Annotated in this window: 47 protein-coding genes and 2 pseudogenes; 23 read left to right on the forward strand and 26 right to left on the reverse strand. The window is 64.9% G+C overall.

The features are described from left to right. Positions 1-12: 12 nt before the first annotated feature. Positions 13-773 (reverse strand): IS5 family transposase gene (locus AYJ54_RS47960; protein WP_430641378.1). Its coding sequence is split into 2 segments (ribosomal slippage): positions 13-414 and positions 417-773, totalling 759 coding nucleotides; the frame shifts between segments, so codons are not numbered across the junction. Positions 774-981: 208 nt separating this feature from the next. Then, positions 982-2,571 carry an alpha/beta fold hydrolase gene (locus AYJ54_RS30925; RefSeq protein ID WP_136624042.1) on the reverse strand — a complete coding sequence of 530 codons (1,590 nt, stop codon included), beginning with the start codon at positions 2,569-2,571 and terminating at the stop codon, positions 982-984. 371 nt (positions 2,572-2,942) lie between these two features. Here AYJ54_RS30925 and AYJ54_RS30930 point away from each other — a divergent pair, with 371 nt between their 5' ends. After that, positions 2,943-4,226, forward strand: a complete 1,284-nt coding sequence (locus AYJ54_RS30930) for a cystathionine gamma-synthase family protein (RefSeq protein WP_063705079.1) — start codon at positions 2,943-2,945, stop codon at positions 4,224-4,226. A gap of 219 nt (positions 4,227-4,445) precedes the next feature. On the opposite strand, the gene AYJ54_RS49935 is transcribed toward AYJ54_RS30930, so the two are convergent. Together AYJ54_RS49935 and AYJ54_RS30940 are read right to left on the reverse strand one after the other, a co-directional pair. Next, positions 4,446-4,694 carry a hypothetical protein gene (locus AYJ54_RS49935; protein WP_136624043.1) on the reverse strand — a complete coding sequence of 83 codons (249 nt, stop codon included), beginning with the start codon at positions 4,692-4,694 and terminating at the stop codon, positions 4,446-4,448. 623 nt (positions 4,695-5,317) lie between these two features. Next, a complete protein-coding gene (locus AYJ54_RS30940; protein WP_063705082.1) occupies positions 5,318-5,734 on the reverse strand; it encodes a CHRD domain-containing protein in 417 nt (138 codons plus the stop codon). A gap of 153 nt (positions 5,735-5,887) precedes the next feature. Between AYJ54_RS30940 and AYJ54_RS30945 the strand changes: the two genes are divergently transcribed. Further along, complete coding sequence (locus tag AYJ54_RS30945) at positions 5,888-6,814, forward strand: c-type cytochrome (protein ID WP_063705084.1); 927 nt, start codon at positions 5,888-5,890, stop codon at positions 6,812-6,814. Positions 6,815-6,824: 10 nt separating this feature from the next. Here AYJ54_RS30945 and AYJ54_RS30950 read toward each other — a convergent pair whose 3' ends face one another. After that, complete coding sequence (locus tag AYJ54_RS30950) at positions 6,825-7,070, reverse strand: Lrp/AsnC ligand binding domain-containing protein (RefSeq protein ID WP_063705158.1); 246 nt, start codon at positions 7,068-7,070, stop codon at positions 6,825-6,827. A 155-nt stretch (positions 7,071-7,225) separates the two neighbouring features. On the opposite strand from AYJ54_RS30950, the gene thiD reads away from it, so the two are divergent. The 4 genes from thiD to AYJ54_RS30970 all read left to right on the forward strand — a co-directional run bounded on the left by thiD (position 7,226) and on the right by AYJ54_RS30970 (position 11,162). Next, positions 7,226-8,026, forward strand: coding sequence for a bifunctional hydroxymethylpyrimidine kinase/phosphomethylpyrimidine kinase (thiD, locus tag AYJ54_RS30955; protein WP_063705086.1), 801 nt, complete (start codon positions 7,226-7,228; stop codon positions 8,024-8,026). A gap of 230 nt (positions 8,027-8,256) precedes the next feature. Beyond that, entirely contained in the window at positions 8,257-9,069 is an 813-nt protein-coding gene (locus tag AYJ54_RS30960; RefSeq protein WP_063705088.1) for a UDP-2,3-diacylglucosamine diphosphatase, read from the forward strand. Continuing rightward, positions 9,069-10,112, forward strand: coding sequence for a glycosyltransferase family 4 protein (locus tag AYJ54_RS30965; RefSeq protein WP_063705090.1), 1,044 nt, complete (start codon positions 9,069-9,071; stop codon positions 10,110-10,112). The genes AYJ54_RS30960 and AYJ54_RS30965 overlap by 1 nt, the downstream gene beginning before the upstream one ends. A gap of 66 nt (positions 10,113-10,178) precedes the next feature. Beyond that, positions 10,179-11,162, forward strand: a complete 984-nt coding sequence (locus AYJ54_RS30970) for a threonine/serine dehydratase family protein (RefSeq protein WP_063705092.1) — start codon at positions 10,179-10,181, stop codon at positions 11,160-11,162. A 341-nt stretch (positions 11,163-11,503) separates the two neighbouring features. Here the strand turns inward: AYJ54_RS30970 and AYJ54_RS30975 are convergent, their stop codons facing one another. Together AYJ54_RS30975 and AYJ54_RS30980 are read right to left on the reverse strand one after the other, a co-directional pair. After that, positions 11,504-13,192 carry a Na/Pi cotransporter family protein gene (locus tag AYJ54_RS30975; protein WP_063705093.1) on the reverse strand — a complete coding sequence of 563 codons (1,689 nt, stop codon included), beginning with the start codon at positions 13,190-13,192 and terminating at the stop codon, positions 11,504-11,506. Positions 13,193-13,462: 270 nt separating this feature from the next. Further along, positions 13,463-13,627, reverse strand: coding sequence for a hypothetical protein (locus AYJ54_RS30980; protein ID WP_245329167.1), 165 nt, complete (start codon positions 13,625-13,627; stop codon positions 13,463-13,465). 162 nt (positions 13,628-13,789) lie between these two features. Here AYJ54_RS30980 and AYJ54_RS30985 point away from each other — a divergent pair, with 162 nt between their 5' ends. Then, positions 13,790-14,092 carry a PadR family transcriptional regulator gene (locus AYJ54_RS30985; RefSeq protein WP_063705095.1) on the forward strand — a complete coding sequence of 101 codons (303 nt, stop codon included), beginning with the start codon at positions 13,790-13,792 and terminating at the stop codon, positions 14,090-14,092. Between the two features lie 73 nt (positions 14,093-14,165). Further along, positions 14,166-15,389, forward strand: coding sequence for a chromate efflux transporter (gene chrA / locus AYJ54_RS30990; RefSeq protein ID WP_063705097.1), 1,224 nt, complete (start codon positions 14,166-14,168; stop codon positions 15,387-15,389). A gap of 26 nt (positions 15,390-15,415) precedes the next feature. Here chrA and AYJ54_RS30995 read toward each other — a convergent pair whose 3' ends face one another. Next, a complete protein-coding gene (locus AYJ54_RS30995) occupies positions 15,416-15,769 on the reverse strand; it encodes a hypothetical protein (protein ID WP_063705099.1) in 354 nt (117 codons plus the stop codon). Between the two features lie 167 nt (positions 15,770-15,936). On the opposite strand from AYJ54_RS30995, the gene AYJ54_RS31000 reads away from it, so the two are divergent. Continuing rightward, complete coding sequence (locus AYJ54_RS31000) at positions 15,937-16,425, forward strand: DUF417 family protein (protein ID WP_063705101.1); 489 nt, start codon at positions 15,937-15,939, stop codon at positions 16,423-16,425. A gap of 19 nt (positions 16,426-16,444) precedes the next feature. Here the strand turns inward: AYJ54_RS31000 and AYJ54_RS31005 are convergent, their stop codons facing one another. The 3 genes from AYJ54_RS31005 to AYJ54_RS31015 all read right to left on the reverse strand — a co-directional run bounded on the left by AYJ54_RS31005 (position 16,445) and on the right by AYJ54_RS31015 (position 20,547). Further along, on the reverse strand, positions 16,445-17,176 hold the full coding sequence (locus AYJ54_RS31005; protein WP_136624044.1) for a hypothetical protein: 732 nt from the start codon (positions 17,174-17,176) through the stop codon (positions 16,445-16,447). A 44-nt stretch (positions 17,177-17,220) separates the two neighbouring features. Then, entirely contained in the window at positions 17,221-18,825 is a 1,605-nt protein-coding gene (locus AYJ54_RS31010; protein WP_063705105.1) for a tetratricopeptide repeat protein, read from the reverse strand. Positions 18,826-19,188: 363 nt separating this feature from the next. Further along, on the reverse strand, positions 19,189-20,547 hold the full coding sequence (locus AYJ54_RS31015; RefSeq protein WP_063705107.1) for a hypothetical protein: 1,359 nt from the start codon (positions 20,545-20,547) through the stop codon (positions 19,189-19,191). Between the two features lie 75 nt (positions 20,548-20,622). Here AYJ54_RS31015 and AYJ54_RS31020 point away from each other — a divergent pair, with 75 nt between their 5' ends. Beyond that, the gene (locus AYJ54_RS31020; RefSeq protein ID WP_063705109.1) at positions 20,623-21,819 is read left to right on the forward strand and encodes an MFS transporter; all 1,197 of its coding nucleotides are present in this window, start codon (positions 20,623-20,625) and stop codon (positions 21,817-21,819) included. Here AYJ54_RS31020 and dgcA read toward each other — a convergent pair. Then, entirely contained in the window at positions 21,789-22,784 is a 996-nt protein-coding gene (gene dgcA / locus AYJ54_RS31025; RefSeq protein WP_063705111.1) for an N-acetyl-D-Glu racemase DgcA, read from the reverse strand. The two genes, AYJ54_RS31020 and dgcA, sit on opposite strands and share 31 nt — an antisense overlap. Before the next feature lie 143 nt (positions 22,785-22,927). On the opposite strand from dgcA, the gene AYJ54_RS31030 reads away from it, so the two are divergent. The 7 genes from AYJ54_RS31030 (at position 22,928) to AYJ54_RS31055 (ending at position 31,989) form a co-directional block, all read left to right on the forward strand. After that, positions 22,928-24,061 carry an MlaE family ABC transporter permease gene (locus AYJ54_RS31030; RefSeq protein ID WP_063705162.1) on the forward strand — a complete coding sequence of 378 codons (1,134 nt, stop codon included), beginning with the start codon at positions 22,928-22,930 and terminating at the stop codon, positions 24,059-24,061. Between the two features lie 2 nt (positions 24,062-24,063). Next, positions 24,064-24,846, forward strand: a complete 783-nt coding sequence (locus AYJ54_RS31035) for an ABC transporter ATP-binding protein (protein ID WP_063705113.1) — start codon at positions 24,064-24,066, stop codon at positions 24,844-24,846. Positions 24,847-24,862: 16 nt separating this feature from the next. Next, positions 24,863-25,738 carry an MlaD family protein gene (locus AYJ54_RS31040; RefSeq protein WP_063705115.1) on the forward strand — a complete coding sequence of 292 codons (876 nt, stop codon included), beginning with the start codon at positions 24,863-24,865 and terminating at the stop codon, positions 25,736-25,738. 214 nt (positions 25,739-25,952) lie between these two features. Then, on the forward strand, positions 25,953-26,129 hold the full coding sequence (locus AYJ54_RS47965; protein WP_063687922.1) for a DUF3311 domain-containing protein: 177 nt from the start codon (positions 25,953-25,955) through the stop codon (positions 26,127-26,129). Then, entirely contained in the window at positions 26,119-27,609 is a 1,491-nt protein-coding gene (gene mctP / locus AYJ54_RS31045; RefSeq protein WP_063705117.1) for a monocarboxylate uptake permease MctP, read from the forward strand. Before AYJ54_RS47965 ends, mctP begins: the two co-directional genes overlap by 11 nt. A 178-nt stretch (positions 27,610-27,787) precedes the next feature. After that, on the forward strand, positions 27,788-31,339 hold the full coding sequence (locus AYJ54_RS31050; protein WP_063705164.1) for a hybrid sensor histidine kinase/response regulator: 3,552 nt from the start codon (positions 27,788-27,790) through the stop codon (positions 31,337-31,339). A gap of 2 nt (positions 31,340-31,341) precedes the next feature. Further along, the gene (locus tag AYJ54_RS31055; protein ID WP_063705119.1) at positions 31,342-31,989 is read left to right on the forward strand and encodes a response regulator transcription factor; all 648 of its coding nucleotides are present in this window, start codon (positions 31,342-31,344) and stop codon (positions 31,987-31,989) included. A gap of 72 nt (positions 31,990-32,061) precedes the next feature. Here AYJ54_RS31055 and AYJ54_RS52880 read toward each other — a convergent pair. After that, positions 32,062-33,059: pseudogene (locus AYJ54_RS52880) on the reverse strand (apolipoprotein A-IV repeat region-like domain-containing protein); the annotation flags it as partial. 1 nt (position 33,060) lies between these two features. Next, positions 33,061-37,689, reverse strand: a pseudogene (locus tag AYJ54_RS31060) (apolipoprotein A-IV repeat region-like domain-containing protein); the annotation flags it as partial. Positions 37,690-38,086: 397 nt separating this feature from the next. Between AYJ54_RS31060 and AYJ54_RS31065 the strand changes: the two are divergent. Beyond that, a complete protein-coding gene (locus AYJ54_RS31065; protein WP_063705126.1) occupies positions 38,087-38,461 on the forward strand; it encodes an Hpt domain-containing protein in 375 nt (124 codons plus the stop codon). A gap of 114 nt (positions 38,462-38,575) precedes the next feature. Beyond that, a complete protein-coding gene (locus AYJ54_RS31070) occupies positions 38,576-38,896 on the forward strand; it encodes a 2Fe-2S iron-sulfur cluster-binding protein (protein WP_027552706.1) in 321 nt (106 codons plus the stop codon). A 3-nt stretch (positions 38,897-38,899) separates the two neighbouring features. On the opposite strand, the gene AYJ54_RS31075 is transcribed toward AYJ54_RS31070, so the two are convergent. Next, the gene (locus tag AYJ54_RS31075) at positions 38,900-39,367 is read right to left on the reverse strand and encodes an acyl-CoA thioesterase (RefSeq protein WP_063705129.1); all 468 of its coding nucleotides are present in this window, start codon (positions 39,365-39,367) and stop codon (positions 38,900-38,902) included. A gap of 182 nt (positions 39,368-39,549) precedes the next feature. Here AYJ54_RS31075 and AYJ54_RS31080 point away from each other — a divergent pair, with 182 nt between their 5' ends. Both AYJ54_RS31080 and AYJ54_RS31085 read left to right on the forward strand, forming a co-directional pair. After that, the gene (locus AYJ54_RS31080) at positions 39,550-40,578 is read left to right on the forward strand and encodes an NAD(P)/FAD-dependent oxidoreductase (RefSeq protein ID WP_063705131.1); all 1,029 of its coding nucleotides are present in this window, start codon (positions 39,550-39,552) and stop codon (positions 40,576-40,578) included. A 109-nt stretch (positions 40,579-40,687) separates the two neighbouring features. After that, positions 40,688-41,293, forward strand: coding sequence for a DUF2147 domain-containing protein (locus tag AYJ54_RS31085; RefSeq protein ID WP_063705133.1), 606 nt, complete (start codon positions 40,688-40,690; stop codon positions 41,291-41,293). Between the two features lie 6 nt (positions 41,294-41,299). Here the strand turns inward: AYJ54_RS31085 and AYJ54_RS31090 are convergent, their stop codons facing one another. Continuing rightward, positions 41,300-41,482 (reverse strand): hypothetical protein, encoded by a 183-nt coding sequence (locus tag AYJ54_RS31090; RefSeq protein ID WP_063705135.1) that lies wholly within the window; start codon positions 41,480-41,482, stop codon positions 41,300-41,302. A gap of 212 nt (positions 41,483-41,694) precedes the next feature. Here AYJ54_RS31090 and AYJ54_RS31095 point away from each other — a divergent pair, with 212 nt between their 5' ends. Together AYJ54_RS31095 and AYJ54_RS31100 are read left to right on the forward strand one after the other, a co-directional pair. After that, positions 41,695-42,051, forward strand: a complete 357-nt coding sequence (locus tag AYJ54_RS31095) for a hypothetical protein (RefSeq protein WP_063705137.1) — start codon at positions 41,695-41,697, stop codon at positions 42,049-42,051. Positions 42,052-42,200: 149 nt separating this feature from the next. After that, positions 42,201-43,706, forward strand: a complete 1,506-nt coding sequence (locus AYJ54_RS31100) for a CYTH and CHAD domain-containing protein (protein ID WP_063705139.1) — start codon at positions 42,201-42,203, stop codon at positions 43,704-43,706. Between the two features lie 92 nt (positions 43,707-43,798). Here the strand turns inward: AYJ54_RS31100 and AYJ54_RS31105 are convergent, their stop codons facing one another. The 10 genes from AYJ54_RS31105 to AYJ54_RS31150 form a co-directional block, all read right to left on the reverse strand. Continuing rightward, on the reverse strand, positions 43,799-44,068 hold the full coding sequence (locus AYJ54_RS31105; RefSeq protein WP_063705140.1) for a hypothetical protein: 270 nt from the start codon (positions 44,066-44,068) through the stop codon (positions 43,799-43,801). Between the two features lie 206 nt (positions 44,069-44,274). Next, positions 44,275-45,480, reverse strand: a complete 1,206-nt coding sequence (locus AYJ54_RS31110; RefSeq protein WP_063705166.1) for a mandelate racemase/muconate lactonizing enzyme family protein — start codon at positions 45,478-45,480, stop codon at positions 44,275-44,277. Between the two features lie 147 nt (positions 45,481-45,627). Then, entirely contained in the window at positions 45,628-47,169 is a 1,542-nt protein-coding gene (gene garD / locus AYJ54_RS31115) for a galactarate dehydratase (protein ID WP_063705142.1), read from the reverse strand. A gap of 195 nt (positions 47,170-47,364) precedes the next feature. Beyond that, positions 47,365-48,813 (reverse strand): aldehyde dehydrogenase family protein, encoded by a 1,449-nt coding sequence (locus AYJ54_RS31120; protein ID WP_063705143.1) that lies wholly within the window; start codon positions 48,811-48,813, stop codon positions 47,365-47,367. A gap of 73 nt (positions 48,814-48,886) precedes the next feature. Next, a complete protein-coding gene (gene gudD, locus AYJ54_RS31125; protein ID WP_063705145.1) occupies positions 48,887-50,230 on the reverse strand; it encodes a glucarate dehydratase in 1,344 nt (447 codons plus the stop codon). A gap of 23 nt (positions 50,231-50,253) precedes the next feature. Continuing rightward, positions 50,254-51,198: a 5-dehydro-4-deoxyglucarate dehydratase gene (gene kdgD, locus AYJ54_RS31130; RefSeq protein WP_063705147.1), complete on the reverse strand. Its 945-nt coding sequence runs from the start codon at positions 51,196-51,198 to the stop codon at positions 50,254-50,256. A 124-nt stretch (positions 51,199-51,322) separates the two neighbouring features. Next, positions 51,323-52,228, reverse strand: coding sequence for a LysR family transcriptional regulator (locus AYJ54_RS31135; RefSeq protein WP_063705149.1), 906 nt, complete (start codon positions 52,226-52,228; stop codon positions 51,323-51,325). Between the two features lie 122 nt (positions 52,229-52,350). After that, positions 52,351-53,691, reverse strand: coding sequence for an MFS transporter (locus tag AYJ54_RS31140; RefSeq protein WP_063705151.1), 1,341 nt, complete (start codon positions 53,689-53,691; stop codon positions 52,351-52,353). Between the two features lie 331 nt (positions 53,692-54,022). Next, complete coding sequence (locus AYJ54_RS31145; RefSeq protein WP_063705154.1) at positions 54,023-55,975, reverse strand: SGNH/GDSL hydrolase family protein; 1,953 nt, start codon at positions 55,973-55,975, stop codon at positions 54,023-54,025. 86 nt (positions 55,976-56,061) lie between these two features. Beyond that, positions 56,062-57,144, reverse strand: coding sequence for a lysylphosphatidylglycerol synthase transmembrane domain-containing protein (locus AYJ54_RS31150; protein ID WP_063705155.1), 1,083 nt, complete (start codon positions 57,142-57,144; stop codon positions 56,062-56,064). Positions 57,145-57,367 lie beyond the last annotated feature (223 nt).

Here is a 57,367-nt window from a genome sequence, read left to right on the forward strand (position 1 = left end):
TAGGGTCCAGACTCAATTGATCCAATAGGCGACGATGGCTGCGATGTGGACGGCAGCCAAGAAGTTTCTGGCGAGTTTATCGTAACGAGTTGCGACACGCCTGAAATCCTTGAGCCGGCAGAAGCAACGCTCGATAACATTGCGCCCTTTATAGATGCGCTTGCTGAAGTTGTGGAAGGTCACCCTGTTGGATTTGTTTGGAATGACGGGCTTGGCGCCACGATTGACGATTTCGGCGCGAAAGCCGTCGCCGTCGTAGCCTTTGTCCCCAATGAGGGCAGACATGGGCGGCGCGAGTTCCAAAAGGGCCGGCGCTGCGGCAATATCTGCGTCCTGGCCCGGAGTGAGATGAAATGCGCAGGGTTTGCAATCAGGGTCGCTCAGCGCGTGGATTTTCGTGGTCCGCCCGCCGCGCGAGCGGCCGATCGCCTGTTCATGTTCCCCCCTTTTCCGCCGCTCGCCGAGCGATGCGCCTTGATCGAGGTGGAGTCGATGGACAAAGTCACGCCATCCTTGCCGCAGCGGGCGAGCGCTTCAAAGATCGCCTGCCAATGTCCGCGCTTGGCCCAGCGATTGAACCGATTGTAGATCGTCGTGTAAGGACCAAAGTCGGGCGGGCAATCGCGCCAGCGCGCGCCACACTGAAGCATGTGGATGATACCGCTGATGATGCGTCGATCATCTTCGCGCTCCGGTCCGGTCTGGTTCGTTGGCAGATGCGGCTTTATCTGAGCCCACTGCTTGTCGTTGAGCCAGAACAGCCCCTTGCGCATCAAAGCCCCCGTGCCGAATCAGTTCGGGTGCAAGAGAATCAGAGCGCGCTAATTAGGTACAGACCCTAGTTCGGACGTGTGTAAGAGATTATCAGAGCGCGTCCGATCGATGCAGATGACTCGAAGCGAACATTTGCGCAAACGAACTTCAGCGCAGAAGCATAAGCCGGGATATCTTGGGAGCCGTCTGATTGGTGAATAACCAGCGTTAGGAAAGTCTGCTCATCCATTTGGTAATCAAAGAAACGGCACGAGGATCTGTGTAGCCGCGGCTATGAATGATGCCCTGAGTTGCAGCCCGCCACTCTTCAAAAACTACGTCCTCGAGCTCGCCAATCAGTTTCCGATCTTCTTCAAGCTCAGCCTGTATATACCTTTCCTGGTGGTCCAAGCGACGCTCGTGGCGGTCCAACGGCGGGACAACTGTTATCTGCCATGTTCCCGGAGGAGTGCTTTCCGCGGAAATGAGTACATATCCGCCGACCGGAAAGAACTCGCGTCCGAAAAGCAACAGTGCCGCGCCGGCTAGCATTGAGACAGGGAACGAAAGAATCCATCGCGAAAAAAGGCTGACCCAGTCGAGCAGGCGGCTTATCGAACCACCGACGTAGGGCCATGTTCGCGACTTATCGATTGCTGCCGCCATGGACAACATGATGAAGCCATACACCCGAAGTACGACGAAAGAGACCACTCGCGAAAAGATCAGTGCGCCGTAAGTCTCATCGGCTGGTACGCGGAGAAGAAGTGTGGGTACGGGCGCCGAAAGAGGTAGGCGACACCTCTCTTTTATCTTCCAGGCCGCATCATTTGGAGCGTCAGTAATGCTTGGCTGCCGGTCGGAAAGCCATTCGGAGTATATCAAACTACCGATCAGCAGCATGAAGTACAGAACAACCATCACCGGCACAGCTGGTATGATTCCAGCCGATGCAAGGAAGGGATGACTAACCACCCAACCGATAGCGTTACCAATAATCGAAGCGAGCGCGCTCAGTGTGTGCTCGAAAAGATTTAGGTCTCCAAAGGCCAGCCACCAAAACAGAAATAGCGCCAACCACCCTGCGGCCGCCTCGATCGAAGGGAGAATGTCGGCAATGCGTGACTGCCGTTCCGAAACCCAATCCAAGAAGATCGTATGACCGATCGTGAGCATGCCGCAAAAGACAAGCATCGCAAGCATCAAAAGCGAAGCTGCTATGATTTCGAGTAATGCAAGGGCAGGATGACCGCCGATCCAACTAATAGCGTTACCAATAATCGAACCGAAAGTGCTCAGCGTACGCGCGACAAGATTTTGCTCTCCAAAACCCAGCCACCAAAACAGAAATAGCGCTAACCATCTTGCGGCGGCCTCGATAGGAGGGAACGGCGGCGAGATAGACGGTTCAACTTCCCTTAAACGATATACATGCAGGAATGGAGTGCCGATACTGACCAAACCGTCGAAGGAAGAGGCCGTTGCCATGTCCAAGAAAGCCATGAGGGCAACGCTGCCACCATGACTGTGGCACAGGGCAAGGCGTTTTGTACCTGGTGGTTTTGGAGCAAGCTCAGCGACGAATTGTTTGAAGTCCTTGGCTGCTTGTTCGCGCGCGCTGACAGTGTTCCGGCCAGACCAAGTGAACCGGCGGTAACCTGCGTCTGCGCCAGCGAATTCCATCAGTTTTTGTACGAAGTATGTATCCTTCTGTCCGTACTTTCCGTCTCGCGCCCATGTTCCATGAACGAAGATGAGTTCAAAAGATGATCGAGCCGTCGGCGTCATCGGCTGCCTTGCGAACGCTTCAGTTGCCATTTTTGATCAACTAAGGCTATCCAACCGCAACCTGAGATGGAGAGCAAGTCGTCTTTCCAACGAAATCCGCAGTCACTTTCTCATGAGCAGTAAACACCCGCAGTCTCCTCCAGTCTTCTGATAGCCCTTGGTCGACGTTCCTTCGCCTCGCGTCGATGCCGGTTTGGTCGGCAAAGCGGACATCGCTTCAAAATTTGTCTGCCAGGCCTGACGGATCGCTGTCAGAGCGCCGCGTATGAGCTATCTTCAACCGCGGCCGCCGCGACGTTGACGAGAGCTGTCGGATGCCGTCGCATCCGCATCCTGCTTGCTTCACCATCGCAGAGTTCAACGCACGGCGAGGATCTGAATCAGGAACAGCGAGACAGGCCATGGCAAAACCGTTTCCGTCGAAGACCCACATCGGCAACCATATGCTGCATCCCGAAACGCTGATGCTGACCTACGGCTACGATCCGCAACTCTCGGAAGGTGCCATCAAGCCACCGGTCTTCCTGACCTCGACCTTTGTGTTCAGGACGGCCGAAGACGGACAGGATTTTTTCGATTTCGTCTCCGGCCGGCGCGAGCCGCCGGAGGGGATGGGCGCCGGCCTCGTCTATTCGCGCTTCAATCATCCCAACAGCGAAATCGTCGAGGACAGGCTCTCGGTCTACGAGCGCGCCGAGAGCTGCGCGCTATTCTCGTCCGGGATGGCGGCAATTGCGACGACGATCCTCGCCTTCGTCCGGCCGGGCGACGTCATTCTGCACTCCCAGCCACTTTACGGCGGAACGGAAACCCTGCTTGCCAACACGCTTGCACGGCTTTCGATCAGCGCGGTCGGTTTTGCCGACGGCATTGACGAAACGGCGGTCAAGCAGGCGGCAGAGGCGGCCACGCGCAAAGGCCGGATTGCGATGATCCTCATCGAAACCCCGGCCAACCCGACCAATGGCCTGGTCGATATCGCCATGATCCGCCGCGTCGCCGACGCGATCGGGCAAGCGCAGGGACATGCGCCCATCATCGCGTGCGACAATACCTTGCTCGGGCCGGTGTTTCAGCGGCCGATCGAGCACGGTGCAGACCTTTCGTTGTACTCGCTGACCAAATATGTCGGCGGTCATTCCGACCTTATCGCAGGTGCCGCGCTCGGCTCAAAGGCGATCATGAAGGACATCAAGGCGCTGCGAGGCGCCATCGGCACCCAACTGGATCCCCATTCCTGCTGGATGATCAGCCGGTCCCTCGAGACGTTGAGCATTCGCATGGAGAAAGCGGACAGCAACGCGCACCTCGTGGCGGATTACCTGCGCGACCACGCCAAGGTGGCGAAGGTCCACTATCTCGGTCATCACGAGGCCGCTTCGGCGGCCGGACGTGTCTTCGCAAGGCAATGTCTTGGTGCCGGATCCACGTTCTCATTCGACATCGTCGGTGGCCAACCGGCGGCTGTGAAATTCCTGAACGCGCTGCAAATCTTCAAGCTGGCGGTGAGCCTCGGGGGAACCGAATCGCTCGCCAGCCTGCCTGCAACCATGACCCATTCCGGCGTTCCGGCCGACATCCGCCGGAAAATCGGGGTTCTCGACTCCACGATCCGGCTATCGATCGGTATTGAAAATCCGTCGGATCTGATCGCGGATCTCGCGCAGGCGTTGAGCCAGGCTTGAGCTTCGGTCATGCGTCTACAGCGCGCAGGATGAGTCGCGCGAAGCGAAACCCATCCTCGAGCACGCGACGCGTCAACGCCATGAGGCAGGCGCCTCAAAGCGGGTCGGGCAGTGCGCGCAAAGAGAGTGATGGGTTTCGCTAGGATCAAACGTGAGCTGTCGTCCCAGCTCCAAGGCGTGGCGACGAAGATAGATGATGAGACCCGACGAGGTCTTGCGCTATTGCGCCGCTACGTTCCCGTTTGCGTTGAAATCATTCTTCGGGTTGTAGCCGGAGTCGTGCAGATTCCGAAGATGCATGGCATGGTCGCCGCTGTTCACGCCGCCCATCCAGACGCCCGGAGGCGGAGACTCAGGGGCGGCGGCCTGCGCGTTCATCGGACGGTGATGATGAGTGTGGTGCGCAGCGAGCGCAGTAGAACCGGAGAGGGCGAGGATAGCGAGACCGACGAGAAGGCTTCTGCTCATAGTCAGCTCCTTTGAGATTCCCCCTCCCCGAGTGCTACAGCTTATAGCACAACCTGCACGCATGCAGGTATCTGCATCTGTCGCCGTCACCGTAAAGTGAAATCGTTCGAGATGGCGTGAACTGCGCAAAGCCAAACGTCGGGCTCATCACGCGACGGCGTTGTGGCAACTGAAGCTTGAATTGGACGAACCACGCATAGAGGAGGCCGAGCGCAACAACGGAAACGACGTAGGCCACTTGAGTGGTCCGGCCCGCAGATGTCACCAGCACCGGTTCTGCATATGGATCGACAAGATCGTCGCCGTGTTCCGAACTCGGAGCGCGGACGGGATGAACCGTCATCAGCCGAATTGAGCGCTTGTCGTCGTCTCATCCGGGACCGGCGGCTGACGAGAGTGCCGCCAACCTGCCAGGCCAGCTTGCGCACTGTTCGGATGTGAACGGAATTCCCTAAGACCAGGTGACATTTGTGGTTGCATTGGTTGAAACGCTTCGCCGCGACATGAGGGGCCAGCATCGCTGCGAGGACGTGCGCTCATATGCGAGATCGCACCGGGTATCGGAATCGAAAAGGCCGGACGCTCCCGCGAGCCTCCGGCCTCGTTTGCTGCAAGCGCTGCGCTTACTTCGTCACCTGGCCACGGATCTCGCCGCCGGGGTTCGCGGCGGTGTGAATGTTGACGTAGTACTTGCCGGCGAGCAGATCGGCGGCCTGCGCGTCGGTCAGCGTCGCGCTGCCCTCGACCGGGCTTTTGGTGGCATTCGGGATCGCGACCGCGACGCCGGCGTTCTTGCCGGTCTCGGCCGGCCCGTGGAAGTGGGCGGCTGTGGCGGGGCCGGAGAGGCCCGAATAGGTCACCTTCCAGGACAGCTTCTTGCTGGCGGCGTCGTAGTCGAGATCGGCCGTCCCGGTGCCGCTGGTGGTCGTGGCGGGCACCTCGGACTTGCCGTCCAGCGTTGCTTTCAGCTTCTCTGCGCTGGCCGGGCCCGCAAAAGCGACGGCACCCAGCGCTAACACGGCGATGACGGTCTTGTTCATGACACTCTCCCTGGTGGCCTTATTGGCCTGCCAAACTTCCAACAGCGGGCATTTCAGTTTATTCCCGTTTCCGGCGGGGGCGGGCTAAATTCTTCGTGGCTGGAGTTGCAACGACATCGGTCATAGGTTCGCCGCAACGAGTGGGTGGACCGCATGTTGCAACGAACAATTTCCGTGGCGCTGCTCGCAGCGGTTGCCGCGGCCGGTGTCTACTGGTGGCTCAGCGCGCCTACCGCGGTGCTCGCCGACACCGGCCTCGCCCATGCGCCGAACTTTGCGAATGGCGAGGAGATGTTCAACGCCGGCGGCTGCGCCTCATGCCATGCCGTGCCCGACCAGCCCGATCGCACCCGGCTCGGCGGCGGCGTCGCGATCCGGTCGCCCTTCGGGACGTTCTACGCGCCCAACATCTCTCCCGATCCGAACGATGGCATCGGACGATGGAACGAAGCCGCATTCGTCAACGCGGTGACGAAAGGGGTTTCGCCGGCTGGACAGCATTATTTTCCGGCCTTTCCGTATACCTCCTATCAGCATGCGAAGCGCGAGGACGTGCTTGATCTCTTTGCCTATCTGAAGACGCTTCCTCCCGTCGCGGGCAAGGTGCGCGATCATGACGTGCGCTTTCCCTTCGACATCCGGCGCAACGTCGGCATCTGGAAGTTCCTGTTCATGGACGGCAAGCCATTCGCTGCCGACGCTGCGCGGTCGCCGCAATGGAATCGCGGGGCGTATCTCGTGAACAGCTTTGGCCATTGCGCGGAATGTCACAGCCCGCGCAATTTTCTCGGCGGCATCATCGGCGCACAGCGTTTTGCCGGCGGCCCCAATCCGGAAGGCGAGGGCTGGATCCCCAACATCACCCAGAAGCGCCTCGGCGACTGGAGCGCGAAGGACGTCGCCTATTTCCTGAAGACCGGCGAACTGCCTGACGGCGACAGCGCCGGCGGCGCGATGAGGCGAGTGATCAAGAACACCTCGCTGTTGTCGGAGCAGGACCTCGCGGCGATGGCGGAGTACGTCAAATCGCTGCCGCCGGTGGACGGACCGACGCCGCCGAAGCGGAAGGAGGGTGGCTAGCGCAGCAGCCCTAGCTGCTTCCGAACGCCTTGAACGTGATGATGGTATGGGTGTCCTGGATGCCCGGCAGGACCTGCACCTTCTCGTTGATGAAGTGGCCGATGTCGGTATCCTTGTCGACGTAGAACTTCACCAGCAGGTCGTAGTCGCCGGCCGTGGAATAGATCTCGGAGGCAATCTCGGCTTCGGCGAGCGCGTTGGCGACCGTGTAGGACTGGCCGAGCTTGCATTTGATCTGGACGAAAAAAGGAACCATCGCGGTTGCTCCGAAGGGCATGATCTGACGGCTAATAGGCCAAAATCGGCCCGATTTAGCAAGCGAACTTGCTGTCCCGGGCGCAAGCTTGCTTGCTGCCCCCGGGCATGCGCGCTAGGAGGGATCATGGTCCCTAGGAAGCGGAAAATCGCCCCATGACGACGCCCGTGGCGCTCACCATCGCCGGCTCCGATTCGAGCGGCGGCGCCGGCATTCAGGCGGACCTGAAGACCTTTGCCGCGCTCGGCGTCTTTGGTGCCTCCGCCATCACGGCGTTGACGGCGCAGAACACAAAAGGCATCACCGGCATCCATGCGGTGCCGGCCGAGTTCGTCGCCGCGCAGATCGATGCGGTGTTCTCCGATCTCGACGTCGGCGCGGTGAAGATCGGCATGGTGGCGCAGGCTGCGAGCATCGATGCGATCGCGGCCGCGCTCTCGCGCTGGGCGCCTCGGTACGTCGTGCTCGATCCCGTGATGGTCGCAACTTCCGGCGATCGCCTGCTCGCCGCTGATGCCGTCGAGGCCTTGCGCACGAAGCTGATCCCGCTCGCTTCCGTGCTCACCCCCAACCTGCCGGAGGCCGCAGCTCTCCTGGGCGAGCCGGTCGCTTCGAGCGCAGCCGACATCGAGGGCCAGGGGCGCCGCCTGCTGGCGCTTGGCTGCCGCGCGGTTCTGATCAAGGGCGGACACGGCGAGGGCCCTGAGAGTATCGACCATCTCGTCGATTCGGAAAAAACGATCGCGCTCGCCGCGCCGCGCGTTGCCACCAGGAACACCCATGGCACCGGCTGCTCGCTGTCCTCGGCGATCGCGGCGGGTCTGGCGAAGGGCGAGGACCTCGAGCAGGCGGTGCGCAGCGCCAAGACCTGGATCAGCGCCGCGATCGCCGCCGCCGACCGCTTCAGCGTCGGCCATGGCCATGGGCCGATCCATCATTTCCACAGGTTCTACTGATTTTGGCCGCGATTGCAGCGGGAGCGGCGCATCAGCGCCGCTGGCGTTAACCTATTCAGCTAGGGGTTCCCCGAGGTTTTGCGGAGACCGTTGCGGCCCTATGTCGCCTGATTGTCGCATGCGGCTGATATCCGCGAGGAGGGCGAGGCGAGGTTTGATTCGTATCTGAGGGTGCCTCACAGGTTCAATCGGTCATCCCCCTGTCACGGGACATAGTTACAGGCTGGCGCATGGGAAGTTACGATGTGAGTGACGAGAGCCCGGAGCGGCGCTTTCGCACGTTGTTCATCTCCGACGTGCATCTCGGGGCCCGCGGTTCGCAAGCCGACCTTCTGCTGGATTTCCTGCGCTACCATGACGCCGACACCATCTACCTCGTCGGCGACATCGTCGACGGTTGGGCGCTGAAATCGAGCTGGCACTGGCCGCAATCGCATAACGACCTCGTCCAGAAGTTGCTGCGCAAGGCGCGCAAGGGCGCCAAGATCATCTACATTCCCGGCAACCACGACGAGTTCCTGCGCAACTACTACGGCACGCATTTCGGTGGCATCGACGTCGTCGAGAACACCGTCCATACCGGCGTGGACGGCAAGCGATATCTCGTCATCCACGGCGACATCTTCGATCTCGTGGTGCAGAACGCGCGCTGGCTCGCCCATCTCGGCGACAAGGCCTACGACTTCGCGATCCAGATGAATCGCTTCGTCAACTTCTTCCGCCGCATGTTCGGCGTGCCCTACTGGTCGCTGTCGCAATGGGCCAAGCAGAAGGTCAAGAACGCCGTCAACTATATCGGTGCGTTCGAGCAGGCGCTCGCCGCCGAGGCGCGGCGCCATGAGGCCGACGGCGTGATCTGCGGCCACATCCACTACGCCGTGATCCGCGACGAGGCCGGCATCCGCTACATGAACTGCGGCGACTGGGTGGAGAGCTGCACGGCGCTCGTCGAGCACGACGACGGCCATTTCGAGATCATCACCTGGGCCGATCAGCTGCGAAAGGCGGTCCCCGTCGCGCCGGTAGCCGTAAGAGCCGCTTGATGCGCATCCTGGTCGCGACCGACGCCTGGCACCCGCAAGTCAACGGTGTGGTTCGGACGCTGACCAAGCTCGCCGAGGCGGCCAAGCCGCTCGGTGTCGAGTTCACGTTCCTCACGCCGCAATCTTTCCGCACCTTTGCGATGCCGAGCTACCGCGACGTGCGCCTGGCGATGCCCCGCCCGGCGCGGATCGCCAAGCTGATCGAGGAGGCACGCCCCGACAGCATCCATATCGCGACGGAAGGGCCGATTGGCCTGATGGTCCGCCGCTATTGTCGCCAGCGCAGGTTGCCGTTCACGACGAGCTTCCACACCCGCTTTCCCGAGTATGTCCGCGCCAGGGTGCCCGTTCCGGGATCCCTGATCTGGCGCGCGTTGCGCCGTTTCCACAGCGCGAGCCGGGCGGTGATGGCGGCGACGCCGGCGCTCGCCCGCGAGCTCACCGAGCGCGGTTTTGACAATGTCGTGCTGTGGCCGCGCGGCGTCGACACAGGGCTGTTCCACCCGCGCGCCATCGATCTCTGCCTGCCGGCGCCCGTATTCCTCTCGGTCGGCCGCGTCGCGGTGGAGAAGAACCTCGAGGCCTTCCTCGACCTCGATCTGCCCGGCACCAAGGTGGTCATCGGCGACGGCCCGGCGCGCGCTTCCCTCGAAGAGGCCTATCCGGACGCGATTTTCCTGGGGGAGAAGCATGGCGAGGCGCTCGCGGAAATCTATGCCGCGGCCGACGTCTTCGTATTTCCCAGCAAAACCGATACCTTCGGCCTCGTCCTGCTGGAAGCGCTGGCGAGCGGGCTGCCGGTCGCGGCCTTCCCGGTGAAGGGCCCCCGTGACGTGATCGGCGATGCCCCGGTCGGTGCGCTGGATCAGGATCTGCGCAGCGCGTGCCTTGCGGCGCTCGACATCTCCCGGCAGGCCTGCGTCGAATTCGCCGCCAACTACACCTGGGAGGTCTCGGCTCGGGCCTTCGTCGACAGCATCCGGGCAGTTGGCGCGGTGCTGCCGGGCAGGACCGGGGCGCAAGAGGCGCGCTTCGTCGCCTGACCGCCAAAAAATCCTCGCGCGGAGGTGTCTTGCCCGCGCCTCGCCAGCCGCGATACAAATCGTCCCATGACGGAACAGCCCCTCCCGGTCGGCCCCGCCGACATCGATGCCGCAGCGCGCGTGATCGCGCCCTTTGCCATCCGCACCCCGCTGTTGTCCTTTCCCGTGCTCAATGAGCGCGTCGGCGCAAAGGTCTTCCTGAAGCCGGAGATGCTCCAGCGCACCGGCTCCTTCAAGTTCCGCGGCGCCTTCAACAAGGTCTCCTCGATCCCGCAGGACAGGCGGGGCGGCGGTGTCGTCGCCTTCTCCTCCGGCAACCACGCCCAGGGCGTGGCGGCGGCGGCAAAGATCCTCGACATGCAGGCGACCATCGTGATGCCGTCGGATGCGCCGCTGTCCAAGCGCGAGCGCACCAAGTCCTACGGCGCCGAGGTCGTGCTGTATGATCGCGACCGCGATGATCGCGAGGCGATCGCGCGCGGCATTGCCGAGAAGCGCGGTGCGACGCTGGTCAAGCCCTACGACGATCCCTTCGTGATCGCAGGGCAAGGCACGGCCGGCCGCGAGATCGCTGATGACATGACGGCGCTCGGCATAGCGCCCGACATCGTTGTCGCACCGGCATCCGGCGGCGGCCTGATCGCGGGCGTCGCGACCGCGGTCAAATCACGCTATCCGCAAGCCCAGATCGTCGTGGCCGAGCCCGAGGCGTTCGATGATCACACCCGCTCGCTCGCCGTCGGCCACCGCGAGCCGCACCCGCCCGCGGGCCGCACCATCTGCGACGCGCTGATGGCCCTGATCCCCGGCGAGATGACGTTTGCGATCAACAGCAAGCTGCTGGCGCGCGGCGTCACCGCTTCGGATGTTGAAGTTGGCGCGGCCGTCGCCTTCGCCTATCGCGAGCTGAAGCTCGTGGTCGAGCCGGGCGGGGCGGTCGGGCTTGCCGCGCTGCTGGCCGGCCGCCTCGATGTCGCCGGCAGGAACGTTGTGATCGTGCTCTCCGGCGGCAATGTCGATGCCGACCTGTTCGCCGAGCTCGTCGCCTGACTCTTCATCGGTTGGTGTGAGCCGAAGTTGACCTCTCCCGAAGGGAGAGGTCGGATCGCATCGACAGATGCGATCCGGGTGAGGGGTTACAGTCTCACTGAGCGCTGCGGCCCCTCACCCGGATTGCTGCGCAATCCGACCTCTCCCCGTCGGGGAGAGGTAAAGACAGAGACCTCGCTCTATCTCATCATGCTCCAAGTCCTCACATGAAGCAGGGGCAGAGCGTTGTCGCTCTGCCCCTTTGTTGTGTGCGCCTACGTGGCGCGATCAGTGCATGAAGCTGCGGCGAAGCAACGCGTTTGCGCATTGGATGCGCGCAAGCCGACGCTGGTCTCCTTAATCTAGCCGCGACCGACAAGATGAGCTGCAGAGCGCCAGGCGTGGTACGACAGCCTTTCGAGGGTTCGAACCGTCTCGACGCGAAGGAGGGCGGCGTCGGCAGAGAGCGTGCCGCTGGCAACCGCGCCGAGCGTCGCGCTGCGGTGCGTGCGCAGCACCTCGGCAAGTTGCGTCGTGCAGCGCTCGAGCTCGGTAATAGCCTTGTCGGTCGAGAGCTCGCGAGGAACGGCCATGGCGTCGGCGTCAGGCGGGGGTGGCTCGACTTGCGGCGATGCATCGGCGCCCGGCGGCGCCGCCACACTGCGCGCAATCGCGGCTGCACCTTGCATCGCCTCGATGCACAGCTCTCTGGCGCGTTTGTCCTCCGGTCCGCCGTCCATGGAGCCGAAATCGGCTTCGCCACTCGCCGCTTCCGCCAGTCGAGACGCGTGGTCGAGTGCGTGGAGAGTGCTGGTGAGTCGTTCCTGCTCGTCGTCGGTGTCAGGAGGACCGCTGACGTCGGACAGGAACGTTTGCGCCTGGCGGAGCGCATCGGTGGCGTCCTGGACCGACACGGTGTCGTTCCCCAAGCGTATGAGTTTAGCGTCGCCGGCCAGTCGCGCCTCGATCGAACGGCATACCGTTGCGAGCGCGCGCGCGATCGTCAGCCGCACCGCCTCCACCGCCGCGATCGGGGTCGCAAGCGCCGAAGGATCGAGACTCCGTGTCAGCGGCGCGCCGCGCTCGGGCAGAATCCACTCGACCAATCGCGTGAACCTGTCGATCAGCGGCAGCAGGACCGCCACGCCAACGACATTGAACGCCGTGTGGTATCCGGCCAGCAGCGTGACGCCGTCGATCGTGTCCGAGGCACGCAGGAGCAAGGGCGTGACGACGGGAAAAAGCAGGACCGCGATGAGTGCGGCGATCAGCTTGAAAAGGACATAGGCGATGGCCAGCCGCTTGGCGGTGGTGCTCGCGCCGATCGCGGCCAGGGCAGAACTCGTGGCCGTTCCGATGTTCTGGCCGATGATCAACGCACAGGCCTGGTCCAGCCCGATCGCACCTGCGAAATAGCCGGACAAGGTCACCGCGATGGCGGCCGTTGACGATTGCATCAGCGCGGTCATGACCAATCCGATCACCACCAGCACCAGCACGCCGTACAGGCCCGACCACCATGGCGCCCCGGGACTACCGAGAACGGCAGGCAGGTCCGCCGGATGCAGTTGTTCCGCCAGCCCACCCATGCCCTGCTGCAGGGTCGTCAGGCCAAACAGCACCAGTCCGAACCCTGCGAGCGCGGCGCCGACCCCGGAGATTCGTCCCCGGCCGAGAAGCTTGGTCAACGCGCCGACGAAGATCATCGGCAGTGCCGCGGCCGTGAGTGAGACGCGGACGCCGATCAGCGCGACCAGCCAGCCGGTCCCCGTGGTGCCGATATTCGCACCGAACACGAGGCTCAACCCTTGCTGGAACGTCAGCAAGCCCGCGCTGACGAGACCGATCGTCGTCATGGTCGTTGCGCTGGAGGACTGTACCAGGAGCGTGACAATGGCGCCCCAGACTGAGCCAAGCAGCGGCGTCGAGGCCGCCTTGCTGAGCACCGCGCGCAGGGCGGAGCCGGCCAGCGCCTTCAGGCCTTCCGTCATCACGGTCATGCCAAGCAGGAACAGACCTACGCCGCCGAGTGTCGCGATTGCCGTAGACATGCGCGCTCCTGCTGTGGCCGATGATCGGGCGAGCTCGCGCACTGTATAGGAGTTGCAGAGCGAGCGCAGCCGACAAGGCTGGGGCGCGTAAGGTCGTGCGCAGACGGATCGGCGCTGCGGCTAAAGCGGCGACGTTGTGCAGGTCGGCGACAGCAGGAGCTACGGACGCTTCATCATCCGCAAGGGCATGATCAGCGGCTGGGATGCGCCACCTGACAAGAGTGACGCCAGAGGACTACGGCGTGAATCGATTGAGGCCCCCGCTCGTGGTCAGCGCCAGGCGCTTTCGTTTTTCTGCTCGTAGTCCCTGAACGCCGTCTCGAGGCCACCCAGAACCTCGGCCGAGGTCTCGAACATCGCTTGCAGCTGCGGCTCGTCGACCTTCTTGATGTCCTCGCGCAAATGGTTGCGGATCTCCTGGAGTGCCTTCTGCATCTTCTGCGTATGATGCCAGGGAGCGCGATCTGCCGCACTTGCCAGGGCCAGTTTCCTCGCTGCTAATATCGTTTCGACGGACCCAAGGCGGTTCCGAAGAGACCGCGCGTTAACGGCTGGATGCTTGTGTCGTTCCAATTACGAACTCCGATAAAAGAGCGCATGAAGTTCAAGGATCTGCTCACAGGGTTCATCAGGCTGCACATTCTGCACCACGCCGCGGAACATGAGATCTACGGCCAGTGGATGATCGAGGAGCTGGCGCGGCACGGCTACAGGCTCAGTCCCGGTACGCTCTATCCGCTGCTCCACGGCATGGAACGCAAGGGCTATCTGCGCTCGCGCAAGGAGCACCCCGGGCGAACAGCACGAACGCTCTATCGCGCCACGCCGCTCGGCAGGAAGGGGCTTGCGCTCGCGAAGTCGCGCGTCCTCGAATTCACGGGCGAGGCCATGAAGGATTAGAACTGGTCGGTAAGGCGGTTTTCCTTTATCGAAAGTCGATAAAGACAGATCGGGATCAAGCGTCGTGAGCGACATGAATTCTTCGGCCGATGCCTCGGTCGATCGTCGATCCAGAACCGGCTCGCCGCTGGAAGTGCTGCGCATTTTCCTCAAGCTCGGGCTGACCTGCTTCGGCGGCCCAATCGCCCACATCGGTTATTTCCGCGACGAGTTCGTTGTGCGGCGGAAGTGGATCGACGAGCACGCCTACGCCGATCTGGTCGGGCTGTGCCAATTCCTGCCGGGGCCCGCCAGCAGCCAGGTCGGCTTCTCCATCGGCCTGATGCGGGCCGGCTATCTCGGCGCACTCGCCGCCTGGACGGGTTTTACGCTGCCTTCGGCCGCGGCTCTCATCGTCTTTGCCTACGGAGCGGGAGCGTTGACCGGACCGGCGGGAGCCGGGCTGCTGCACGGGCTGAAGCTGACAGCGGTTGCCATCGTCGCGCAGGCGGTCTGGGGCATGGCGCGCAATCTCTGCCCTGATCGCGAGCGCGCGTCGATCGCGGCGGTGGCCGCGCTCATCCTCCTCCTCAGCACATCATCAGTGGTGCAGATCGGGGCGATCGTCCTGGGCGGACTCGCCGGCCTGTGGCTGTGCCGCAGCGAAGCGCCGGCGCCGTCCGGACACGTCGAGATGCCGGTCTCGCGCGGCGTGGGGCTGATCGCGCTTGCGGCCTTCTTCATCCTGCTGGCGGGCCTCCCGGTGCTTCGCACCCTGACGGGATCCACGGGCGTCGCCCTGTTCGATGCCTTCTACCGTTCCGGTGCACTCGTCTTCGGCGGCGGCCATGTCGTTCTTCCGCTGCTGCGTGAAGCCTTCGTCGCTCCGGGCTGGCTCAGCGACGACGCGTTTCTGGCCGGCTACGGCGCTGCCCAGGCCGTGCCGGGTCCGCTTTTCACCTTCGCGGCCTATCTCGGCACCGTGGTCGCTCCCGAGCCGCACGGCCTCGCCGGAGCGGCTCTGGGCCTCATCGGCATCTTCCTGCCCGGGATACTGGTGCTGCTCGGCGCGCTGCCGTTCTGGGACGCCTTCCGAAAGCGCGCCGGCGCTCAGGCGATGATGCGCGGCGTCAACGCCGCCGTCGTGGGCGTGCTGGGGGCGGCGCTGTATGATCCGGTGTGGACTACCACAGTTCACGCTCCCAGGGATTTCGCCATCGCGCTCGTTGGCTTCGTCCTGCTGGTCGCCTGGCGCGCTCCCCCGCTCGTCGTCGTCGCCTTCAGCGCTGCTGCGGGTGTTGTCATGGCGCTTATCTGATCTGCAGAGCTCGGAGAACTGTTTGCTCAGGTGCTAGCCTCAGGGAAGCTCCGGGCGACCTCGATCGCTCCGACGATCGCGGCATTGAAGGCATCGAGGTCTTCCGCCGGAATCCAGTACTCCAGATGCGAGCGGCCGCCAGCCTCCTGTACGTCATACCTGTCGATGAAGCTCCGCTTGATCTCGAAGCGCGTTACGAAGCCAGAGCCGCTGGCCGGGACATTCCAGTCGCGCGCGATCTTGATGGCGTAGTCTTCGGTGAGGACCGGATAGAAGATCGGCTGGTCCGGTAGGCGAGGCGGGAACGCACGCATTCCAGTCTGTTGGATCAGCTCGAGTTCTATGGGGCCAACGGGGCGCCAGAGGGTGAGGGTGTCCATACGCTTAATCAGTTCGTTTGAAGCTAACGTCCGCTCTGTCCCACGTGTTCGTGATCCGGCGGAACCAGAAATCGCGTAACGATAGCACCTCCTGTGCGTAGTTGCCTCCAAGAAAGCAAGTCGGCGCACCAGCCGATTGGCTGAACGGGGAGAGCAAGGTGACCAACATGAAAGCCTGGTTCAATGTCGCCGAAAGCGGAGGCGGCTCTTATCGTCTATTGGCCATCCTGCGTTGGGTCATGGTTGTCATCTTCATATCGTTCGGCATGCAAAAATTCACGTTGCCGTCGGCCCAAGGCATCGCTCAATTCATCAACAACAGTCCATTTGTCTCGTGGTTATCGCTGTTCGGCCTCAGGGGAGAAGCTTACTTCCTCGGTGTCGTCGAGTTTGCCATTGCCGCATTGCTTGCGGCAGGTGCTTTCATCCCGATCCTGTCGGCCGTGGGTTCGCTGATGGGTGTGGTCACGTTTGCGATTACGTGGTCATTCTTTTTCACGACGCCTGGGGTCGTCAAATGGAGCCTATCGACGGACCCTGTGGCATGGAATCTGACAGGCGAGTTTCTGTTCAAGGATATCGTGTTGTTGTGCGTCTGCCTCGTCTTGTTCCTCGCATCGTTACCGCAGTCTCTTGTCCAATCACGGACTGACTAGGACGTCGTTCGCGGATCCATCATTCCACGCTGGATGGCCTTGTCCCCGTTCCGGCCCGCCAAAGCGCGAAGGCCCACCCGAGTTGGACGATGAAAAAGATGGGCCACAGCAACGACGGCCAGAGCCATGACAGGCCCGCATCGCCTGCCTCGAAACCAAGCGCGGGCTTAACCCACAGCTCGACGTCTTCTCCAACGAGGGGGCGTTCGACAGTGGCAACGTTGATGCTGACGACATTCGCGCCCTGATGGAGTTGTAACTTGTTCCTCTCCGCCGGCCACTTATAGACACCCGGCGAGAGCGAGAGACTGGACGTCAGCGTCCGCGTCGCCAGCGCGACGCCATGGGCGCTTGCCGGCATAGCTTCGTAAGTCACGGGGGCGGCGTCGAGCACGGATGCGACGATGCGGATCGCGCTTCCCGGATTGTCGAATTTCAGTATCCCCGACTCGCGCCAGTCCCCTTGGGTGGCGGGATCGCCCAGTTCCGGCCTGCGCCTATGATTGGCGCCATCGCGGAATTGCAGCTCCATCGACAGCGGGCCTTCGACAAACCGATAGACCTCGAACTCCTTCGAGTAGCCCGGCTCAAGCTTGATGGCGAACTCGTAGGCCTTGCTCGCCAGCAATCCGGCGCGGACATAGAGAATGAGGAGCAGGCTCGTGACGAGCCATGCCAGCCAGGATTTCCACCGAAAGCGAGCCACGGTCATTAGCCCAGGTTGCGCGTCTTCCTGGTTGTATTCGGACAAGTGCTAAGTCTTTGTTAGAATCGCTCTCTCGAATTGCTGCGCCATCATTCGCCGGTCAGCGCCGCCTGCACCTGCGCGATCACCTCGTCCCAGTCGCCGCGCCGGGCCTGACGGAACAGGCGCATCGTTGGATACCAAGGACTGTCGCTGCGCGCGAGCAACCATCGCCAGTCCGGTGCATGGGGCAGGAGCAGCCAGACCGGTTTGCCGAGCGCGCCGGCGAGATGGGCGACCGAGGTGTCGATCGTGATGACGAGATCGAGCGTGCTGATCGCTGCGGCCGTCTCGCTGAAATCGTGCAGCTGCGGTGCAAGGTCGACAATGCCGGGAGCACCGGTCAGGTCCGCTGTACGGGCGCCGACCTGGAGGCTGAACCAGCGGATGCCGTCGACCGCGAACAGCGCCATCATCCGGGCGAACGGAATCGAGCGGTTGTGATCGTTCTCGTGCTCCGGATTGCCCGCCCAGACAAATCCGACGGCCCGACCTTTGCCGGCAAGGCGCGCGCGCCATTCGTCCGGCGCGATCGCCGGTGCGCGCAGATAGGGGATCGGCGCCGGAATGCTGGCGGCAGTCGTGGCGAAGATCCCGGGCAGGCTCAGGAGTTGAGCCCAGCAATCGAACCGAGGCGGGTCGTCGTCCTGCGCGCACAGCGTTGCCGGGGCGAGCGCGTCACCCTCGAGCCGCAGCAGGCCGCGCGGCAGCATGAGATGAACCTTGCCGGCCTGCGATGCGACGCGCGGAACGTAGCGCAGCATATGCAGCGTATCGCCGATGCCCTGCTCGGCAACGAGCAGGATCGTGCGTCCCTCAAGCGGGCTGCCGTCCCAATACTCGCCTTGAATCGGCCGCGCGTGCGGCGTGGATGCGCGGCGGCGCCACTCGTATTTGCGCCAGCCTTCCTCGAAGTGCCCGAGCAGCAGCAACAGCATCGCCTCGTTGCGATGGGCTTCGGCGAATTGCGGCGCCGCGGCCGTGGCCCGGCGGTATGCGGCGAGCGCGTCCTCGTATCGGCCGAGTGCGCGCAGCGCGGCGCCGAGATTCTTCAAGGCCAGCGGATGGTCGGGGCGGATCGCCAGCACGCGCTCAAGCGAGGTCAACGCCTCCTCCAGCCGCCCGAGACAGAACAGGCAGGATCCCAGATTGATTTCGGCATCGAGAAAGCCCGGCGCCAGCGCGAGCGCGCGCCGGAAGGCGGGTTCGGCCGCCTCGTAGTCGCGTTGAAGCGCCAGCAGCATCCCAAGCTCCAGATGAGCCGGCGCAAAGTCCGGTCCAACCTCGGTGGCCCGCCGGCACGCGCGCAGCGCGGCCGCGTGATCGCCCGCCTCCGTAAAGAGCTTGGCGAGGATCACCGACGGCCGTGGATCACGCGGCTGGAGAGCATCGGCCTGCTCGAGATGCGCCCGCGCAACAGCGGTATCGCCAAGATGTCGTGCGGCCGAGCCGAGCATGAGCAGCGCATCGAAATTGTCGTGGTCGATTGCGAGCGCCTGGCGGCACAGAGCGGCCGTATCGGCGAACCGTCCTGCCATGCGCAGCTGGTTGGCCGCAACCAGCAGATCCGAAACGGCCGGTTTCGCTGCGAGCTCACCTGCGGCGGCGCCATGCGATTGCGCGCGCGCCGCACGCCTGCGCTCTCTACGGCTCATCGGCCCGGCACCCGCGGGTTTGACATTCGCTCGTCGGAAACGAGGAGGTCGTCTACTCACCCTGTGCAACACTATGATGAAGCCGCGGCTGCAGGCCGATACGACATCGGGAGCGTTTTGGGCTGATCCGCATACCGTCGTCGCGACGATGAGACATTTCACGCAACTGCCTCCCCAACGTCGTCCTGGCGAAGGCCAGGACCCGTAACCCCAGGGAGCAGTTTGGCGAAGATTCGTGGTTCGGTACTCCCACGGTCCGCAATCGATAGATTCCGCGGTATAGGTCCTGGCTTTCGCCAGGACGACACCGGAGATCGGGGCGGCTTGCCGTGCGCCATGCACAGTGTTGAGGGGCCCCACCCCTTACGAGAAGAACGCGATCTTCTCGGCCTGGGTCATGCGGCGGATCGGCGCCAACGAATCGTTGGCGGGGGCACGGGGCTTTTGCAGGATGCCGCTGGAGAGGATGGTCGCGCCGAGCGAGGGCTCGGACAGGGGCGACGGCATGGGCAGTGTCGCGGTCGGCGCCATGGTCAGGGGCGCGGTCGGCGCTATGGCCGGGGCCGGATGCTCCATCACCTCGGCGGCAGCTTCGGCGATGGCGTCGGTGAGACGCGCGAGCGATTCGGCCGCGATCGGCGCTTCGACAGCCGGGGCCTGTGCGGCGACCGGCGCGGCGGCTGGCTCTTCTGCTACCGGCGCGACGGCTGGCTCTTCCACGATGGGTGCCACGGCCGCCTCCGCCGCAATCGGCTCGCGGATGTCCGCGGCCATCTCCATCGGCTCGACGATCTCGTCGAAGTCCGGATCGGGCGCAGCCATCTCGAATGCGATCCGCTCGAGAACGGCTTCGTCCTCCGCCTCCGCGGCAGCATCGAACGGAAGCTCGTCAGTCGTCTCCGCGAAGGCAGCGGGCTCGGCGACCGCCTCTTCAACCGCGACATGGTTCTCGGCGACAGTCTCGGGCTCGCTGGCAACGTCCATCGCTGCGTTGGCAACAGAGGTCTCTTCAATGGCCGCCTCGGGCTCGGGCACGACGTCCTGCGGCGCCTCCGTAAAAGCAACGGGCGTGTCGCTTGCCCTCGTGGCAGGTGCGGCCTCGACAGGCGACACTTCCGCCACAGGCTGCGCTTCCTGCACCGGAGCCGGGGAGGGACGCGCCGCGGCTTGCGGTGCTGCGTCGCCGTCAGCATCGGTCTGCTCGATCCGGTCCTTGAGCAGATCGAACGCGGCCTTGAGCTCGGTGCGCGGGTCGATGGTCGAAACCTGCGCGCAGGCGCTCTCGATCGAGGCGAGCTGCGAATCGATCAGGTCGCAGATTCGTCCGTCGGCGCCGATCTCGCGCCAGCGCCAGGAGATCTCCTTGATAATGCGGATACCGCGATGAATCGGTGCAAGGCCCGCCGCGATCGCGGCCGGATCGAACGCCTTGCCGGCAGCGGCCTCCGTGTCCTCGACCGCGCGGCGGATCGCCACAAGCGCCTCGGGCAGGCGGTCCTCGACGACAGGTTGTCGTTGTGCCGCAAGGGTTTCTTCGATTTTCGCGACCGCATCGAGCACCATGCGGGTGTCGGCATTGCGGTTGCGCTTGGCATATTCGCCGAGGAACCAGCGGCCGCGCGCGGTCTCCATGAAGGCTTCGCGGATCGCGTCGTAGTCCTGCTCGTTCGGCTCGGCCGCGCGGGCAGACATAGGCGAGAGGGCGAATGCTTCATTGGCCATGGCAATCTCGTCGCGCAAATCAGTGCGCGTTACAGTAACGATCACCACGATATCGACCGAATCGCAATTGGTTTGATGGCACCCGAATCACAAATCCCCATCGCTGCACTCGTAAAACGCCGATTCGCCGTGCGGTTGGCGCTGTTCTATTCGGCTGTCTTCGCGGTGTCGGGCGCCCATCTGCCGTTCTTCTCGGTCTGGCTGAAGGCGATCGGCATCGACGCCGCCTGGATCGGCATCATCATGGCGTTGCCGGCGATGACGCGCTTCACCACGCTGCCTTACGCGACCGCCTTTGCCGAAAAGCGCCACGCCATTCGCGCCGGCATGACGGTTTCGGTGTTCGCGACGGCCGCGGGCTTTGCGGTGCTCGGCTTGCAGCAGCAGCCTTTGGCGTTGTTTTTGATCTACGGCCTGACCAGCGTGCTGTGGACGCCGACGATCCCCCTGACCGACGCCTACGCCTTGCGCGGCGTCGCCCGTTACGGGTTCGACTACGGGCCGGTGCGGCTGTGGGGCTCGGCAGCCTTTGCCGCTGGTGCGCTCGCTTGCGGCTTTCTGGTCGACACCATCGCCGCGCGCGACCTGATCTGGGTCATCGTCGCGCTCGCCGTCGTCGCGGCGCTCGCGAGCCTCGCGCTTCAGCCGCTCGACGATGTGCGGCGAAAGAGCGCGGAGGCGCGCAAGGGAACGGCGCTGCTGCGCGATCCCGCCTTCTGGGCCATCATCGTCTCGGCTGCGCTGATCCAGGACAGTCACGTCGCCTACTACACATTCTCGGCGATCAACTGGCGGGCCCACGGTCTTGGCGGATTGACGATCGCGGGCCTCTGGACACTGGGCGTGATCGCCGAAATCCTCGTCTTCGCGCTGTCGCCGCGCTTTTCGCTGCACGCCTCCTCGCTCATGGCGATCGGCGGTGCGAGCGGCGTCGTGCGCTGGATCGCCACCGCGAACGAGCCGCCGCTCGCGCTGCTCGCGATCGTGCAATTGGGGCACGGCCTCACGTTTGGGATGACCATCGTCGGCACCATGAACCTTCTGGTGCAGCGCGTGCCGTCGCATCAGATCGCGCGAGGGCAGGGCTACTACGCCGCGTGCATCGGGCTGTTGGGGGCGACGACCTCGATCGTGTCGGGCGCGATCTACGCGCGCATCGGCGAAGGCGTGTACGACGTCATGGCCGCGATGGCCGGTCTTGGTGCGCTCGTGATCTGGTCGGCGCGGCACCGGCTCAAGGCTCACCCCCAGAGCGAAGCCTCCGGCGGATAGACCAGGCTGTCGTCATAACGAAGCCCGTGATCGCGGTCGCGCGCCAGCAGCAGCGGTCCGTCGAGATCGACGAAGCGCGCCTGCGGCGTGACCAGCATCGCCGGCGCCATCGACAGCGAGGTTGCGACCATGCAGCCGACCATGATCTCGAAGCCGAGCGCCTGCGCCGCATCGGCCATCGCCAGCGCCTCCGTGAGGCCGCCGGTCTTGTCGAGCTTGATGTTCACGGCGTCATAGCGCTCGCGCAAGGGCGAAAGCGAGTTGCGGTCATGCACGCTCTCATCGGCACAGACCGCGAGCGGCCGTTTGATCCGCGCCAGCGCCTCGTCGCGGCCGGCCGGCAGCGGCTGCTCCACCAGGGTGACGCCGACCTCGGCGCAGGCGGCGAGGTTGTGTTCCAGATTGGCCTCGGTCCAGGCCTCGTTGGCATCGACGATCAGCTCCGCTGCGGGGGCGGCCTTGCGCACCGCCGCGATGCGCGCGCCGTCGCCCTCGCCGCCGAGCTTGATCTTGAGCAGCGCCCTGTGCGCCGCCTTGGCTGTCGCCGCCGCCATGGCCTCGGGGCTGCCCAGCGAGATCGTGTAGGCCGTGGTGCGCTCGCCGGGCACCGGGCGGTCCAATAGGTTCCAGGCCCGCAAACGCGCCGTCTTGGCTTCCACGTCGATCAGGGCGCAGTCCAGCGCATTGCGGGCCGCTCCCGGTGGCATGCCGGCTTGCAGGGCCTGCCGGGTCAGGCCACCGGCCACGGCCTGCTGCATGGCCAGGATGGCCCCAAGCGTCGCCTCGGGCGTCTCGCCATAGCGGGGATAGGGCACGCATTCGCCGCGGCCGGTGATACCATTCCGACTCACTTCCGCCACAACCGTGACGGCCTCCGTCTTGGCGCCCCGGCTGATGGTGAAGGTCCCTGCGATCGGAAAGCGCTCGATTCGCGCCGAAAGGGCCGGAACTTTGCTGGAAGTCATTTTGAACTCTGGCAATTTCTGAACCGGCTGATTACCTCTTGCAACTAACAATGGCCGGCTGGGGGTACCTTCTCTAGGTAGGGGCGCGTGCGCAACCATCTCTTTTCTGCCGCTTCTGATGCCTCGGCATGGGAGCGGACATCTTGAGCGGCGATCCGAAACTGGAGCGGATTGCGAAAGGCAACGCGCTGGCACTCTGCGCCACCGGAACCTGGACCGCGAGTTTCGCGCCGGTGCTGGAGCGGATGGTGGCCGATGCCGAGAAGCTCGCCGGCAGCCCGCAGATCATCTCCATCGACGTTTCCGAGATCGCCAAGCTCGACACGTTCGGCGCCTGGCTGATCGAACGGCTGCGCCGCAGTCTCACGCAAGGAGCCGTTGAGACGCAGATCGCGGGCCTCTCTGCGAACTATTCCAGCCTCGTCGACGAGGTGCGGCGGGTCAAGGCGACGCCCGTGGTCGAGACCAGCGCGGTCACCATCTCCGGGATGCTGGAGCAGATCGGCCGGGCCGTGGCCGGTGTTGGCGGCACGGTGGCGGGCCTCGTCGACATGCTGGGCGCAGTGCTCGCGGCAAGCGGCCGCGTGCTGATCCATCCGCGCTCGTTCCGCCTGACCTCGACCGTGCATCACCTCGAGCAGGTGTGCTGGCGCGCGGTGCCGATCATCGTGCTGATTACCTTCCTGATCGGCTGCATCATCGCGCAGCAGGGCATCTTCCATTTCCGCAGGTTCGGCGCCGACATCTTCGTCGTCGACATGCTGGGCGTATTGGTGTTGCGCGAGATCGGCGTCTTGCTGGTCGCGATCATGGTCGCGGGTCGTTCGGGCAGCGCCTACACCGCCGAGCTCGGCTCTATGAAGATGCGTGAGGAGATCGACGCGCTGCGCACCATGGGTTTTGACCCGATCGAGGTTTTGGTGCTGCCGCGTATGCTGGCCTTGGTGCTGGCGCTGCCGATCCTCGCCTTCCTCGGCGCGATGGCGGCGCTCTATGGCGGCGGGCTGGTGGCCTGGCTCTATGGCGGCGTCGATCCCGAAGCGTTTCTATTGCGCCTGCGCGATGCCATCTCGATCGACCATTTCATCGTCGGCATCGTGAAAGCACCGGTGATGGCCGCGGTGATCGGCATCGTCGCCTGCGTCGAGGGACTTGCGGTGCAGGGCAGCGCGGAATCGCTCGGACAGCACACGACATCCTCGGTGGTGAAGGGCATCTTCTTCGTCATCGTCATGGACGGCGTCTTCGCCATCTTCTTCGCCTCGATCGGAATGTGACGATGGCGCAAGAAATCCAAGACGTGATCCAAAATCCCATCATCCGCGTCCGCGACATCACCGTGCAGTTCGGCACGACCCGCGTGCTCGACGGCCTCAACCTCGACGTCAAGCGCGGCGAGATCCTCGGCTTCGTCGGCCCTTCGGGCGCGGGCAAGTCGGTGCTGACGCGAACCATCATCGGCCTCGTGCCGAAGGTCGCAGGCCACATCGAGGTGTTCGGCGTCGACCTTGATGCCTCCAATGGCGCGCAGCGTCGCGGCGTGGAGCGACGCTGGGGCGTGCTGTTTCAGCAGGGCGCGCTGTTCTCCTCGCTGACCGTCAGGCAGAACATCCAGTTTCCGATGCGCGAATATCTCAGGGTGTCGCAGCGGCTGATGGACGAGATCACCATGGCCAAGCTCGCCATGGTCGGCCTCAAGCCCGAGGTCGCCGAGCGCTTCCCGTCCGAACTCTCCGGCGGCATGATCAAGCGCGTGGCGCTGGCGCGCGCGCTTTCGCTTGATCCGGACCTTGTCTTCCTGGACGAGCCGACCTCGGGCCTCGATCCGATCGGCGCCGGCGATTTTGACGAGCTGGTCAGGACCCTTCAGCGTACTTTGGGCCTGACCGTTTTCATGGTAACGCACGACCTCGACAGCCTTTACACAGCTTGTGATCGCATCGCCGTTTTAGGGAACGGTAAGATCATTGCGGCAGGGTCGATCGCCGACATGCAGGCCTCGCAGCATCCCTGGCTGAGGCAGTATTTCCATGGCAAGCGCGCCCGCGCGGTCATGGGTTGAGTAGCCGGAGCACTTGATGGAAACGCGGGCGAATTACGTACTGATCGGGTCGTTCACGCTGGCGGTCATCGCCGCCGCGATCGGCTTCGTGCTGTGGTTCCAGTCGCTGCACACCACCAAGCAGCGCAGCCCCCTGCGCGTCGTGTTCGAAGGCCCCGCAGCGGGCCTCCGCAACGGCGGCAGCGTCAATTTCAACGGTATCAGGGTGGGTGAAGTGGTCTCGGTGAAGCTCGACAACCCGCGGCGGGTTGTCGCACTCGCCATGGTCGAGAACAATGCCCCGATCCGCAAGGACACCCTGGTCGGTCTCGAATTCCAGGGCCTGACCGGCGTTGCTGCGATCTCGCTCAAGGGCGGCGAGGAGGCCGCGCCTGCGCCGCCGCTCGACGAGGACGGTATCCCGACGTTGACGGCCGATCCCAACAAGCTCCAGGACGTCACCGAGGCGATCCGCGGCACACTCCAGAACATCAACAAGCTCGTTGCCGATAACCAGGAGTCGGTGAAGAAGTCGCTGAAGAATCTGGAGACCTTCACCAACTCGCTCGCGCGCAACTCCGAGCGGATCGATGCCGTCATGGCCAAGGTCGACGGCGTGATGCTCAAGGCCGACAACCTCATGCTCGGCCTCAACACGCTCGGCGGCGGCAAGGACGGCGGCGAGTTGTTCCAGGCGGTGAAGTCGATCCGCGAGCTCGCCGATGACTTCGACAAGCGCTCCGGCGCGCTGATGGCCGACGGCCGCCGCACGCTCGGCGACATCAGCCGCGCCGTGAACAATTTCGACCGCAACCCGACCCGCGTGCTGTTCGGCGCCAGCAACAGCACGCAGGCAGCTCCGCCACCGGCCGAGCCGCCGAAGCCCGCTGCGAACGAGCGCAAGCGGCAGTAGCGATCCCCATCCGTCCATTCGACCCGCGCGCGACAGGCATCAGTCTCGCGCGACGACCGCGTCGTGCGCACTGCTCAGGGGCGGAGGCGATACGAAAGTATGGGGGTCTGGCCGAGCCAAGGTAGGGGGAGGGGCGACCTTCGTTGTCAGCTATATCGCGCTCAAGTCGCGCTTCAAGCAAAGCGCGTCGAATTCACTCACAGGGGAGGAGAGCGTGATACGTCTGCTGCTGCTGTTGCCGTTCATCGGCCTGATGATCGTGCCGTTCTACAACATCCGGGAGCCCTATCTGTTCGGCTTCCCGTTCTTCTACTGGTACCAGCTCGCCTGGGTGCCGCTCACCTCGCTGCTCACCTACATCGTCTACAGGAGCGTGCGACGTGCTGACTAATGTCGATAGCGCGGCGTTCGCCGTATTTCTCGCACTGTTCATCCTCGTCACCGGCATGGGCTTCGTCGCCTCGCGCTGGCGCAAGCCGGAGACGCTCGCCCATCTCGACGAATGGGGCCTCGGTGGCCGCAAGTTCGGGACCTGGATCACCTGGTTCCTGGTCGGCGGCGACTTCTACACCGCCTACACCGTGATCGCCGTTCCCGCATTGGTCTATGCAGTCGGCGCCTACGGATTCTTCGCGCTTCCCTACACCATCATCGTCTATCCCTTCGTGTTCGCGGTGATGCCGGTGTTGTGGAAGGTCGCCAAGGAACGCGGCTACGTCACCGCGGGCGACGTGGTGCGCGGCGCTTACGGATCGCGCGGGCTTGAGCTTGCCGTGGCGGCGACCGGCGTGCTGGCGACGATGCCCTACATCGCGCTCCAGCTGATCGGCATGGAGGTGGCGATCAAGGCGCTCGGGCTCAGCGGCGAGGTGCCGCTCGTTCTCGCCTTCCTGGTGCTGGCGGTCTACACCTATTCGTCCGGCCTGCGTGCACCGGCGTTGATCGCCTTCGTCAAGGACATCATGATCTACATCGTGGTGATCGCAGCGATTGCGATCGTGCCGTCGAAGCTCGGCGGCTACGGAGCGGTCTTCAGCGCGGCGGATGCGGCATTCGCAGCGAAAGGCTCGGGCGGCGTCCTGCTGTCGCCGGCGCAGATCGTGCCCTATGCCTCGCTGGCACTGGGCTCGGCGCTCGCCGCCTTCATGTACCCGCACACGCTGACCGGCATCTTCGCGGCTTCGGGCGGCAACACCATTCGCAAGAATGCGATGCTGCTTCCGGCCTACACGCTGCTGCTCGGCCTGCTGGCGCTGCTGGGTTATATGGGCCATGCGGCGGGGTTGAAGCTCGCGAGCAACAACGACGTCGTGCCGGAGCTGTTCAAGACGCTGTTCCCGAGCTGGTTCGCGGGCTTTGCCTTCGCCGCCATCGCGATCGGCGCGCTCGTGCCGGCAGCCGTCATGAGCATCGGCGCGGCCAATCTGTTCACCCGCAACTTCTGGAAGGTGTGGGTCGATCCGAAGGTGACGCCGGCAGGCGAGGCGAAGGTCGCCAAGATCACTTCCATGCTGGTGAAGGTCGGCGCGCTGCTCGCCATCCTGCTGATGCCGACGCAGTTCGCGCTCGACCTGCAACTGCTCGGCGGCCTCTGGATCCTGCAGACGCTGCCGGCGCTGGTGTTCGGCCTCTATCTGAACTGGTTCTCGAGCACGGCGCTCCTCGCCGGCTGGGCCGTCGGCCTTGCAGGCGGATCGTGGCTCGCCTGGTCGGACGGGCTCAAGCCGCTGCACGGCATCGACTTCGGTGCCGGCACGGTTGCGGTCTACACCGGGGTGCTGGCGCTCGCGCTCAACATCGTGGTTGCCGTCGTGGTCAACCTCGTCCTCAAGGGCCTGCCGCAGGCCCGGCTGTCTCGCGAGGCGGCCTGAGGACAAATTCCGACCGGCGGCCGGCCATCCGGCCGCCGGTCCTGACCCGATTTATCTTGGTGCCTGGTCCGTATTCTCCGAGCTGAAATAGCCTTCCATGCGATTGAAAACGCTCTAGTATCCGCCCGCGTTCCGGGCCCGCCTGTGGGTGGGCGGATCGGTCTCGAGTGAGGATGTCTTGCAGGCGTGGTTCGTTCTCGCGGTCGCAGCCGGCTATGTGACCACGCTGTTCCTGATTGCCTGGTGGGGCGATCGGCGGAGCGTGGACGGGCCGCTGGTTTCGCCAAGATCCTGGGCCGCCGCGATCAGCTATTGCCTGACGCTTGCGGTCTACAACACCTCGTGGAGCTTCTACGGGTCGGTCGGTCGTGCTGCGACGTCCGGACTGGATTTCGCCACGATCTATATCGGCCCGACGCTGGTGCTGCTGTTCGGCCAGACGCTCCTGTCCAAGGTGATCGCGATCGCCAAGGCCCAGAACGTCACTTCGATCGCGGACTTCATCGCCGCGCGCTACGGCAAGAGCCAGGTGCTTGCGGCCTTCGTGACGCTCGCGTCCCTGCTGGGCGTACTTCCCTATATCGCGCTTCAGCTCAAGGCCGTCGGCAAGAGCTTTGACTATCTGATCCTGCAGCCGGAGCGGGCGGGCGGCGAGGCGTTGCGGTTCTGGCAGGACTCCGCATTCGGCGTCGCCGCATCGATGGCGCTGTTCGCGATCGTGTTCGGCGTCCGGCATGTCCACGCCAGCGAGCACCATCGCGGGCTCATGCTCGCCATCGCCTTCGAGAGCGTCGTCAAACTGGTTACGTTCCTGATCGTCGCGCTGTTCGTGCTGTTCGGCCTCTCCGGAGGGCCGGCCGGCCTGCTGTCGCAGTTTCAGTCGGAGCCGCAGCTTGCAGGGATATTGACCTTCGATCCCATGCAGCCGGTATGGCCCTCGACGATCATCATCTCGGCGATCGCCTTCCTGTGCTTGCCGCAGGCATTTCATGTCGCGGTCGTCGAGAACGAGGCGCCGAGCCATACGCGCACGGCGGCGTGGCTCTACCCGACCTATCTTGCGCTCTTCAGCCTGCTGATCCTGCCGATCGCTGCGACCGGGCTCGGCAGGTTCGGCGCGATGATGGACCCCGACACCTACGTCATCTCGCTGCCGATCGCGGCGGACGCGAGCACCGTCAGCCTGATCGCCTTCCTGGGTGGGCTGTCGGCCGCAACCGGCATGGTGATCATGACCTCCGTCGCGCTGAGCACTATGCTCTGCAACGACGTCATCATGCCGCTGCTGCTGCGCTCGCGCTTCTTCGGCCTGCGCGCGCAGAGCCGGCCGGTAACCTCGGTGCTGGTGGCGGTGCGCAGGCTGTCGATACTCGGCATCCTGCTGCTCGCCTATCTGATGCACCGCCTGGTCAACCAGTCTTATCCGCTCACCGTGATCGGTCTCCTGTCGTTCGTCGCGGTCGCGCAGTTCGGACCGGCGTTCGTCGGAGGCCTGTTCTGGCCGCGTGCCAACAAGACCGGCGCGTCGATCGGGATCGCGGTCGGATTCTGCATCTGGGCCTATACGTTGCTGCTGCCCTCGGCCGCGCCGCTCTGGCCCGCGATCGAGGAGATCGTTCGCCAGGGCCCGTGGCAGCTTGCCTGGCTCAGGCCAAATGCGCTGTTCGGCCTCGAAGGGGTCGATCCGATCTCGCATGCCACGCTCTGGAGCCTTGGCGCCAACCTCGTCTGCTTCCTCATGTTCTCAGCGTTCGGACGGCAATCGACCGTCGAACGCAACCAGGCCGCGGCGTTTGCCGATGGTGTCGTCCGCGAGTCGATCCCAAAGCTGTCCTCGCGCGTGGTGGTTCGTCTCGACGATCTCCGCGCGCTGACGCTGCGCTTTGTCGGCGTGGAGCGCGGCGCGACTGCCTTCGACGGCTATCTCGCGGCTCGCATGTCGGGTGCCGGGCCACGCCTCGATCCGTCGGGGCTCGTCGATCTCGACTCGATCCGGTTCACCGAGAACCTGCTTGCTGGCGCAATCGGTGCGGCATCGGCGCGCGTGGTGATCGCGGCTTCGCTGGAGGGACACTCGCTGTCGCGCCGGGCAGCGATGGCAATGCTGGATGCGGCCTCGGAAGCTCTGCGCTTCAACCGCAGCCTCTTGCAGAGCACGCTCGAGAGCGTGCCGCAGGGGATCTGCGCGTTCGACGCCGATTTCAACATCACGGCTTGGAACGGCCGTTTCATCGCACTGTTGGACCTGCCGCCGGATTTCGTGCGTGTCGGCCTTCCGCTGGCGGACCTCATCGCCTTCAATGTCGAGCGCGGCGAATATGCCGCGTCCGAATTCGCCGCGCTCCTGGTCAATCGTGACGTCGCCACGCAGAGCTGGCCTTATCTGTACGAGCGCAAGCGGCCGGACGGCACGGTGCTCGAGATCGTCTACGATCGCATTGCCGAGGGCGGCTATGTCTCGACCTATACCGACGTGACCGAGCGTCACCGCGCCGCGGAAGCCTTGCGGCGCGCCAACGAGGATCTCGAGCTGCGTGTCCGCGAGCGGACCGAGGCGCTCGAGCAGGCGAAGGCGGAGGCCGAGCAGGCCAATCTCGGCAAGTCCCGCTTCCTGGCAGCGGCCAGCCACGACCTGCTGCAACCGCTGAACGCGGCGCGTCTATTCCTGTCCGCGCTCGACGAGAATCTGCAGGCCTCCTCGCAAGCGGGCGGTGCCGACAAGGAGCGCACCCTGGCGAGCAGCGCGATCACGGCGCTACGCTCGACCGAGCATGTGCTCGATCGGCTGCTCGACATCTCCTCCTACGATGCCGGCGCCGTTCGCGCCGAGCCGTTCGAATTTCCGATCGCGGACCTTCTCGTGCAGTTGAATGTGGAATTCTCGGCGATGGCGCGCGAACGTGGGCTCGTCCTCCGCGTGGTCGATTGCGGAGTCACGGTGCGCAGCGATCCGCATTTCCTGCGACGGATCTTGCAGAACCTGCTGTCGAATGCGCTGCGCTATACACCCAAGGGCCGCATCCTGCTCGGTTGCCGGCGGCGTGGCGGCAATCTGCGCATCGAGGTCTGGGATACCGGCGTCGGGATCGCCGTGGAGGACCAGAAGCGGATCTTCGAGGAGTTCCGACGTCTCGCGCCCAGATCGGAGAAGGGGTTGGGCCTTGGGCTGGCCATCGTCGATCGTGTTTCCCGGCTTCTGGGCCATGCTGTCGATGTCCGTTCGCGCCCAGGACATGGTTCGTGCTTCGCCGTCTCGGTGCCGCGTGTGCGCGGACCGGGAACTTCGCTTCGGCGCAAGCCGGCGACCGTGACGCCGGCGCTGGCGGAACGGCCGCTGACGATCCTGTGTCTCGATAATGATGCGACGATCCTCGATGGCCTGACGGCACTGCTCGGCGGCTGGGGGCATCGTGTGCTGGCAGCAGCGGATGCCGCCGAGGCGATGGCCATCGCCGCAGCCAGCCCGCCGGATGTCGTGCTGCTCGATTATCATCTCGATGGGGAGCGCAGTGGCTTGGACTTTCTCGACGATCTGCGGCAGAAGTCGGCTCGCGAGGTCCGCGCACTCGTCGTCACCGCCGATCGCAGCGAGGCGGTGCGCAAGGAGGCGCGGGCGCGCGGCTGCGAGATCCTGTCGAAGCCGGTCAAGCCGGCGGCGCTGCGGCGCTTCCTCGGCGGCGAAGCCTTGAGCCGGCAGTTCGGGACGAAACAGGGGGCCCCTTCGGCGTAACCATGCGCATCCTAATCGGCGACGATCATCCGCTGGTGCAGGCCGCGTTGCGCAGCGCGCTCTCGACCGTGTTGCCCGATCTCGACATCATCGCCTGCCAGTCGCTCGACGAGGCGCTTGACGTGCTGTCGGCCCAATCCGACGAGATCGACCTGATCCTGTGGGACCTGACGATGCCTGGCATCCAGGGATTTGCCGCGCTGTTCATTCTGTCGGCGCAGTTCCCGACGGTGCCGGTCGCGATCATCTCGGCGCGGCAGGACACCGCCACGATCCGCCGCGCCATTGCCTATGGCGCGTCCGGCTACATCCCGAAATCGCTCAGCCTGCCCGAGATGGCTGACGCCATCACGAAGATCCTCGCAGGTGAAATCTGGATGCCGCCCAATGTCGGCGGTCGCGGCTCGATCCAGAGCGCCGATGTCGAGCTCGCGGCGCGAATGGCCTCGCTGTCGGCGCAGCAGCTTCGCATTCTCGCGATGATCGTCGAGGGCAAGCTCAACAAGCAGATCGCAGGCGAACTCGACATTGCCGAGCAGACCGTGAAGGGCCATGTCTCGACGATCCTGCGCAAGCTCGGCGTCGGCTCGCGCACCCAGGCCGCCGTCCTCGCCGAGCGGCTGTCGTTCGGCCAACCCGGCGGGACCTGAGCCTTCGAGATCCAAACGAAAACGGAGGCCGCGAGGCCTCCGTTGTAATTGCGCTATTCACAAGCCTGCCGGTTATCCCAGCCGTCCCGCCGCATGCGCGAGCAGGGTGTAGACCAGGCCCGTCTCCGAGGTCAGGTGGCTGCGCAGCTCCTGCGGACCGCGGCCGTCGCGAGCGACTTCGTCGAGCAGGCGTTCGAATTCCGCGATGTAGCGGTCGACCGTTCCCTTGAAGTTGCGGTCGGCGCGGTACTTGCGGGCGACCTCGTCGAAGGCCTTCTGGCCGGCGGGCGTGTAGAGGCGCTTGGTGAAGGCCTTGTTCTCGCCGCGCTGGTAACGGTCCCACATCTCGGACGCGAGGTTGCGGTCCATCAGCCGGCCGATGTCGAGCGACAGCGATTCCAGCGGATTGCCGCTGCTCTGCGGGGCCTGCGGCTGTTGCGGAGCCGCAGTGCGGCCGCGCGGGACCTCACGACCATTCGGGGCAGCAGCCGGGCCGGTGTCGGCGCGGTTCAAGAGGTCCGACAGCCAGCCGTCGCGGCCCTGGTCGTTGCCGGCGGGCGCGACCGGCGGAGCCTCAGTGCGGCGCGAGGCGGGCACGCCGAGGTCCGGCGGCGGCAGGGTCGAGGCGCTGCCGCTCTCGCGCGTGCGCGTCTCGGCGCCGCGACCGCCGACGGCGGCAGCCAGCATCGGCTCTTCCTGACGCTGGACCGAGGCGCGGCCCGCCGTCGTGACGTCGAGGCCGCGGCCGTGCTGAGCCACGATGCGGTTGAGCTCGGCGAGCGCCTCGATCTGGTCGACGATCACCTTGCGCATCTGCGCTGTGCTCTCGGCGGCCTCCTGAGGCATCTCGAGCACGCCACGGCGCAGCTCGTTGCGGGTGGATTCGAGCTCGTTGTGCATCTCGAACGCCATCTGCTTCATGCTGGAGACGAGGTTGGAGAACTTCTCGGTCGACTGCTTGAACATCGCATCCGCCTCGTCCGTGGTCTGGCGGTAGATGTCGTGCATGGCCTCGATGGTCTGCCGGTGCTCCTCCTCGGACGCGGACCGCACCGCCTCGAACTGGCGGGNGCCGGCGCCGGCGGTCTCCGCTACGACGCGGGCGATGTCGCGGGCGCGCTCTTCGGCCGCCGCGAGCGATTCATCGAGCAGGCCGGTGAAGCGCGACAGCCGCTGGTCGAGATCGGTGGTGCGCAGGTCGATCGTGGTGACGAGCGACTCCAGCGCCTGCTTGCGCTCGGCAAGCGAGGCGGTGGTGTTCTTGTTGCTCTGCTCGACCACGGCTGCGGCATCGACGAGCGCCTTGCCGTGGGCGTCGAACTGAATCGACAGCTCGCCGAGATCCTGGAGCGCCCTCGTGGTCTTGGTGTTGAACACGTTGAGCTGGTCTTCCAGGTTCTGCGTCGCGGAGCCGTTGCGCGCGGTGACGTCGTTCATCGCCGAGACGAAATCGGCGACCCGCGTCACCAGCGCCCGCTCGAGCGAATTGAGGTTGTCGTGCGCACCGGTCAACACCTCCTGGAGGAGGATGTTGCCTTCGCGCAGCCGCTCGAACAGGGCCACCGTGTCGGTGCGCAGGATCTTGCTGGTCTCCTGCATCTCGGTGACCGCCGCGATCGAGACCTGGCGCGACTGGTCGATCGCCGAACGCGAGGCCTGCTCAAGGTCCTTGAGTGATTTGCTGACCGCACCGGTCGCGATCTCGCTCGCCGCATTGATGGTGCGGGCCACTTCGGAGCCGTTGCCCATCATCGTCTGCGAGAACGTGTGGCCGCGCGTCTCGATCGACTTCAGCGCGTCCGACGTGACGCGGTCGATGTCGAACGTGAGCTGGCTGGCCTTCGAGCCGATCGCATCGACCAGCGCGCCGCGCTTGGCGTCGATCATGTTCGAGAGACGGTCAGCCTGCTGCTGCACGTAGGTGACGATCTCGTCGGTCTTGCCGGTCATGGCCTGGCCCAAGCTGCTGCTGGCGGCGAGGACCGAACGCTCGACGTCGGCCGAGCTCGACTTGACCCGCGAGCTCGCCTCGTTGGAGGCGCTGATCAGCGCATTCTGGGCGTTGAGCGCGCTGGTCTGGATGTCGTTGGTCGCGTTCGCGGTGGCCGTGCTGAGCGCGCGCTCGATCTCGGTCGAGATCGTGCGGATCTGGCTCGCGGCATCGGCCGACGTCGAGGTCAGCGACGTCTGCGCCTCGCGTGCGCTGTTGAGGATCGTCGAGGCGGTATCGGCACCGACCGAGGTCAGCGTGCGCTCGATGTCCGTGGTGAGCGACTTGATCTGGCTCGCCGCGTCCGTCGAGGCGGAGATCAGCGTGCCCTGGGCCTCGCGCACGCCGCTCGTGAGGGCCTCGATGGTGGCGCCGCCGGCGGTCGCCAGCGCGCGCTGCATCTCGGCCGCGAGCGAGCGGACCTGGCCGGTCTGCTCGGCGGAGACCGCAAGCAGGGTGCTCTGGGCGTCGCGGGCGCTGGCCGTGATCGTCTCGGCGGTCGACTGGCCGGCCTGCGACAGCGAGCGATGCATTTCCGCCGCGAGCGACTTGACCTGGCTCGCCGCATCCGAGGACGCCGTGACCAGGGTGGTCTGGGCCTCGCGGGCGCCGGCCGTGATGGTCTCGGCCGTCGAGGTGCCCGCCATCGAGAGCGAGCGCTGGACGTCCGAGGACAGCGCCTTGATCTGGTTGGCGGTCTCGGTCGAGGCCGCGATCAGCGTACCCTGCGCATCGCGTGCGCCGGCGGTGATCGCCTCGGCCGTGGCGGAGCCGGCCATCGAGAGCGAGCGCTGCACGTCGGCGGTGAGCGTCTTGACATGGTTTGCTGCATCCGAGGAGGCGGTGACGAGCGTGGTCTGCACCTCGCGGGCGCCGGCCAGGATCGAGGCCGCAGTGGCCGAGCCTGCCGCCGACAGTGTGCGTTCGACGTCGGCGGACAGCGCCTTGATCTGGTTGGACGCATCGCCCGATGCCGCGACCAGGGTCGATTGCGCCTCGCGGGCGCTGCTCAGGATCGAGTTCGCGGCGCCCGTGCCGACTGCGGTCAGCGCGCGCTCGACCTCGGTCGAGGTCATCTTGAGCTGGGCGTTGACGTCGGAGGAAACCGTCATCAGCGACTGCTGAGCGGTGCGTGCGCCGGTCTGGATCGTCTCGCTGGTGTTGACCACGAGGTTGGTGAGCGAGCGCTCGGCGTCCTCGACATGCGAGCGGATCGCGGTGGAGATCATCTCGGCGCGGGACATCATGTCCTCGCTGGCCTGGCGTCCGCTGCTCTCGATGCGGCCGGCGACCGCCTCGACGCGTGAGCCGAGCAGGTCCTCGAACTGCGCCACGCGCACGTCGATGTCGTTGGCCACCGAGCCGACCTTGGTCTCGATTGTGTGGTGGATTTCCTGGAAGCGTGCCGTGACCGTGTCGGTCAGGTGCATGCTGCGGCCGTCGATGGTCTCGGTGACGCCGGCGATGCGGCGGTCGACGGCCTCAATCGCCTGCGCGGTGCCGTCCGTGAGCGTCGAGGTCAGGAGGGCGAGGCGCGTGTCGATCGACTGCATGGCCTGCGATGCGCCGTTCGTCAGCGCGGCCGTCAGACGGGTGAGACGGCTGTCGATGGACTCGAGCGCCTGCGCCGCGCCGCTGGTGAGCGTCGTCGTAAGGTGGGTCAGCCGCATGTCGACCGACTGGATCGTCTGCGACGCCCCGTCGTTGAGCGACGTCGCGAGGTGGGTGAGGCGGGAGTCGATCGAGTGGATCGCCTGAGTGGTGCCGTCCGTCAGCGACGTCGCCAGCGTGTCGAGGCGGCTGTCGATGGTGTCGGTAACCGCCCTCGTACGGGTGTCGAACGATTGTTCGAGCACGCCGACCCGACTGCCGAGCTGTTCGTCGAAGGTCTTGATGTGGCCCTCGATGGTCGAGTCGAGGTTTGCGATCTTGCTGTCGAGCGACGAGTCGAGCTTGTTGACGCGCTCGCCCAGCGTGGTTTCGAACTGCACCAGGCGCTGGTCGAGCGCCGCAGTGATGTCGCCGCCATTCGAGGTGACGCGGGTGTCGAAATTGTCGACATAGGTCTTCAGGCTTTCGGCGATGTCCTGCGTGCGCTGGCCCATGCGTTCGACGATCTCGCCGCCGAAGGTCTTTACGGTGCGGTCGAACTCGGAGATGTGGCGGGTGATCAGCGCGCCCAGCGTGCCGGAGTCGCGGGCGAACTTCTCGACCAGCTCGGTGCCCTGGTTCTTCACCAGCTCATCAAAAGCGCTCATCTGCAGCGACAGCGAGTCGTGCGCGGTCTCGGTCTGGCTGACGACCTTGGCGACCAGCGTGTTCACGGTGGCGTCGAGGGCTTCGCTGGCCTTGTCGCCGGAGGAGATGATCTGGCCGGCGAGCCGGTTGCCGGCGTCGTCGATCTTGGCGGACAGATCGTTGCTGCGCAGCTCGAGCTCGAGCAGCAACGAGTCGGACGAATTCTTCAGGGAGTCGTGCACCTGCTCGGTACGCTCGGAGATGCCATCGACGATCGCGGCGGAACGTTGCTCGAACTCGCCGGTGATGCGGTCGATGCGCTCGTTCAGCATCTCGTGGACGCGGTCGGCGAGGTCGACGAACTCGTCGTGGACGTGGCCGGTCTTGAAGTTGAGGCTGGTGGTCAGCCGCTCGCTGGCGTCGAGCACGGCGCGCGTGGTCTCGTTGCTGGCCTCCTCGAGGCGGTCGAGCAGGTCGCCGCCGCGCTCGCCGAGCGCGAGGATCATGTTGTCGCCGGCGTTGCTAAGCGCCTGCGTAATGTGGGCGCCGCGTTCTTCCAGAGCGCCGGTGATGCTCTTGGCGACCTCGTCGACGCGCGAGGCGATCGCATCCGAGATCAACGCGATGTCATGACGCAGGTCGATCTGCACGCCGGAAATGGCGCTGCGGACCTGCTCGGCCTGGCCGACCAGGTTGTCGCGCTGATGCGCGATGTCCTGGAGCAGGGCGCGGATGCGCACTTCATTGTCGGAATAGGCGCGTTCCAGCGCCGCGACCTCGTTGGCGACCAGCGTCTCGAGTTCGCCGGCGCGCGCGATCGCGCGCTCGATGCCGTCGCCCATGGCCGCGACTTCGCGGCGGATCGCCTGGCCGACGGTGACCACGGAGTCGGAGGCAGAGCCTTCCGGCTCGGAGAAGCGGATCGCGACCTGCGCCATGGCCTGCGCGATCATGCGCATCTCCTGGCCGCGCCAGACGAGGCTCGCCAGGAAGTAGAACAGCATGATGGGCGCGAAGAACATCGCGATCAGGCCGGCGATGACCAGCACGCCGCCGCTCTGGCCCACGGTGGCCTGGATCGAGGGCAGGAAGCCGACGGTCAGCGCGGCGCAGGCCGCGAGCCAGATGCCGGCGAAGATCGTCGCGAACGTATAGACGCTGCGCGCAGGACGGCCCTTCTGCAGCGCCTGCAGGAGCTGGCCGATGGTCTCGCGGTCGTCATTGGCGGCGCGGTGGGAGGTTCGCGGCTCCTCGATCGGCTCGAACACCGCGCGCTCGTCGGGCCGCGGCTCGAACGACGGCTCATCGAACACGGGGGGTGCTGGCGGTGGCACCGGAGGTGCCGTCTCGTTGCGCGCCGCGGATGCAGAGCGGCTGGTGTCCGCAGCCGTATCGCTGATGTTCAGAGCTTCCTGGATCGCAGAAAGCGCCACCTCGGTTGGGTCTTTGACCTTTTTGGGAGTGTTCGCCATGTTCAGTCCGAGCCCTCGTTACTTGTACACGCCCCCCGCGAGCCCCGCGCGCCACGCAAGCCCACAGACCGGATCATGCAGATAAGACGGATCTCCGAGCCGTCCCCACCCGAACGGCTTGTCCGCCAATTTCCGCAACATCCTATTGGCAGAGCGTCGCGAATGAAATGCCCGCGATTAAGACAATCTTAATCATCGTTAACAGGATCGGGCCGTAACGCCTTAGCACTAAATGGAATTTTCCACTGAACTTGGCTGATTGCGGCAACTTTTCGTCAATAAACGGGCGGAATTGCGTAAAGTGGTCCAAACATTTCGTTAACCATTCTCGTGCTTGGGTGGGGCGAACTTCGCCGCCGGACGGCGGAACGCCGCGCGACGCCCGGGACCCTGCGCCATGACGCCTGACCTGCAACGGATGGACTGGATGCCTTCGCCGCCGCTTGCGCCCCTCGACAGTCCTCTCGATCTCGACCACCTCGGTCGCATGACGCTCGGCGATGCCGAGCTGGAACAGGAAGTGCTCGCGATGTTCGCCGAGCAGTCGGTCGGGCTGATCGCGGCGATGACGGCGTTGCCGGCCGATGCCGGGGCACTTGCGCACAAGCTCAAGGGCTCGGCGCGCGGGATCGGCGCCTTTGCGGTCGCCGATGCCGCGGCGGGGGTTGAGGCCGCGATCCGGACCGGCGACAACCCGTCCCGCGCCTTCGCCGCGCTGAAAGAGGCTGTGGCCGAGGTCCGCGCCGCCATCGCGGCGATCCTGAAGCCTTAGGTCCCGATCCCGCAAAACGCCGGGGGCTTGCGCACTAGCGCAGGCCGGATCGACCCGTTATAGGACAGCCCGGACCCTCCCTTATCCCAAAAGATCCCGGCAGCACGAGCACACATGGCCAAGATTCACTTCATCGACCACAAGGGTGAAACCCGCACGGTGGACATCGAGAACGGCGCGACCGTGATGGAAGCCGCTATCCGCAACAGCATTCCCGGGATCGAGGCCGAATGCGGCGGCGCCTGCGCCTGCGCGACCTGCCATGTCTATGTCGACGAAGCCTGGCGCGAGAAGGTCGGCAGCCCGACGCCGATGGAAGAGGACATGCTCGACTTCGGCTTCGACGTGCGCCCGAACTCGCGCCTGTCCTGCCAGATCAAGGTGAGCGACGAGCTCGACGGGCTCGTGGTGTCGACGCCGGAACGCCAGGCCTGATCTTCACATACTCGGCGGCGCGACCTCGATGCCGCGCTTGTGCCAGGGTCTGAGCTTCTCGATGATCTCGGCGGTGAGCGGCGCCGGCCGCCGCGTCGCCTCGTCGAGCATGACGCCGACCGACATCGCCGATGCGATGCACCTTCCTTCCGAGAACACGACCTGCTCGAAGGTCACCGAGGTCCGCCCCAGTTTCACGACACCGAGGCCGAGCTCGATGGTGTTGGGCCAGTGCAACTCGGCACGGAAATGGATGTCGAGCCGCACCATGATCCAGGCGAGGCCCGGCGGCGTCAGCCCGTATTGCGGGCTCTTCATCAGCGTGACGCGGCCGGTCTCGAAATAGGTGGCGTAGACCGCGTTGTTGACGTGCTGGTTGGGATCGAGATCACCGAAGCGGACGTTGTCGCTGAGCCGATAGGGGAAGTCCTCCAGTCGCGGCGTCGTATCGAGGCGGCTTGGTGCGTTCACCGATTGATCTCCGTCATATCCTTCCTCGTTACAGCCCAGTTATCCTGACCCGGCAAGTGGGGCCGGATGCGGGGCGCTCCTGCTTTTATGCCTTCCCTGATCCATTCCCGTTGGCTAGACAGGAAAGGATCCCTCTGCCCGGCGGGCGCCGTCCAACCGATAACGACCGATAAAGAGACGACATGAGCGATGTGATCAAAACCGATGTGCTGATTATTGGCGCCGGCCCCTGCGGTCTGTTCGCCGCTTTCGAGCTTGGGCTTCTCGACATGAAGGCGCATTTCGTCGATATTCTCGACAAGGTGGGCGGCCAGTGCGCCGAGCTCTATCCGGAAAAGCCGATCTACGACATTCCCGGCATTCCGCATATCTCCGGCCAGGGGCTTACGGATGCGCTGATGGAGCAGATCAAGCCGTTCCATCCGACCTTCCATCTCGGCGAGATGGTGGAGACGGTTGAGAAGATCGGCGATCCCGCGTTTCGCTGCACCACCGACGCCGGCAAGGTGTTCGAATGCAAGGTGGTGGTGATCGGGGCCGGCGGCGGCTCGTTCCAGCCCAAGCGTCCGCCGGTGCCGGGCATCGAAGCCTATGAAGGCACCTCTGTGCACTATTCCGTGCGCAAGATGGAGCAGTTTCGCGACAGGGAGCTCCTGATCGTCGGCGGCGGCGATTCCGCGCTCGACTGGACGCTCAACCTTCACCCGCTCGCCAAGCGCGTGACGTTGCTGCACCGTCGCGACGAATTCCGCGCCGCGCCCCACAGCGTCGAGCAGATGCGCGCCCTCGTCGCGGCCGGAAAGATGGATCTCAGGCTCGGCCAAGTGACCGCGCTGTCCGGCGCCGGCGGCAAGCTCACCGGCGCCACCGTCAAGGGCAACGACAACAGCGTTATCGAGGTTTCCTGCGACACCATGCTGCCGTTCTTCGGGCTCACAATGAAGCTCGGCCCGGTCGCGAACTGGGGCATTACGCTGGAGAACAATCTGGTGCCGGTCGAGACATCCGCGTTCGAGACCAACGTGCCCGGCATCTTCGCGATTGGCGACATCAACACCTATCCCGGCAAGATCAAGCTGATCCTGTGCGGCTTCCACGAGGGCGCACTGATGGCGCAAAAAGCCCACCGTTACGTTTACCCGGACAAGCGGCTGGTGTTCCAGTACACGACCTCGTCCTCCAGCCTGCAAAAGAAGCTCGGAGTCCACTGAGCTTGGCGGGAGCGGGGAAGGCGATGCCCCATGTTCCTGGTGCTGGAACCGTTCGCGAAATCGCCGTAGTCTGCGGCCATTCCGGTCGTGGCTTAGCAAGGTGATCCTAATGCGGAATCCGTTTTCGAGCTTTCGGCAGCTCTCGCTCCTCGCGCTCACCCTCGCGCTTTCGTTCGGCGCGGTGCGGCCTGCCGCCGCGCAGACCGCGGAGCCCACGGCCGCGGGCCTCTGGCAGAAGGTCGAAGACGGCAGGCCGGTGGGATGGTTCCTCTTCATCGACCACAACGGCGTCTTCGAAGGCGTCATCGCCAAGACCTTTCCGCGGCCCGGCGACGATCCGAACGAGGCCTGCACCAAGTGCACGGACGACCGCAAGAACGCGCCCATGCTCGGCATCTCCTTCGTCCGCAACATGAAGCGCGAGGGCTTGAAGTACGAGGGCGGCAACGTGCTCAATCCGCGCGACGGCAACATCTGGAAGGCCAACATGAAGGTCAGTCCGGACGGGCAGACGCTGACCCTGCGCGGCTATCTCGGCATCTCGCTGCTCGGCAAGGACGAGACCTGGACCCGCCTGCCGGATGCCTACATGGCGCAGATCGATCCGGCCATCATCGCCAAATATCTCCCCGCACAAGCCGCCGCCGCGAAGTCGCCCGCGCCCGCGGCAAAGAAGGGCGGGGGCATGATGATGGCGCCGGCGCCGAAGCAGTAGGTCGCTTCATTCGACCTCGAGAGTACGCTTCACCTGGTCGATGTTTTTCGCGTCGGCGCAGGTGAACTGCTCCTGGAGCTTGTAGCGGGCAAGATCGTAGACGATCTGCCGCCTGAACTCCGGATCGTCCTTCACGGTCTCGAGCATGCGCGAGCTGACGAGCGCAAATTGCACTTCGTTTGCGACCAAATGGGTTGGGTCCTGTTGGTTCGGAAGTGCACGCCGCTTGAGAACAGCATTTCGCTCCAGTAGTTGCCCGGAATGCGCGCTGGCGCCGGATTTGCATAGCTGTCGGCAAAGCTGCTGGGGAGCGAGTCGCCGTCTCCACGCCTGCCGCGTGCGCGGAAGGCGGATGGCGGCGTCTCTCCCTCGCGGTGGTGACTTCGATCCGTGGAGACGACATGAGACCTGCAAGACCGTGTGCGACAGCGCTGCTGGGCCTGATGACGCTGCTGGCGACATCGGCGTTCGCGCGCGATGACGGGCGCTACACAAACTCGCCATTAAAACCCTGGTTCGAGAGCCTGCACAGCGAATACGGACAATGCTGCTCGGACGCCGACGGTTACGTCATTGCCGACGTCGACTGGGAGTCCGATCGCGGCCACTACCGTGTGCGCATCGACGACGAGTGGGTCACGGTGCCCGACGGCGCCGTCATCACCGAGCCGAACAAGATTGGCCGGACCATGGTGTGGAAGCACTATGTCGACGGCCACCCGCGCGTGCGCTGCTTCATGCCCGGCAGCATGACCTGAGGCGCCCCCAAGCGCCGGTGGATGGCGGGCGACGCGCGCACCGGCAACGGTGCGGCCCGCATCAGGCGGTTTCCGATTTCATCGGCCATCGCGGCACCTCTTGCTTTCTCATGCGTTACAGCAGGCCAGCCGAGCGAGCGGAGGTCGGGATGGCGGTCGAAGCCGAACTGAAATTCCACGTGCCTGCGCGTCACCTCGCGGCGCTGGCGAAGGGGCGGGTACCGGGCGGCAAGGCAGGGACGCGCGCCGGGAGCGATCTGCTCTCGACCTATTTCGATACCGCCAAGTGCAAGCTGAAGCGGCACGGGTTGACGCTTCGCGTGCGGCGGGATGGCCACAAGCACGTCCAGACGGTGAAGTCGGCGAACGGGGCGCAGTTCGGTCGTGACGAATGGGAAAGCGAGATCCAGGATGACACGCCGCAGCTCGGTAAGGCCGACGGCACGCCGCTCGAGCCGATCGCCTCCAAGAAGCTGCGCCGCAAGCTGAAACCGGTATTCGAGACGTCGGTCCGTCGCATCACGTTGCCGATCCGCGCCGGGCGCAGCGAGATCGAACTGGCCATCGATCGTGGCAGGATCATTGCCGGACCTCGCTCGAGCCCGATCGCGGAGTTCGAACTCGAGCTCAAGAGCGGCCGCTCTGTTGACCTGTTTCGCATGGCGAAGACGCTCGAGCGCAAGTCGCAGGCCGAGCTCGACCTGCGATCGAAATCCGACCGTGGCTATGCGCTCGCGCGCGGCGAGGAGCATCCGGTGATGTTTGCCGACGGCATCATGCTGGACGTCGATATGAGTGCAGACGATGCATTCAGGATCGTTGCCCGCGCGACCGCGCGCCATTTCTCCGGTAATGCCAACGCCGTGCGCAACGGCGATGCGGAAGGCATTCACCAGATGCGGGTGGGCTTGAGGCGCCTGCGCGCGGCGATCTCATTGTTCTCGAAAGTCCTGTCAGGGGCGGGGCGCGAAAAGATCAAGACGGAGCTGAAGTGGCTGACGAACGAGCTCGCGCCGGCGCGCGAGCTCGATGTGTTCGTGAAGGACAATATCGAGCCGGCTAGCCGCGACGCGCTGCTGAGCCGCGGCGGCAAGGCGATCAAAAAGGAGTTCTCTGAGCGGCGTGAGCGGGCCTTCGAGCGTGCGAGGAGAGCGGTCGATTCAGAGCGATTTCGCGCACTCCTGATCGATACGTTGCACTGGATCGAATCCGACCGGACCGTCGCGCCGGATCAGGGGAAGGCGAAAATCGGAAAATTCGCGCGCGACCTGCTCCATCGCCGCATCAAGAAGGCCCGTAACGATGGCCGGCATCTTGACCAGATGTCGCCGCCGGAGCGGCACAAATTCCGGATCAGGATCAAGAAGATCAGATATGCGCTCGAGTTCTTCGATAGCTTGTTCGCGGACAAGGACGAGCAGAAGCAGCTTGCGAGGCTGTCGAAACATTCGAAGAAGATCCAGGATGCGCTGGGTTCACTCAACGACTTCATCGCCCATCGCAAGATGGCCATCGATGCCGCCCTTCATGCGCCACGTCGCAACGGACGCGCCGGCGCCTTTGCTTCGGGCGTGGTGATCGGTCGCGAGGATCGGGCGGTGAAGCCGCTGATGGCGACCGCGGCGCGCGAGGTGCGGGCGCTGGAGCGATTTTGATGCCCGGCGGACCATCGCTGTCGGCCAGGAACGACACGCCGTGCATACCGCCGGGGCGCGGCTTTGCGCGCCCCGGAACGACGAGAGTTGGTTTAGCGCTCCTCGCTCGTCGCGGTCGCGCTGGCGAGCCGCTTGACACGCGGCGACAGCACCGAAACTTGCGCAGGCGAAGCGGGCATGCCGGCGACGGTCACAGTCGGAGCGGTCGACTGCTCCTGAACGCCGGCGCCGCCGAGCACCTGCACCTGGGTGGCCGATATCGGAAACGAGGTCACTTCGTACGTGGGAAGCTCACCGGCGAATGCACCGGCCGTGCTCGCAATCATCGCGCCGGCAACGGCAATCATCGAAAGAACACGCATTCCAAAATCTCCTTTGAAAAATAGCAATCGGAGGTTTGGTCTGCGCAATGCCGGAGCAGGTTCGCTTGTATGCGAACATTCAATCTCCGGCGGCGGACATATTTGGTTGCGTGCGGCGGCCGCGACGAAGTGATGAAGAAGTTTTCCGCGCGAATGTTTCCGGACGGTTTCGCGCGACGCCGTCGTGAGATGACGCTGATCGTGCCTTACGCGCCGAGCATTGATTCTCGCACCACAGCATCCGCGCGGCGCCGCAGGTCCGGATTGAGCGCGAGCCCAAGGCCGGGCGCATGCGGCGCAGACACGATGCCATTGCTCACGGTCGGAAGCGCCGTGACGAGATCGCGATACCAGGTCGACAGCGTCGCGCGCACCACCTCCTGGAAGATCGCGGTCGGTGCATGCAGCGCCAGATGCAAGCCCGCCATCAGCGCCACCGGGCCGGTGCAGTCATGAGGTGCGAGCGGCTTGTTGTAGGCTTCGGCGAGAGCGGCGATCTTGCGTGCCTCGGTCAGGCCACCGCACCAGGCGATGTCGAGCATCACTACGTCGAGGGCGTCGGCCGCGAGCAGATTGCGGAAGCTCGCCGCGCCCGCCAGCGTCTCGCTGCCGCAGATCGGTGTTTTCACGCGACGTCTGAGATCGGCAAGGCCCTGCACGTCGTCCATCTTGTTGAGGGGATCCTCGACCCAGAACACGCCATAGTCTTCGAGCGCGCGGCAGATGCGCTCGGCGGTGTGCGCGCCCCACAGGCTGTGCAGCTCGCACATGATCTCGATGCGATCGCCGACGGCGGCGCGGATCTTGCGAAATGGCTCCAGCCCGGTCTTGAGTTCGGCGAGCGAGATCGAATGGCCGCCATTCGCGGCAAAGGGATCGAACGGCCAGATCTTCATGGCGCCAAAACCTTCACTGACGAGGCTCTCGGCGAGCGCGCCAGCGTCGCGCATGAAGGCGATCTGGTCGTCATAGGGACCGAGGGCCGCGTCGGCGGCGCCGATCTCGCGGCGCTTGGCGCTCTTGGTATTGTAGGCGTAGCCGGCGCATGTGTTGTAGGCGCGGATCTCGAGCCGGCTCGCGCCGCCGAGCGCCTCGTGCACGGGAATGCCGTGGCGCTGGCCCTTGATGTCCCACAGTGCGATGTCGATGGCACTCGCCGCGCGCACCTCGGCGCTGACACTGTGGAAGCCGAGATAGGGCGTCAGCAACTGGCGCGAGATCGCCTCGATGCGGCGCGAGTCCTGGCCAAGCACGAGAGGCGCGGCGAGCTCATGCACGGCGGCCTCGACGGCCTGCGCGCCACGAAAGCTCTCGCCGAGACCGGTCAGTCCCTCGTCAGTCTCGATCTCGACCCAGATCAGGTTCGGCCGCTCGTCGATGCGGATGGTGCGCAGGGTCGTGATGCGGGACATTCGGAGGTCCTCTTGGTCGTCAGCTTTGGCGTGAACCGTCATTCCGGGGCGACGCGTAAGCGTCGAGCCCGGAATCCATCGGGCCGCAGAGACTGCGGATAAATGGATTCCGGGCCTGCGCCTTACGGCGCATCCCGGAATGACGAACTAGGTCACCGGCGCCGGATTGAACAGCGTGAGGTCGTTGTGGATGCCCCAACGGTCCGACCACGGCTTGGTGCGGCCGCTGGCGACGTCGAGGATCAGGCGGAACAGGTCCCAGCCAGTTTCCTCGATTGTCTTCTCGCCGGTGGCGATGCGGCCCGCGTCGAAGTCGATCAGGTCCTTCCAGCGGCGCGCGAGCTCGCTGCGCGTCGCGACTTTTATGACGGGCGCGGCCGCAAGGCCATACGGCGTGCCGCGGCCGGTGGTGAACACTTGCAGCGTCATGCCCGAGGCGAGCTGCAGCGTGCCGCAGATGAAGTCGGATGCCGGCGTTGCCGCGAACAGCATGCCCTTCTGCGTCGCCTTCTCGCCGGGCGAGAGCACGCCGGCGATCGCGCTCGTGCCGGACTTGACGATCGAGCCGAGCGACTTCTCGACGATGTTGGCGAGCCCGCCCTTCTTGTTGCCGGGCGTGGTGTTGGCGCTGCGGTCGGCGCCGCCGCGAGCGAGATAGGAATCGTACCATGCCATCTCGCGCACCAGCGCGCGGCCGACGTCCTCGTTGATGGCGCGGCGGGTGAGGAGCTGGATGGCGTCGCGCACTTCCGTGACCTCCGAGAACATCACGGTGGCGCCGGCGCGCACCAAGAGGTCGGCAGCGAAGCCGACGGCCGGGTTCGCGGTGACGCCGGAAAAGGCATCGCTGCCGCCGCATTGCAGGCCGATGACGAGGTCGGAAGCAGGGCAGGTCTCGCGCTTGCGCGTGTTGAGGATCTTCAGCCGTGCCTCGGCCTGGGTCATGATCGCATCGACGATCGCGCCAAAGCCATCAAAAGCTTCGTCCTGCATGCGCACGATGGCATCGCCCACGCCTTCCGGCACCAGCCGTTCGGGCGCGAGCTTTTCGCAGCCGAGGCCGACGACGAGGATCTCGCCGCCGAAGTTCGGATTGAGCGCGAGGTTCTGCAGCGTGCGGATCGGCACGACTGCATCGGGCGCGGTGATGGCGACGCCGCAGCCATAGGCATGGGTGAGGGGGACGACGTCGTCGACGTTCGGATATTTCGGCAACAGCTCGGCGCGGATGCGCTTCACCGCATATTCCATCGTGCCCTTGACGCATTGCACGGAGGAGGAGATGCCGAGGATGTTCTTGGTGCCGACCGAGCCGTCCGGATTGCGATAGCCCTCGAACGTATAGCCTTCGAGCGGCGGCAACGGGGCGGGGACGGCGGTGGAGATTTCCAGCTTGTCGAGGGCGGGGGCCTCCGGCATGCGGATGCGCGCCTCGTCCACCCATTCGCCGGCTGATATCGGCGAGAGCGCGTAGCCGATCACCTCGCCATAGCGGATGATCGGCTGATCTTGTGCGATGTCGACCAGCGCCGTCTTATGCCCCTGCGGCACGAAGGCGCGCAGCGTCAGCCCGCAGGCAAAGCGGGAGCCGGCGGGAAGCCCGAAATCATTGACCACGATCGCGACATTGTCGCGTTCGTTGAGCTTGATGTAGCGGGGCTGCTCTTTCGCTGCGACTGACTGGTCCATGCGCTTTCCTCAAGAACAGAATAAGCCGTATTCGCGATCACCTCTCCCCGGCGGGGAGAGGTCGGCGCGTAGCGCCGGGTGAGGGGGCTGCGTTCCCATGAGAGGGCGTAACCCCTCACCCGGATCGCATCGGTGATGCGATCCGACCTCTCCCAATGGGAGAGGTGGCACCTTCCGCGGCAAGATCGTCGCACTTCAACCCGGATTGGTGTAGGCGGTCTTCACCGTGGTGTAGAACTCGCGGGCATAGGAGCCCTGCTCGCGGGCGCCGTAGCTCGAACCCTTCCGGCCGCCGAACGGCACGTGATAGTCGACGCCGGCGGTCGGCAGGTTGACCATCACCATGCCGGCCTCGCTGTTGCGCTTGTAATGCGCAGCGTATTTCAGGCTGGTGGTGCAGATGCCGGAGGCGAGGCCGAACTCGGTGTCATTGGAGATCGCCAGCGCCTCTTCATAGTTCTTGGCGCGGATGACGGTGGCGACGGGGCCGAAGATTTCTTCACGCGCGATGCGCATGTTGTTGTTGGCTTCCGTGAACAGCGCCGGCTGGAGGTAGTAGCCGGGCGTCTCGCGGCTGAGCAGCTCGCCGCCCCAGGCAAGCCTGGCGCCTTCATCCTGGCCGATCTTGAGATAGCGCAGGTCCTGGTCGAGCTGGCTCTGGTCGACCACCGGGCCGATATGCACGCCGGCCTTGAGCGCGTCGTCGACCGACAAGCCCTTCATGCGCTCGGTCATGGCGGCGACGAAGCGGTCATGGATGCCTTCGGTGACGATCAGGCGGGAGGAGGCGGTGCAGCGCTGGCCGGTCGAGAAATAGGCACCGTTGACGGCGACCTCGACGGCGGTCTTGATATCCGCATCATCAAGCACGACCAGCGGATTCTTGCCGCCCATCTCGAGCTGGAACTTCTTCATCGGGTTGGAGAGCACGCAGGCCTGCGCGATCTTGCGCCCGGTCTGTACGGAGCCGGTAAAGGAGATCGCGGCGACATCCGGGTGCTCGAGCAGGGTCTGGCCGACCACGGAGCCGGAGCCGACGACCAGGTTGAACACGCCGGCCGGAATGCCCGAGCGGGTGATGATCTCGGAGAGCGCATGCGCGGAGCCCGGCACCAGCTCGGCGGGCTTGAACACGACGGTGTTGCCGTAGCAGAGCGCCGGAGCGATCTTCCAGGCGGGGATCGCGATCGGGAAATTCCAGGGCGTGATCATGCCGACGACGCCAACCGGCTCGCGGGTGATCTCGACCTCGAGGCCGGGACGAACGGAGGCGCCTTTCTCGCCGATCAAGCGCAGTGCTTCACCGGCGAAGAACGCAAAAATCTGGCCGGCGCGGGCGACTTCGCCGATGCCTTCCGGGAGCGTCTTGCCTTCCTCGCGGGCGAGCAGGCGGCCGAGCTCTTCCTTGCGGGTGAGGATTTCGGTCGAAATCTTGTTCAGCGCGTCATAGCGCTCCTGCGGCGTCGAGCGTGCCCAGGCGGGGAAGGCGGCCTTCGCGGCCGCGATCGCCTTCTCGGTCTGCGCCTTGTCGGCCTTGGCGTATTCGCCGACGAGGTCATTGGTGTTGGAGGGGTTGATGTTCCTGGTGACGCCGGAGCCGTCGACCCATTCGCCACCGATGAAGTTTTTCAGGATCGCAGTCATCTTGTCCTCCAGTCATTTCTCGTGGGCATGATCCTTATCGGAAAACCGGTGCCCACTTTTCCGGGATCACGCCCTAGCGCACAAGGCAAGGACGCTTGTCGTCAAAGGTCCAGCCAGGGATCAGGTCCTGCATGGCAATAGCGTCATCGCGTGCGCCAAGTCCATGCTGTCTGTAGAGCTCATGCGCGGCGTCGATAGCTGCCCGGTCGATTTCGATACCCAGGCCCGGCCTGTCGGGGACAGCGATCTTGCCGCCCTTGATCTGGAGCGGCTCCTTGGTCAGCGCCTGGCCGTCCTGCCAGATCCAGTGGGTGTCGATCGCGGTGACCTTGCCGGGGGCGGCAGCGCCGACATGGGTGAACATGGCGAGCGAAATGTCAAAATGGTTGTTGGAGTGCGAGCCCCAGGTCAGGCCGTTGTCACGGCAGGTCTGGGCAACGCGCACGGAGCCTTGCATGGTCCAGAAATGGGGATCGGCGAGCGGGATGTCCACCGCGCCGAGACGCAGCGCATGGGAAAGCTGCCGCCAGTCGGTCGCGATCATGTTGGTCGCGGTCGGCAGCCCCGTGGCGCGGCGGAACTCGGCCATGATCTCGCGGCCGGAGAAGCCGGCTTCGGCCCCGCAGGGGTCCTCGGCATAGGCGAGGATGCCGTGCATGTCCTTGCACAGCCGGATCGCCTCATCGAGCGACCAGGCGCCGTTCGGGTCCAGCGTGACGCGCGCGTTGGGGAAGCGCTTTGCGATCGCCGTGACGGCCTCGATCTCCTGCGCGCCACCCAGCACGCCGCCCTTGAGCTTGAAGTCGGCGAAGCCGTAGTGATCGTGGGTGGCTTCGGCGAGCCGCACCACCGTTTCCGGCGTCATCGCCTCCTGGTGACGCAGGTTGAACCATTCGGGCTTGCCGGTCTCGCCCTTGACGTAGTCGAGTTTGGACTTACGGCGGTCGCCGACGAAGAAGAGATAGCCGAGCGTCTCGACGCTTCTGCGCTGCTGGCCTTCGCCGAGCAGAGCGGCGACCGGCAGGCCGAGGTGCTGGCCGAGCAGATCGAGGAGGGCGGACTCCACGGCGGTGACGGCGTGGATCATGACGCGGAGGTCAAAGGTCTGCTTGCCGCGGCCGCCGGCGTCGCGGTCGGCGAAGGCGGTACGGATGTCGGCCAGGATGTTGTTAAGGGCGCCGATGGTCTTGCCGATCACGAGATCGCGCGCGTCCTGGAGCGTCTGCCAGATCTTTTGCCCGCCCGGCACCTCGCCGACGCCGGTGTGACCGGAATTGTCGGTGAGGATGACGATGTTGCGGGTGAAGAACGGCGCATGCGCGCCGCTCAGATTGAGGAGCATGCTGTCACGGCCCGCGACCGGGATCACCTGCATCGACGTGACGATTGGCGCGCCGGAGATTCCGTCCTGGACCATCCGCTGCTCCTCCCTGTTGTCCGTTATTCTGCCGCCTGTTGTGTCGATCGGATGGCGGGCAGCTTCTCGACCAGCGCGGTCAGTTCCGCGATCTCCTGGTCGGTGAGGTCGGTGAGCGGCGGGCGGACCGGACCGGAGGCGCGGCCGATCACCTTCATGCCGGCCTTGATGATCGAGACCGCGTAGCCCTTCTTGCGGTTGCGGATCGCGATCAGAGGCAGGATGAAATTCTTCAGGCCGGCGTGGATCGTCTCATGGTCGCGCTTGCGCACCGCAGCGTAGAACTTGGTCGCGAACTCCGGCACGAAGTTGAACACGGCCGAGGAGTAGGTCGTCACGCCCATGTCGAGATAGGGCAGCGCGAAGGTCTCCGCGGTCGGCAGGCCGCCGATATAGGTCAGGCGATCGCCGAGCTTGGTGTAGACGCGGGTCATCAGCTCGATGTCGCCGATGCCGTCCTTGTAGCCGACGAGGTTCGGGCAGCGCTCGGCGAGACGGGCGAGCGTGTCGGGCTGGAGGATCGCGTTGTCGCGGTTGTAGACGATAACGCCGATCTTCACGGAGGCGCAGACCGCCTCGACATGGGCGGCAAGGCCGTCCTGCTCGGAATGGGTGAGATAGGGCGGCAGCAGCAGAAGGCCGTCGGCGCCGGCCTTCTCCGCGCCGATCGCGATCTCCCGCGCGATCGCGGTGCCGTAGCCGGTGCCGGCAAGCACGGGCACGCGGCCCTTGGTCTCCTCGACGGCGACCTTGACCACTTGCGGAACCTCGGTCGGCGTCAGCGAGAAGAACTCGCCGGTGCCGCCGGCAGCAAACAGGCCTGCGACGTCATAGCCGCAGAGCCAATCCATGTTGGCGCGGTAAGTCGTCTCGTCGAAGGAATAGTCAGCCTTGAAGGGCGTCACGGGGAAGGACAGGAGGCCCGAGCCGATTTTCTGGGCCATCTCCTGCGGGGTCATCTTGCTCATGGGCGCCACTCCCTTTCGTGCTGTGGAGGACGCAACGAAAGCCGCGCGTCCATGCGCCGTTGTTTAAGAGGCCGTTCGATGCGCGTCCAAGCCAAAGCCTATATCGACCGATGCGGAATCAGCATCAATCTTCCACCGTCTCCGCTGAGGCCAGTTCGCCTGCGATCTTCACCAGCGCCGAGAGCAACGGATTCTCGTCGTCGCGCCGCCAGACCATGAACAGCTCGACGGGGATACGCGTGCGCAGCTTCAGCGGGCGCAGGCGCACGTCGGAGATTTTCAGGCTCGCCGCCGCGGCCGGCACGATGGCAAGGCCGAGGCCGGCGCGCACCATGGCGAGGATCGAGTGGATCTGGCTCAGATGCTGGACATATCGCGGCAGGATGTCGGCGCGGGTGAAGAGTGCCACCAGCAGGTCGTGGAAGTAGCGGCTCTCATAGGGCGAATACATCACGAAGGGCTGGTCGCCGAAATCCTTGATGGTGATGCTTTCGGCACTCGCCAGCGGATGCTTCCTGGGGATCGCGGCGAGCAGCGGCTCGGCGACGACACGGCGGCTGGTGAGCTCCGGGCGCGCGATCGGCGGACGCAGCAGTGCGGCGTCGATCTGGCCCGACGTCAGCGCCTCGAATTGGTCGCCTGAGACCATCTCCTTCAGCGAGAAGTCGACCTCCGGTAGTTTCGCGCGGCAGGCCGCGACGAGCTCGGGGAGGAAGCCGTAAGCCGCGGCTGCGGTGAAGCCGATCTTCAGCGAGCCGGTCTTGCCGAGCGCAATGCGGCGGGCGACCTGGGACGCGCTTTCCGCAAGCTTGAGGATGCGCCGTGCCTCCGGCAGGAAGCTGCGTCCCGCCGGCGTCAGCCGCACCGAACGGCTGGTGCGCTCCAGCAGCGGCGCGTCGATGATGTGCTCGAGCACCTGGATCTGGCGGGAGAGGGGCGGCTGGGTCATGTTCAGCCGTGCGGCGGCGCGGCCGAAATGCAGTTCCTCCGCCACCGTGACGAAACAGCGGAGCTGGTTGAGGTCGAACATCGATACATGCCTTAGATGGATAAGGCGTTTCCCCGGCACTTCTAGCATCGATCACCCCCTAAACAAAGACGGCGGCTGTGAGGCCGCCGTTGAGTTGCCTGGTCAAGCTCCCATGGGAGCCCTCAGGGGGAAGCTTTGAGCACCACCCGCTCGATCTTGCCGACCACGACGAGATAGGCGATCGCGGCGACCAAGGCGTTGATGCCGACGAACACCAAGGCGCCGTTGAACGAGCCGGTCGCGGCCACGATGTAGCCGATCACGATCGGGGTCGTGATCGAAGAGAGGTTGCCGAAGGTGTTGAACAGGCCGCCGGAGACGCCGCCGGCTTCCTTGGGCGAGGTGTCGGAGACGACCGCCCAGCCGAGCGCGCCGATGCCCTTGCCGAAGAAGGCCAGCGCCATGAAGCCAACCACCAGCGCCTGGCCGTCGACATAGTTGCAGGCGATGATCGACATCGACAGCAGCATGCCGCCGACGATCGGGATCTTGCGTGCCATGGTCAGCGAGCCCGTCTTGCGCAGGATGACGTCGGAAATGACGCCGCCGAGCACGCCGCCGATGAAGCCGCAGAGCGCAGGTAGCGTCGCGACGAATCCGGCTTGCAGGATCGACAGGCCGCGCTCCTTGACGAGGTAGACCGGGAACCAGGTCAGGAAGAAATAGGTCAGCGTGTTGATGCAATACTGGCCGAGATAGACGCCGAGCATCATGCGGTTGGAGAGCAACTGGCGGATATGGTCCCATTTCGGGCCGGAGTCCGGCGCACGCTCGTCCTTCGGCGCGTCGAGATCGACCAGCGCGCCGCCCTCCTTGATGTAGTCGAACTCGGCTTCGTTGACTCCGGGATGCTCCTTCGGGCCATAGATGGTCTTGATCCAGACGAGGCCCATGACGACGCCAAGTGCGCCCATCACGAAGAAGACGTAGCGCCAGCCGTAGTCATGGGCGATCCAGCCCATCAGTGGCGCGAAGATCACGGTCGCGAAATACTGTCCCGAGTTGAAGAACGCAGACGCGGTGCCGCGCTCATTGCTGGGAAACCAGGCCGCGACGATGCGGGCGTTGGCGGGGAACGAGGGCGCTTCCGCGATGCCGACCAGGAAGCGCAGTGCGAACAGCATGGCGACCGCGGTTCCCGCGCCGAGGAAGCCGACCCAGCCCTGCGTCAGCGTGAACAGCGACCAGACGATGATGCTGAAGGCATAAACGAGGCGCGAGCCGTAGCGGTCGAGCAGCCAGCCGCCCGGCACCTGCGCGATCACATAAGACCAGCCGAAGGCCGAGAAGATGTAGCCCATGGCGACGGGATCGAGATGGAGCTCCTTGGAGAGCGCGGGGCCCGCGATCGACAGCGTGGCGCGGTCGGCATAATTGACCGTCGTGACCAGAAACAACATGGTCACGATGAACAGTCTGACGCGAGACCTCCTCACGTCCGCTGCGGACACCACTGCGCTCATCACGCGCCTCCTTAGAACTCGAATGTTTCCTCGCGAGGACTCCTAGAGGCGTGCGCGGGAACGTGTCCAAGTTGAAGGGGGTATTGATTGATACCGTTTTTGGATTGATGGAACGGCAGGGGCGGGGAACGTTACGCGGTGATTGCGAACTCGACCGCCACGCACTCAATCGTCGTCCTGGCGAAAGCCAGGACGACGCGCGAAGAGACTCTTCGCATCTCTCAGTACGTCATTGCGAGCGCAGCGAAGCGATCCAGAATCTTTCCGCGGAGGGACTCTGGGTTGCTTCGCCGCGCTCGCAATGACGATGGGGACGAACTCGCTCTTGCTTCTACTGCTGCGCGCCCGGCAGCAGCTGCGGCAAAAATCCCCGCGTCACCCCGGGCGGCACCGCATCCAGGCCGAGCACGGCGCTCGCCGCGGGAAGCGTCGCATCCGCCATCGCGGCGTGGCCTTCGGCGGAGGGATGCACGGCGCCGCCATAGACCGCCGACAGCACGCCCCAGGTGGCGTCGTGGATGTCGGTCGGCTGGCTCGCGGCGGGCAGCCCTTGCGGATAGGTCATCGCGGCGAAGTAGCTGTCATTGGCGTCGCGGATCCAGCGGGCGCGGGGCAGATAGGCGCGATATTCGGAGGCGCCGCGGCCGCACAGCATCGGCTGGCTCGCCGCCGTCACGATATCCGGATTGAAGCTCTGGCCGTTCTCGGCAAAGCACGCCCGGTCGAATTCAGGATCGTTGCCGGAATGGGCGCAGAAGCCGTGATCGGCGAACGCGGCCTGATGCGCATCGACGAAGGTCATGCGATCGGACTCGGGATCGCGGCACAGCGCGCCGCGGGTGCAGGTGGCGAGCCCCTTCAGCTGCGGCAGGAACTCGGTGTCGACGAAGGTCGAGACATGGGCAAGCCGCTGCGGATCGGCGCTGAAGGATGGATGGATGTCGAAGCCGGCGCGGCCGCCGCGGCAGGGCACGCCGCCGTCCGCAAGCGCCGGATTGGCGTAGGAGACGTAGACGACGTGAGAGAGATCGCCGCCGACGAGCGGCTTCAGCGCCTCGCGCAGCTTGACGAAGTTCTGCGGCAGTTCGCGCGCGAGCGCATCGCGGGAATCGTCGACGCTCGCCATCACGCCGGAACGGCGGAACAGCGCGCGCTCGGTCGCGGTGTCGACGATGACATCGGCGACGAGGCCGGAGAAGTAGACGTCGTTGGCGCCGATCGAGAGCAGCACGAGGTCGAGCGTGCGGTCGGGTTGACGCTTCTTGGCCGCGGTGAGCGCCTCGCGCAGCTCGGCGACCTGCGCGCTTACGCTGGTCTGGCAGCTGCCGCTCTTGCCGGGCGGGCATTCGCGGGCGCGCTGCGAGCCCAAAAGCCCGTCGCTGATGCTCGCGCCGGTGCAGGCGAGCGGCAGATAGGTCACAGCGATGTGGGTGTAGCGCACCGCGAGCGCGAGTGCGGTGCGGGTCTGGTAGCTGTAGAGCGAGCGGTGGCAGGGCGAGTTGAACCACAGCGCGCCATAGCGCTGCCAGTTGGCGAGCGTATCCGGCGCCTCGCAGGCGCGCCCGCCCTTGAAGCCGGCGCGGCTCGGCCGGTAATACTGGGCGCCGGCGGTACCGAGATAGGAGCGGAAGCAGAAGCCTTCGTCGGAGAGCGCCAGCGCCCGGTCCGGATTGCCTTCACCGGATGCGATGCTGTCGCCGAGACCCGCAATGAAGATGTCGCGGACCTGGATCTCGGTCTGGATGCGCTGGGTCGGATCAGAGCCGGAGGAGACGTCGACGCTCGCGACCGTCTGCTTGCCATAGCGGACGCGCAGGTTCACCGGCTCGGCGCAGTCGAAGGTCGAGGCTTGCGGCCCGTCGCCGTCGTCGAATGACCAGGCGCAGGTGGCCCCGACCGGCACCGCGCCGGTCAGGCGCACGGTGATGGGATGGTCGATCGGGGTGATGTAGTTCTCCTTGACGTTGTCGCGGGTGCAGGGCTGGTTGACCCGTCCCTGGAGGTCGATGCAGAGCCGGTTGACCATGTTACGGGCCCAGCCACGGCCCTCGCTCTGGATCTCCAGCGACTGCTCGGCGGCGAGGATGCTGCGGTTGCGCGCGTTCTCGACATGGAGCAGGAAGTCGCGCTCCTCGCGGAACAGGCGGAAACGGTTGCGCACCTCCCAGCTGATCTGCATGGCGCCTCCGTCCTGAGCGGCGGCGCGCTCGAGCGGCAAAGCGGTGAGGAGCCCGGCAAGCAGCAGGGCGCCCGCGAGGAAAGGGCGAAGGGATACAGGGATCATGGCCCGCGTTTTCAACGGCAAAGTTGAGGCGGAAATAAGAGAGGAACTGCCTGCAACATTTGTCTGACGGTTTTGCGCGCCGTCCCTTACCGCTTGCTGGCCTGCCGCAGCGACCGCTCGCGCTCCATCGTCGTCACCTGCTTGGGCAGGTTGGCCTGTGCGCAGGCCTCCGCCAGCCGCCGCCGTTCCTGCCAGGGTTCGACCACATTCATCCAGAGCTCACGCGCGCCCATGATGGAGATGGCGAGGCCGAACGGGATCACGAAATAGAGGATGCGGAACACCAGAAGGGTGGCCAGGAGCTGCTCGCGACCGAATTCCGGCAGCGCCACCAGCATGGCGGCATCGAACACGCCGATAGAGCCGGGGGCATGGCTGGCAAAGCCGAGGAGCGTTGCCAGGATGAACACCACGGCGAGCGACATGAAGTCGATCGGTGGACTGGCCGGCATCAAGAGGTACATCGCCGTGGCGCAGAAGCCGAGGTCGACCACGCCGATCAGGATCTGGACCAGCGTCAGCGGCGCCGACGGCAGCACCACCTTCCAGCCCTTCTGGCCGAGCTCGCGGCGCTTCTCGCCCATCGACAGCCAGACCAGATAAGCGCCGATCGAGGCGAGACCGCCGAGCGCGATCAGCCGGTTGATCGCAGACGGGAGCTGATCCATGGAGGAAGCGGCATCCGGGTGGATGGCCATGCCGATCGAGAGCACGAAGATGTTACCGAGCCAGAAAGTCAGGCCGGAGAGGAAGCAGATCTTGGCCACATCGATCGCGTTCAGCCCGTAATCGGAATAGATCCGGAAGCGGATCGCACCGCCGGTGAAAACGGTTGCGCCGATATTGTGGCCGATCGAATAGGACGTGAAGCTGGAGAGCGCTGCGATGCGATAGGGCACTTGCTTCTTGCCGATCGTTCGCACTGCAAAAAAGTCGTAGAAGGTCAGCGTACAGAACGCGAAGAACACACAAATCGCCGCGAGGCCGATACTGCCACGGGGAATCTCGGTTAACGCGGTCAGGATGACGCTGGTATCGATGCCCTTAAGGGTTCGCACCAATGTGGTGATCGCAAAGGCGATGATCATGACGCTCGCGGCAATCCCGAGCCGTCGCCAGCCGATCCATCTCTTGAAGCCGCGTTTCAGCGCGGGCAGCAGTCCGTGCATTCATCCTCCCGGCGGGGGCAAGACCGCCCGATCGGGCCGTTGGCCGATCGGGCGCGATCGCCGCCAAAAGTGAGGCGCCGATCGCTCGACATGATCTAGTCCATTAAGGCAAAAACGTCGACTTGTGCAGCCCTTGACAAGGATGGGTTCTGCATCTGACCGGCCGCTTTTGTCATACGTGGTACACATTGCAGGCCGTTAAGCATTTGAGTCGCGAGCCCAG

This window comes from Bradyrhizobium centrolobii, from assembly GCF_001641635.1.
Lineage (GTDB): Bacteria > Pseudomonadota > Alphaproteobacteria > Rhizobiales > Xanthobacteraceae > Bradyrhizobium > Bradyrhizobium centrolobii.

Bases quoted from the DNA above. Each gene is read 5' to 3' on its own strand.
- AYJ54_RS30925 (WP_136624042.1), bottom strand. From the start codon at position 2,571: ATGGCAACTGAAGCGTTCGCAAGGCAGCCGATGACGCCGACGGCTCGA.
- AYJ54_RS30930 (WP_063705079.1), top strand. From the start codon at position 2,943: ATGGCAAAACCGTTTCCGTCGAAGACCCACATCGGCAACCATATGCTG.
- AYJ54_RS49935 (WP_136624043.1), bottom strand. From the start codon at position 4,694: ATGAGCAGAAGCCTTCTCGTCGGTCTCGCTATCCTCGCCCTCTCCGGT.
- AYJ54_RS30940 (WP_063705082.1), bottom strand. From the start codon at position 5,734: ATGAACAAGACCGTCATCGCCGTGTTAGCGCTGGGTGCCGTCGCTTTT.
- AYJ54_RS30945 (WP_063705084.1), top strand. From the start codon at position 5,888: ATGTTGCAACGAACAATTTCCGTGGCGCTGCTCGCAGCGGTTGCCGCG.
- AYJ54_RS30950 (WP_063705158.1), bottom strand. From the start codon at position 7,070: ATGGTTCCTTTTTTCGTCCAGATCAAATGCAAGCTCGGCCAGTCCTAC.
- thiD (WP_063705086.1), top strand. From the start codon at position 7,226: ATGACGACGCCCGTGGCGCTCACCATCGCCGGCTCCGATTCGAGCGGC.
- AYJ54_RS30960 (WP_063705088.1), top strand. From the start codon at position 8,257: ATGGGAAGTTACGATGTGAGTGACGAGAGCCCGGAGCGGCGCTTTCGC.
- AYJ54_RS30965 (WP_063705090.1), top strand. From the start codon at position 9,069: ATGCGCATCCTGGTCGCGACCGACGCCTGGCACCCGCAAGTCAACGGT.
- AYJ54_RS30970 (WP_063705092.1), top strand. From the start codon at position 10,179: ATGACGGAACAGCCCCTCCCGGTCGGCCCCGCCGACATCGATGCCGCA.
- AYJ54_RS30975 (WP_063705093.1), bottom strand. From the start codon at position 13,192: ATGTCTACGGCAATCGCGACACTCGGCGGCGTAGGTCTGTTCCTGCTT.
- AYJ54_RS30980 (WP_245329167.1), bottom strand. From the start codon at position 13,627: ATGCAGAAGGCACTCCAGGAGATCCGCAACCATTTGCGCGAGGACATC.
- AYJ54_RS30985 (WP_063705095.1), top strand. From the start codon at position 13,790: ATGAAGTTCAAGGATCTGCTCACAGGGTTCATCAGGCTGCACATTCTG.
- chrA (WP_063705097.1), top strand. From the start codon at position 14,166: ATGAATTCTTCGGCCGATGCCTCGGTCGATCGTCGATCCAGAACCGGC.
- AYJ54_RS30995 (WP_063705099.1), bottom strand. From the start codon at position 15,769: ATGGACACCCTCACCCTCTGGCGCCCCGTTGGCCCCATAGAACTCGAG.
- AYJ54_RS31000 (WP_063705101.1), top strand. From the start codon at position 15,937: ATGAAAGCCTGGTTCAATGTCGCCGAAAGCGGAGGCGGCTCTTATCGT.
- AYJ54_RS31010 (WP_063705105.1), bottom strand. From the start codon at position 18,825: ATGAGCCGTAGAGAGCGCAGGCGTGCGGCGCGCGCGCAATCGCATGGC.
- AYJ54_RS31015 (WP_063705107.1), bottom strand. From the start codon at position 20,547: ATGGCCAATGAAGCATTCGCCCTCTCGCCTATGTCTGCCCGCGCGGCC.
- AYJ54_RS31020 (WP_063705109.1), top strand. From the start codon at position 20,623: ATGGCACCCGAATCACAAATCCCCATCGCTGCACTCGTAAAACGCCGA.
- dgcA (WP_063705111.1), bottom strand. From the start codon at position 22,784: ATGACTTCCAGCAAAGTTCCGGCCCTTTCGGCGCGAATCGAGCGCTTT.
- AYJ54_RS31035 (WP_063705113.1), top strand. From the start codon at position 24,064: ATGGCGCAAGAAATCCAAGACGTGATCCAAAATCCCATCATCCGCGTC.
- AYJ54_RS31040 (WP_063705115.1), top strand. From the start codon at position 24,863: ATGGAAACGCGGGCGAATTACGTACTGATCGGGTCGTTCACGCTGGCG.
- AYJ54_RS31055 (WP_063705119.1), top strand. From the start codon at position 31,342: ATGCGCATCCTAATCGGCGACGATCATCCGCTGGTGCAGGCCGCGTTG.
- AYJ54_RS31065 (WP_063705126.1), top strand. From the start codon at position 38,087: ATGACGCCTGACCTGCAACGGATGGACTGGATGCCTTCGCCGCCGCTT.
- AYJ54_RS31070 (WP_027552706.1), top strand. From the start codon at position 38,576: ATGGCCAAGATTCACTTCATCGACCACAAGGGTGAAACCCGCACGGTG.
- AYJ54_RS31080 (WP_063705131.1), top strand. From the start codon at position 39,550: ATGAGCGATGTGATCAAAACCGATGTGCTGATTATTGGCGCCGGCCCC.
- AYJ54_RS31085 (WP_063705133.1), top strand. From the start codon at position 40,688: ATGCGGAATCCGTTTTCGAGCTTTCGGCAGCTCTCGCTCCTCGCGCTC.
- AYJ54_RS31095 (WP_063705137.1), top strand. From the start codon at position 41,695: ATGAGACCTGCAAGACCGTGTGCGACAGCGCTGCTGGGCCTGATGACG.
- AYJ54_RS31100 (WP_063705139.1), top strand. From the start codon at position 42,201: ATGGCGGTCGAAGCCGAACTGAAATTCCACGTGCCTGCGCGTCACCTC.
- AYJ54_RS31105 (WP_063705140.1), bottom strand. From the start codon at position 44,068: ATGCGTGTTCTTTCGATGATTGCCGTTGCCGGCGCGATGATTGCGAGC.
- AYJ54_RS31110 (WP_063705166.1), bottom strand. From the start codon at position 45,480: ATGTCCCGCATCACGACCCTGCGCACCATCCGCATCGACGAGCGGCCG.
- garD (WP_063705142.1), bottom strand. From the start codon at position 47,169: ATGGACCAGTCAGTCGCAGCGAAAGAGCAGCCCCGCTACATCAAGCTC.
- AYJ54_RS31120 (WP_063705143.1), bottom strand. From the start codon at position 48,813: ATGACTGCGATCCTGAAAAACTTCATCGGTGGCGAATGGGTCGACGGC.
- gudD (WP_063705145.1), bottom strand. From the start codon at position 50,230: ATGGTCCAGGACGGAATCTCCGGCGCGCCAATCGTCACGTCGATGCAG.
- kdgD (WP_063705147.1), bottom strand. From the start codon at position 51,198: ATGAGCAAGATGACCCCGCAGGAGATGGCCCAGAAAATCGGCTCGGGC.
- AYJ54_RS31135 (WP_063705149.1), bottom strand. From the start codon at position 52,228: ATGTTCGACCTCAACCAGCTCCGCTGTTTCGTCACGGTGGCGGAGGAA.
- AYJ54_RS31140 (WP_063705151.1), bottom strand. From the start codon at position 53,691: ATGAGCGCAGTGGTGTCCGCAGCGGACGTGAGGAGGTCTCGCGTCAGA.
- AYJ54_RS31145 (WP_063705154.1), bottom strand. From the start codon at position 55,975: ATGATCCCTGTATCCCTTCGCCCTTTCCTCGCGGGCGCCCTGCTGCTT.
- AYJ54_RS31150 (WP_063705155.1), bottom strand. From the start codon at position 57,144: ATGCACGGACTGCTGCCCGCGCTGAAACGCGGCTTCAAGAGATGGATC.